The organism is Plantibacter flavus (genome assembly GCF_051487245.1).
Lineage (GTDB): Bacteria > Actinomycetota > Actinomycetes > Actinomycetales > Microbacteriaceae > Plantibacter > Plantibacter flavus_B.
In genome coordinates, this window is record NZ_JAHVDH010000001.1 from 286,948 (window position 1) to 344,298 (window position 57,351).

The window sequence follows — 57,351 nt, forward strand, 5'->3', positions numbered from 1 at the left end:
TCTACGAGCCGGGCGCCCCGTCGCTCGACAGCGGCATCCTCGAGCTCGGCGTCCCGACCCTCGGGATCTGCTACGGCTTCCAGGTCATGGCCACCCAGCTCGGCGGTGAGGTCGCGCACACCGGCCTCCGCGAGTACGGTGCGACCGACGCGACGAGCGTCGTCGACGCCCCCGGAACCCTGCTGCACGGCATCCCGAGCGAGCAGAACGTGTGGATGAGCCACGGAGACTCCGTCTCGAAGGCTCCGGCAGGCTTCGACGTCCTCGCCTCCACCGCCTCCACCCCGGTCGCCGCCTTCGCGAACGCCGAGCGCGGCCTGTACGGCGTGCAGTGGCACCCCGAGGTCAAGCACTCGGCGTACGGCCAGCAGGTGCTCGAGAACTTCCTGCACCGTGCCGCCGGGATCCCCGCGGATTGGAACAGCGGCAACGTCATCGCCGAGCAGGTCGAGCGCATCCGTGCGCAGGTCGGCGACGCGAAGGTCATCTGCGGGCTCTCCGGTGGTGTCGACTCCGCCGTCGCGGCAGCGATCGTGCACAAGGCCGTCGGCGACCAGCTGGTCTGCATCTTCGTCGACCACGGGCTGCTCCGAAAGGACGAGCGTCGCCAGGTCGAGGAGGACTTCGTCGGTTCGACGGGTGTCCGCCTCGTCACGGTCGACGCCCGCGAACAGTTCATGACGGCGCTCGCCGGCGTGAGCGACCCGGAGCAGAAGCGCAAGATCATCGGCCGCGAGTTCATCCGTTCGTTCGAGCAGGCCGAGGTCGAGCTCGTGAAGGAGGCCAAGGACGAGGGCGAGGCCATCCGCTTCCTCGTGCAGGGCACGCTGTACCCGGACGTCGTCGAGTCCGGCGGCGGCAGCGGCACCGCGAACATCAAGAGCCACCACAACGTGGGCGGCCTGCCGGAAGACCTGCAGTTCGAGCTCGTGGAGCCACTGCGCACCCTGTTCAAGGACGAGGTCCGCGCGATCGGTCGCGAGCTCGGTCTGCCCGAGGTCATCGTCGGCCGTCAGCCGTTCCCCGGCCCCGGCCTCGGCATCCGCATCGTCGGCGAGGTCACTGCTGAGCGTCTCGACCTGCTCCGCGACGCCGACGCGATCGTCCGCGAAGAGCTCACTGCGGCCGGCCTCGACCAGGAGATCTGGCAGTGCCCGGTCGTCCTGCTCGCCGACGTCCGCTCGGTGGGTGTCCAGGGCGACGGACGCACCTACGGCCACCCGATCGTGCTGCGTCCGGTGTCCTCCGAGGACGCCATGACGGCCGACTGGACCCGCTTGCCGTACGACGTGCTGGCGCGCATCAGCAACCGCATCACGAACGAGGTCAAGGACGTGAACCGTGTGGTCCTCGACGTCACGTCGAAGCCACCGGGGACCATCGAGTGGGAGTGATCCCACTCCGTCCCGAGCCAAGGCCGTCCCGTGAGGGGCGGCCTTCGCTGTTTCGGCCCTTCGACAGGCTCAGGGACCGGGGCGGGTGGCGCAGGGACCGGTGTCGGCGGCTCTCTGTGACCGGAGCGGTCGCTCAGCGATCAGTGCTGGCGCGCTGCGCGAGGTTCTGCAGACCGGCGACGGAGACGGCATGCCGGAACGACGGAAGGCCGCCCCGAGCGGGACGGCCTTCCGATGGAACCGGTGCGACTAGTTGCGCGAGATCGCGAGCATGCGGAGGATCTCGACGTAGATCCAGATGACGGTGACCATGATGCCGAAGGCTCCGGTCCAGCCGTACTTCTCGGGAGCGCGGTTCTGCACGCCCCGCTGGATGAAGTCGAAGTCGAGCACGAGCGAGTACGCGCCCATCAGCACCGCGAAGATGCCGATGACGATGCCCAGCGGGATGCCGAAGATCTGCGCGCCGTACAGGCCGAACGGGTTGTTGAGCACACCCGTGAACATGAGCACGAGGTTCAGCAGCTGGAAGACGCCGTAGCCGACGATGGCGATGAGGAAGACCTTCGTCATCTTCTTCGACGCGCGGACCTTGCCGCTGGCGAAGAGCGCGAGGGTCACGCCGACGACAGCGAGGGTCGCGAGCACGGCCTGCACGACGACACCGGACCAAGCCGGGTTCGCCTCGAAGACACGGGAGATGCCGCCGACGAAGAGTCCCTGGAAGACGGCGTAGCCGAGGATGAGCGCCGGCACCGGCTCCTTCTTGAAGGAGTTGACGAGGCCGAGGACGAGGCCTCCGACCATGCCGATGATCATCGGGAGGGCGTAGCCACCCGACTGCAGCAGCGAGGTCGTCCACACCCAGGAGATGACGGCGAACACGACGAGGACGGCGAACGAGCCGAGCGTCTTCGTGAGCGTGTTCTCGATCGTCATCCGACCGGTGGTACCCACACCCGCTGGAGCGGTGGGCTGGTTGTACATCGCGTGGAGCTGTTCGGCGGTGAGGGACGGGTTCGCCGCCTGCGCTGCCTGCAGCGTCCCGCCTCCCTGCTTCGCGAATGCCGGGTTCTTCGAGAACGCGGGATTGTCGAGGGCCATGGCTGATTCCTACTCTCAGTCGTGGAGGCTGTGTCGCGCCATGCGGCGCTGCTGGACCCAATCGTATCCGAGAACTCTTTGAATCCGCCGGGGAATGCCGGTGTTCGCCTCTGGCTGACAGGCGGAGCTCCGCGGAGCCTGGGACCGCCCGCTCTAGGCTGGTCGCGTGCGCATCGATTCGCTTCCTCGCCCGCTCGTCATCGGCCACCGCGGGGCACCCGGGTATCGCCCAGAACACACCGAGTCCTCCTACGCCCTCGCCTTCGCGCTCGGCGCCGACGCCGTCGAGCCCGACATCGTCGCATCGAAGGACGGCGTGCTCGTGCTGCGGCACGAGAACGAGATCTCAGGCACGACCGACGTCGCCTCGCGACCCGAGTTCGCCGAACGTCGGACGACGAAGACGATCGACGGCGACGAACTCACCGGATGGTTCACCGAGGACTTCACCTGGGCGGAACTCGCCACCCTGACGTCCCGGGAGCGCATCGCCGAGATCCGTCCGGCGAGCGCGAGTTTCGACGGGCGTTCCGGCATCCTCCGCTTCACCGACCTCGTCGACCTCGTACGTACCGCCGCGACCGACCTGGAGCGTCCGCTCGGCATCGTCGCCGAGATCAAGCACGCGAGTCATTTCGCCTCGATCGGCCTCCCGCTCGACCGGTTGCTGGCGGAGGAGCTGGCCGCGACGGGTTTCGGCGCGGTCCCGGAGGAGGAACCGCTCATCGTCGAGTCCTTCGAGAAGTCGGTGCTGCTGCAGCTGCAGGCGAGGGGCGTCGTCGCGGAGTACGTATACCTCATCGAGCGATCCGGGCGCCCGAGCGATCTCGTCGCGCGCCTCGGGGACGCGGCTCCCAGCTACGCGGATGCGATGCGCGACGAGGGTCTGGCGCAGCTCGCCACCGAGATCGACGGCGTCAGCGTCGACAAGGCGATGCTCATCGACCTCGACGATGCCGGGACGGCGACCACGACCGACCTCGTGCAGCGCGCGCACGCCGCCGGATTGCGCGTGTACACGTGGACGCTCCGCCCGGAGAACCGGTTCCTCGCGCCGCCGTTCCGGCTGGGCGACGACCCGGCAGCGCACGGGGACTGGGCGGGGGAGTTCGCCCTCGTGCTCTCGAGCGGTGTCGACGGCTTCTTCGTCGACCAGGCCGACCTCGGGGTCTCGGCGCGCGAGGAGGGTACAGCCCGCGGCTGAGCGGGCACGCTCCGTCCGGCCGATGTCGGACGCAGCGCCTAGACTTGCTGGCGTCATGGCGAGCTCTCCTTCTTCGAACGCCGACGCCGCACAGCCGGTGATCGTCGACTGGCCCACAGCAACCGTCCCCGGGGCTTCCTCCGGCGCGCAGCCGGGCGGTAGCCGCCTGCTGGAGGGGCTCAACCCCCAGCAGAAGATCGCGGTCGAGTACCGCGGTCAGGCGCTCCTCATCGTCGCGGGCGCCGGCTCCGGCAAGACGAGCGTCCTGACCCGTCGCGTCGCGCTGCTGCTCGAACAGCGTGAGGCGTGGCCCAGCCAGATCCTCGCGATCACCTTCACGAACAAGGCGGCCGCCGAGATGCGCGAGCGGGTCGAGGCCCTCGTCGGGCAAGCCGCGCAGGGCATGTGGATCTCCACCTTCCACTCCGCGTGCGTCCGCATCCTGCGTCGTGAGGCCGAGCACTTCGGCTTCACGAAGAACTTCACCATCTACGACAGCGGCGATCAACGCGCGCTCCTCAAGCGCATCATCAAGGAACTGGAGGCCGACGCCTACGGCTTCACCCCGTCGAACGCCTCCGCGAAGATCTCGAAGCTCAAGAACGAACTCTCCGACGTCGACTCCTACTCGCGCACGATCAACACGAACGACCCGCAGGAGCTCGTGTTCCTGCAGATCTTCCGGAAGTACACGAAGGCGCTGGCCGACGCGAACGCCTTCGACTTCGACGACCTCATCAGCCAGACGGTCTTCCTCTTCCGCGCGTTCCCCCATGTGGCCGCGCAGTATCAGCAGCGCTTCCGCCACATCCTCGTGGACGAGTACCAGGACACGAACCACGCGCAGTACTCGCTCATCCGCGAACTCACGCGTGCACCGGAGGCCGGGACCGACCAACTCTCGATCACCCGCACCGAGGGTGCCTCCCTCACCGTCGTGGGCGACTCGGACCAGTCCATCTACGCGTTCCGCGGTGCCGACATCCGGAACATCACCGAGTTCGAGCGTGACTTCCCGGGTGCCAAGGTCGTCCTCCTCGAGCAGAACTACCGATCGACGCAGAACATCCTCTCGGCGGCGAACGCGGTCATCTCGAACAACTTCGACCGCAAGGATAAGAAGCTCTGGACGGCCGTCGGCGATGGCGAGAAGATCGTCGGCTTCACGGGATACTCAGGCCACGATGAAGCCCAGTTCATCGCCGACGAGATCGAGAAGCTGCGGAGCTCGGGCACGAACTACGGCGACATCGCCGTGTTCTACCGCACCAACGCCCAGACGAGGGCGCTGGAGGAGATCTTCATCCGGGCAGCGCTGCCGTACCGCATCATGGGCGGCACGAAGTTCTACGAACGCGCCGAGATCAAGGACGCCCTCGCGTACCTGGTGTCTGTGGCGAACCCGGCCGACATCATGGCCTTGCGGCGCATCCTCAACACTCCGAAGCGCGGCATCGGCCCGGCCACGGAGACGGCGCTTGCGAGCTTCGCAGAGAACAACGGTGTGAGTTTCCGCGAAGCCATGCGTCGAGCGGACGCCCTCGGCCTCGGCCCGAAGGTCACGAACGCCATCCTGCAGTTGTCGGCGCTCCTCGACGAAGCCCAGGCCGCGCTCGACGAAGCGGCGGCGGCCGACCGCAGCACCGCCTCGGCGACCGCCGTCGGTGACGTGCTCTCACTCCTCATGACGAAAAGCGGCTACCTCGACTCGCTCCGCATGAGCCGCGACCCCCAGGACGAGGCGCGAGCAGAGAACGTCGATGAGCTCATCGCGGTCACGAAGGAGTTCGCGAAGAACAACCCCGACGGCGGGATCATCGACTTCCTCACCGAGGTGTCGCTCGTCGCGGCCGCCGACGACCTCGACGATGCGACGGGCAGCGTCTCCCTCATGACGCTGCACACTGCGAAGGGGCTCGAGTACGACGCGGTCTTCCTCACCGGCATCGAAGAGGATCTCCTGCCGCACCGGATGTCGGCGAACGAGCCCGGTGGTCCCGCCGAGGAGCGTCGGCTGTTCTACGTGGGGATCACGCGGGCCCGGAAGCGCCTGTACCTGTCACTCGCGATGACTCGGGCGCAATATGGAGAGACCGCCGTCGCGATGCCGAGCAGGTACCTGCAGGAGATCCCGGCCGAGCTCATCGAGTGGCGTCAGTCGCCCGGAACGGTGAACGGTCGTGGGGGCACCCAGTCGCGGGCGCTCAATGCGCGGCGGGCACCGTCGAGCGACCGCTGGTCCGTGCGCGCGCTCCCTGAGGGGGCGTCTGCCGGCGACACCCGGTTCTCCGGCGGCACCAAGACAGAGACCACGTGGGCGAACCGCATCACGGCGAAGGTCCGCGACAACGGCGACCTCGAGCTCGCACCTGGCGACCGCATCTCGCATGCCGACTTCGGCCTGGGGCGGGTCAACGCCGTCACGGGCGAGGGCGCGAAGCGGATCGCCCACGTGCAGTTCGATTCCGCTGGGGCCAAGAAGCTGCTCATCAAGATCGCTCCCATCGAGAAAGTCGAGTGAGGCCGTGCCCGCCGGGTTGCCGGCGGGCACGGGTTCCTCTGCCGTCATCGAGCATCTAGGCTGAGGAATCATGGCTCTGTTCTCCAAGCGCAACGCGCCCGACGCCCGATCCGACGCCGCAGAGGCCGTGCCCTCCGCTCCCGAGCCGGAAGTGGCTGCGGAGCAGGCCGAAGCCGTGCCGCACGTTCCGATCTCGGTGACCACCGTCTCATCGGCTGCGCGGACGCCTGAGGCCCCGATCTCGGTGCCTGCTGCCCCCGTCGCGCCAGCATCGAATGCCGAGCCGGACGCGAACGTCGACCTCGCGCAGGCGCTCACCGCACTCGCTGAGGGCGGTGACGAGCGGGCGATGCTGCACGTCCTGCGTCAGAGCATCCAGGGCAAGCTCCTGCTGTCGACGAACCTGGACGGCGTCTCCGCTGAGGATCAGGCGGCGGGGCGGGTGCCGCTCGGCGTGCACCGCGACCCTGAGGGAGCGGTGTACCTGCTCGCCTTCACCTCGCACTCGGAGCTGGAGAAGACCCGCACGGCGGAGGGCCCCGTCACGGGTGTCGTGGTCTCCGCGCTGTGGGCCCTGCGCCAAGCCGGAGGTGAGGGGTACGCGGGCATCGTCCTGAACCCTGCCGCCGGCAAGGCCAGCGTTGTCGTACCGAAGACCCTCATCGCCAGGTTGTTCGGTGACGGACAGAACAACGACCTCGCCAAGGAGGCGCTGGCCCAGCCTCGCGACGCCGACGCCCTCGAACAGCTCGTCGCCGCCCTGGCTGCGCACGGGGCATTCGTCGCCGGCCGCGCCGAGCTCGACGAGGAGGGCAATCGGAAGAGCATCGGCATCGCCGAGACCCGTCTCGGCGACCGCCGCCTGCTCGAGGTGTTCACCGCTCCGATCGAGATCGCCGCGCTCGGACGCGGCGACGACGCGTACCACGTGACCGCTGCCGAGCTGGCGTCGGCGCTGCGGAGCGACGAGGGGATCACCGGCATCATCGTGAACCCGGCAGCGCCGTGGCTCGACGTCGACCGCGCCCAGCTCGCCCCCTTGCTCGCCGTGGATTGAGACCTGAGGGCTGTCGCACGGCTGGGAACACCCGACCGCGCAGTGCGAGCAACAGCACGCCGAGCGCGAGGGCTGTGGCCGATGCGATCGCGAGCGTGATCATCGTCGCCTCGTCCGTTCCGGTCTCCGCGAGACGGGGCTCGGCGATCATCGGCTTCGCCGGTTCCTCCGCCAGCGTCGTCTCCGAGTCGACGCCGAAGGCGGAACGCCAGGGCAGGATCATCCCGCCGCCGTCCTCAGGAGCCGTGTCGCTCGGTTCGATGCGCTCGACCCAGACGTAGTAGCCGGACTCAGGGAGGACGCAGGACGGCGTCGTGTAGTCGCCGGGCCCCTGGTCGATCGTCGTGACGACTTCGCACACGACCGGTGCCCCGATGGGCGTCTCCGGAGACTCGACGGGCGCTTCGCCGAAGGGCCCGAGGAGTTGGCTCCGGACGGTCGCGGCGATCGGCGTGTACGGTCCGCCGTCCGGCCCCACGACGCCCCACTCCGAAGCGAGTCCTGTGCCCGTGGCGATGCCGACCGACAGGTGGTCGACGATCTCCGTTCCAGGCACGGCCATGGCGTGCGACGTGGTCGTGACGACGACCGGCTGGAACGGCAACGGCGTCGGTCGTGTGCGATCGGCCACCGCCTCGGCTGCGGCCGAGATCGGTCGGGCGACGAGCACGCTCTGGACATGGTCCTGACTCAGCGCGATCGTGAGCCCGGAGCCGTACGGGAGCTCGCCGTAGCTCGCGCTCGCTGAGAAGGAGACGACGGCGCCGTCCGCGCTCGGGATGATGCGGTGCGCCTCCCCGTTGTCGAGCTCCTTGACGACCTCGCCGTCCTCGAAGCTCGCGCCCTCGAGGGTGACCGTGGCGGCGTGTGTTCCCGGCGGAAGGGTGGTGATGCCGGAGGAGATGGAATCCACCGCCAGCTCGGTGCGGACGAGGTCGTATCCGTCGTCGCCCCGATCGAGGTGCACGCTCGCGTTCGCGCCACGACTCGCGCCTCCCGGGCCGTCGGCGGCCGCGAGCATCTCGTTCGCACGGGCCAGGACGCGGCCTGCTGCGGCGCCGGCTCGCGCCGCGATGCGTTCTGGCGTCTGGCCGTTCAAACCGGTGATCATCCAGGTGGCGAGTTGGCCTGCGGCGGCCTCGTCCGCATCCTGGCTCGCACCCCAGTTCCGCGACAGGTAGGCGAGCCGAGCGGCGTCCTCCGGCGTGAACCAGCCGAGTGACTCGCCGTCGACGTGCTCGTAGCTGTGCCCGGGCGGGATCGGCAGGTCGAGGTTGATGCAGAAGCCGACCGTGCCGTCGTCGAAGGCCCAGGAGCCGAGCCATCGACCGTCTGTGGCCGAACGGTGGCCGAAGCCGACGCCGGTGGCGGTGAGGGCTGCGGCGGGGGAGGCCGCGCCGAACACGACGCCGAGCAGCATCGCGAGGAGGACAGGGAGCGCTGCGAGGAGGTGACGCAGCGTGGGGCGACGGTGGAGCGGTCGCCGCCTCGTGAGCAGGCTGGAGGAGATATGGAGTGTCATGGCTCCATGGTGGGATTTCCGTCGGTTCCGGTTGCCGGCGCTGAGCCCGAATGTGGACAGGTCGCGAAGCGGCCACCCCTGTGGAAGACCCTCGCCCGATCGGCGCGAGTGCTAGCGCTCCGAACGCTCATCTGCGCGGTTGCGCTCGCGCATCGCCCGCAGATACCAGGCCGACGGCGCTGCCCGGAGTGTGCGTGGGAGGCGCGGCCACACGGCTCGGGCCACCGCCACGCGGCGGTCGTAGCGTCGCTGCTGTCGGTCCGTCCACCGGAACCCGTACGCGGCACGCAGGCGCTCCGGCAGGAGCCCGGCGGTCACGAGGCGCACGAGGGGGAGGAGCGCACGCACGAGCGGCGGGGCGGCCCGTGCGGTGAGCAGCTGTGCTGCGACGTGCCGCGCTTCGTCGCTGACGTCGAGCGCGTCGAGCCGCGCGGTGAAGTACTCGTCGAAGGCCGACCTGCTCGCCGGCCATCGGTCGGGTGGCAGCTGGAGGCTCGTCCCGACGATGGCGTACTCGCGGTGCAGCCGTTCACGCGAGGCGTCGTCGAGCGTGCCGAAGACCAGCTCGAACACCTGTACAGCGGTGTCGTAGAGCGTCGCTGCGACCCAGAGCTGTGCGTCTGCGTGGAACGCGGAGTACGCCGGTGCGGCCTCACCGCTGTGCGCGCGCACCGGGACGTGCGCCCGGTTGACGCGTCTCGCCGCGATCCGCTGCTCCTCCGGGGTACCCAGTGCGAGCGCGTAGACGAAGGTGAGGGTGGCGTGCAGACGATCGAGGGGACGCACGCTGAAGTCGCTGTGACGGGCCACACCGGCAGCCACGGCGGGGTCGGCGATCTGGAGCAGGATGGCTCGGCCGGCGCCCGCGACGAGGATGCCTTCGCGCGCGAGGTCCGCCATGCCGGTCATGCTGCGACCCTAGCCGTTCACACTGAACGTCCGGTTGGGGCGCGTCGCTCGGGGTAGAGTCGTCACTGGCCCTTTTTCTCTCGCCGCCGAGATTACGCGCGGCCGAAAATCGCCACGACAATCACAGCAGAACGCGCGAAGCGCGGATGGGAATGACACGTGGATCTTTACGAGTATCAGGCACGAGACCTGTTCGAGAAGTACGAGGTGCCGGTGCTCGCCGGCATCATCGCCGACACCCCCGACGAGGTGCGCGTTGCAGCTGAGAAGCTCGGTGGCGTCGTCGTCGTCAAGGCTCAGGTGAAGGTCGGAGGCCGCGGCAAGGCCGGCGGCGTGAAGGTCGCGAAGACCCCCGACGAGGCATACGAGGCCGCTCAGTCGATCCTCGGACTCGACATCAAGGGCCACACCGTCAAGCGCGTCATGGTCGCGGCCGGCGCCCGCATCGCGCAGGAGTTCTACTTCTCCGTGCTGCTCGACCGGGCGAACCGCTCCTACCTGTCGCTCACGAGCGTCGAGGGTGGCATGGAGATCGAGCAGCTGGCGGTCGAGAAGCCTGAGGCACTCGCGCGCATCGAGGTCAACCCGCTGACGGGCGTCGACAAGACGACCGCCGTCGAGATCGCCAAGGCTGCGAACTTCCCCGAGGAACTCGTCGACCAGGTCTCCGACGTCTTCGTCAAGCTCTACGACGTCTACAAGGGCGAGGACGCGACGCTGGTCGAGGTCAACCCGCTCGTCCTGACGGAAGAGGGCCGCATCGTCGCCCTCGACGGCAAGGTCTCGCTCGACGAGAACGCCGGATTCCGCCACCCGCACCACACCGAGCTCGAGGACACCGCAGCCGAGGACCCGCTGGAGCTGAAGGCCAAGGCGAACGACCTCAACTACGTGAAGCTCGACGGCGAGGTCGGCATCATCGGCAACGGCGCTGGTCTCGTCATGTCGACGCTCGACGTCGTCGCCTACGCCGGTGAGAATCACGGCGGCGTCAAGCCCGCCAACTTCCTCGACATCGGCGGCGGCGCCTCGGCCGAAGTCATGGCCGCCGGCCTCGACGTCATCCTCGGCGACGCGCAGGTCAAGAGCGTGTTCGTCAACGTCTTCGGCGGCATCACCGCGTGCGACGCAGTCGCGAACGGCATCGTGAAGGCGCTCGAGATCCTCGGCGACGCCGCGACCAAGCCGCTCGTCGTCCGTCTCGACGGCAACAAGGTCGAGGAGGGACGCGCGATCCTGAGCGCTGCAGCCCACCCGCTGATCACGCTCGCCGCAACCATGGACGAAGGCGCCGACAAGGCCGCCGAGCTGGCTTCGAAGTAAGGGATCGCACAAGAATGTCTATCTTCCTCAACAAGGACTCCAAGGTCATCGTCCAGGGCATCACCGGCGGCGAGGGCACCAAGCACACGGCGCTCATGCTGAAGGCCGGCACCCAGGTCGTCGGCGGCGTGAACGCTCGCAAGGCCGGCACGACGGTCACCCACGACGGCGGCGTCGAGCTGCCCGTGTTCGGCACGGTCGCTGAGGCGATCAAGGAGACCGGCGCGGACGTGTCGATCGCCTTCGTGCCGCCGGCGTTCACCAAGGACGCCGTCATCGAGGCCATCGACGCCGAGATCCCGCTGCTCGTCATCATCACCGAGGGTGTCCCGGTCGGCGACTCGGCCGAGTTCTGGGCGTACGCGCAATCGAAGGGCTCGAAGACCCGCATCATCGGTCCGAACTGCCCCGGCATCATCACGCCAGGTGAGTCGCTCGTCGGCATCACGCCCGCGAACATCGCCGGCAAGGGCCCCATCGGCCTCGTGTCGAAGTCGGGCACGCTCACCTACCAGATGATGTACGAGCTGCGCGAGATCGGCTTCTCGACCGCCATCGGCATCGGCGGCGACCCGATCATCGGCACGACGCACATCGACGCGCTCGCCGCGTTCGAGGCCGACCCCGAGACCAAGGCCATCGTCATGATCGGTGAGATCGGTGGCGACGCCGAGGAGCGCGCGGCCGACTTCATCAAGGCGAACGTCACGAAGCCGGTCGTCGGCTACGTCGCGGGCTTCACCGCGCCCGAGGGCAAGACGATGGGCCACGCCGGCGCGATCGTCTCGGGCTCCGCAGGCACCGCGCAGGCGAAGAAGGAGGCCCTCGAGGCCGCCGGCGTCAAGGTCGGCAAGACGCCGAGCGAGACCGCCGACCTCATGCGTGAGGTCATCGCCGGGCTGTAGTCCGCCCGACACCAGCATCGACCGCGACGCGGCGCCCCGAAACGGGCGTCGCGTCGCGTCGTTCACGCCGGGGTGTCCGTGCGCCTGCCGGGTGCTGTCCGATGCTGCGGGTAGGGTCGAAGTCGCATGAATCGTCTGACCGTCGCCCTCCTCGCCGCCCTCGATGCCGCCATCGCCGTGGCCATCGGCATCGGCGTCGCACTCGTCCCCCTGCTCGCCCTGTGGGCGCTGCACTTCCAGCTCGAGGTGGAACCCATCGCCCTGTGGCGCGGTGCTGTCGACATCTGGACGCTCGGCAACGGGTCGAGCATGCGCATCTCGCTCGACACGGCACTCGTGACGCAGCTGGGACTGCCGTCGTCGGTGGAGCCGTTCCTGGTCTCGCTCGCGCCGCTCGCCTTCTCCATCGGAACGGTGCTCTTCGGCGTGCGCACCGGCTTCCGGGCTGCTCGCAGTCGGTGGTGGCAGGGTGCGGTCGTCGTGTCGGTCCTCGTCTTCGGTCTGCTGTCGCTGCTCGTCACCCTGTCGGCGCTACACCCGGCCGTCCGCCCGTCCATCGTGCAGGGCACGCTCGCGCCGACGGTGAGGTTCGCGGGCGGCGTCGTCGTCGCGGCCCTGTGGCTGCGGTTCCGCGAGCAGGAAGCGGCCGATCCGGTCCTCGACGGCCTCCGGGCGCTGCGCGACCGGTTCCCCGACGACTGGCGTCCGGTGCTCGTGACCGCGCTGCGCGGTGGGCTCATGGCGGCGGTCGCGCTCCTCGGCGTCGCGGCCGTCACGACCGCGCTGGTCATCGCCGCCGGCTACGGCGCGATCATCTCCCTGCATGAGAGCGCCCAGTTCGGTGCGCTCGGAGGTGCGGTCGTGACCGGCGCCGAACTGCTCTACCTCCCCAACCTCGTCATCTGGACCGCGAGCTGGGTCACCGGAGGCGGGTTCGCGATCGGAACCGGGACGTCGATCTCGCCGATGGGCACCCTGGTCGGACCGATCCCCGCAGTGCCGGTGCTCGGCGCGCTGCCCACGGGGGAGAGCAGTTTCGGGTTCGCCGTCCTCATCGTCCCGATCATGATCGGGTTCGCGTCGGCCGTCGTGCTGCGTCGTCGGCTGGCGCACGAACTCGACGGGCGCGGCGGGCTCGCGCGGCTGCTCGTCGCCGGGATCGGCATCGGCGTGGTGGCGGGCATCATCATGGGGGTGCTCGCAGCGGTGTCCGCTGGTGCCGCAGGCCCCGGTCGTCTCATCGACGTCGGCCCCGACGGCTGGGTCACCGGCTTCTGGACGGCTGCGACCGTCGGGATCGCGGCAGTGGTCGGTATGGCGGCGGGTCCGGTGCACGTCAACGAGGAGGACCGCCTGCCGGAGCTCCACGAGCCGTCGCCCGGTCGAGGTGCCCGCGAGCGATAGGATGCTCTGGTGCTGTCACTCGTCGTGCTGATCTCCGGTGGCGGATCCAATCTCCGCGCCCTCCTCGAAGCTTCTCGCGACGCGGATTTCCCCGCTCGCGTCATCGCCGTCGGCGCGGATCGCGAGGCTGACGGTCTGGCCCACGCCGAGGAGTTCGGCATCCCGTCGTTCACGGTCCCGTACTCCTCGTTCGACTCTCGTGCCGAGTGGGGTTCGGCGCTCCTCGAGCAGATCCGCGTCTGGAACCCGGACGTCCTCGTGTTGAGCGGCCTCATGCGTCTCCTGCCTCCGGTGATCGTCGACGCCCTGTCGCCGCGGATCATCAACACCCACCCGGCCTACCTGCCCGAGTTCCCTGGCGCCCACGGCGTGCGCGACGCACTGGCTGCCGGTGCCGAGCAGACCGGCGCATCGATCATCGTCGTCGACAACGGTGTCGACGCCGGCCCGATCATCTCGCAGGAGCGCGTCCCGGTGCTGCCGGGAGACACCGAGCACAGCCTGCACGAGCGCATCAAGCCGGTCGAGCGTCGTCTGCTCGTGCAGGCCGTGCGCGATCTCGCCACCGGAACCATCGACCTCGAGGCGCTCTCCAACGCGCCTCGTCCGCCAGCAGAAGGAGCACCACAGTCATGAGCGGTCCCAGCCACGACCACAGCCTCTATCGTGAGCGCGATCTCGTGCCCGTCCGTCGGGCCCTGATCTCGGTCAGCGACAAGACGGGCCTGCTCGAGCTCGCCGAGGCGCTCGCCACAGCCGGGGTCGAGATCGTCTCGACGGGTTCGACCGCTGCGACGATCCGTGGCGCCGGCCACCAGGTCACCGACGTCTCCGAGGTCACCGGGTTCCCCGAGTCGCTCGACGGCCGGGTGAAGACCCTGCACCCCTCGGTGCACGCCGGTCTGCTCGCGGACCTCCGGCTCGAGTCGCACGAGGCCCAGCTCGCCGAGCTCGGTATCGAGCCGTTCCAGCTCGTCGTCGTGAACCTGTACCCGTTCGTGGAGACCGTCGCGAGCGGTGCCGAGGGTGACGACGTCGTCGAGCAGATCGACATCGGCGGCCCCGCGATGGTGCGTGCGTCGGCGAAGAACCACGCGAACGTCGCGATCGTCGTCTCGCCGGAACGCTACGGCGTGATCGTCGACGCGGTCGCCGCCGGCGGAACGACCCTGGCCCAGCGACGCTCGCTCGCTGCGCAGGCCTTCGAACACACCGCGTCCTACGACGCCGCCGTGTCCGCCTGGTTCGCCAGCACCGACGAGGCCGAGGCCTTCCCGAGCACGCTGACCGTCACCGGTCGCCGTGAGGCGGTGCTCCGCTACGGCGAGAACTCGCACCAGGCTGCTGCACTGTACGTGCGCCCGGGTGGCACCGGTATCGCTCAGGCGACGCAGCTGCACGGCAAGGAGATGTCGTACAACAACTACGTCGACGCCGATGCCGCGGTGCGTGCCGCGTACGACTTCGCGAACCCCGCCGTCGCCATCATCAAGCACGCGAACCCCTGCGGCATCGCGTTCGCGAACCCGAAGGCGCCCGACCCGATCGCGTCGGCGCACCGTCGCGCGCACGAGTGCGACCCGGTGTCCGCATTCGGCGGCGTCATCGCCGCCAACCGCGTCGTCACGCTCGGCATGGCCGAGACCGTGAAGGAGATCTTCACGGAGGTGCTCGTCGCCCCGGGCTTCGAGGACGCAGCGCTCGAGGTGCTGAAGACCAAGAAGAACCTGCGTCTCCTGCAGCTGCCGGAAGGCTTCGCCCGTGAGGAGCGCGAGGTCCGCCAGATCTCCGGCGGCCTGCTCTACCAGGACGCCGACCGCTTCGCCGACGACCCGCAGGACACCGCCAAGGGCTGGACGCTCGTCACCGGTGAGCCGGCGGACGAGGAGACCCTCCTCGACCTGATCTTCGCGTGGAAGGCCTGCCGTTCGGTGAAGTCCAACGGCATCCTCCTCGCCAAGGGCAGCGCGAGCGTCGGCGTCGGCATGGGCCAGGTCAACCGCGTCGACTCCTGCCACCTCGCGGTCAGCCGCGCGGGTGACCGGGCAGCGGGCTCGGTCGCTGCCTCGGACGCCTTCTTCCCGTTCGCGGACGGCCTCCAGGTGCTCCTTGACGCCGGCGTGCGCGCCGTCGTGCAGCCGGGTGGCTCCGTCCGTGACGAGGAGGTCATCGCTGCGGCGCAGGCTGCCGGCGTGACCATGTACTTCACCGGGGAGCGTCACTTCTTCCACTGACACGCTATCCGCGGTGACCGCGGAACCCTGTCCTCCGTTCAACGGCGTCCGACCTCTCTGGTCGGACGCCGTTGTGTCGTGCCCGTGCTCAGATTTGGAAGTGCAATTGAAGCCCAGGCAACGATCGTCGGTCTTTTGAATAAAATATGTCAAACACCTATCTGGAATGCTATATTGCTAGTTGGTCGCCTCGCGAAACTCCTCAGCGATCCGCGTTTGAGGGCGTGGTGGCCGACCTAGTCACAGGGAAGTGCGATGAAACTCAAGACCATGTCTGCGGCAACGGTAAGCCTCATTGCGGGCGCCCTCGTCCTTGGCGTTGGCGGTACGTGGGCAGGTGCGACAGAGCAGGATCCAGTTCACATGTTCGTGCGAACGGATGGCGAGTTGGTGGATGTTCAGGATGAGTTCGAGAGGTACGCGGTTGCGCTGCCGAATCCAGCTCCAGATCGGCAGAGCAATGACGGGGCTTCGAGACTGATTGATTTCGGGCAATGGGTCTCGTGCTTCAGTCTGAATAACTCGCAAGACGTCTACGCCTCATACACGCACTGGTGGAATGGATCCGGGCACGATGTTCGACTTAAGTGCGGCCAGGGTGACAGACATTCAGGATGGGGCTACAAGCACATTCGCGACGGCAAGGAAGCGGACTGGCAAGCCAAGCTCGATGGTGCGAGGGGAGCTGGCTGGGTGCCTGGGTCTCAAGGAGTTGAGTCGTGGGATGACCTCATGGCTGGTGCGGCTGCATCTGCCGTCACCTTTCCGGAGTACAAGGGTGGCAATGCGATCAACAACACATCTTGTGGCGTTACAACGATCTACTTCGGGCGGGTCAGCAACCCCGAGCAGGTTGTGTATTCATTCCGCGTACGGGCCGCTTGGGCGAATGACAGTGACCGATTGATCACTGCGTTTCCGCAGAGCGGTGAAAGCTGCTGAGGAGGCTGTCTGAAGGCTCGGTGGTCGGCTACTCGGCCAGGAACGCGCCGACGACGTCGAAGTCCGGCCAGAGCTGCTGCTGGACGTGAGCCAGCAGCTCGTTCCCGATCTGCATCCACTCATCGCGGCTTGCGTTGTCACACCAGTTCGCGTGCGAATCGTGGTGCGCCTGCCAGAATTCGCCCCAGCGTGTGAGTTCTTGCCACAGGTGGTCGGTGAGCGCGATCGAGTTGCGATCAACCGGATCATGGTCCCCGTTGCGGGAGCTCCAGAGGACGGTTGCACTCGTCCAGTCCGGATGCATCTCGATCCTTGGCAGGCTGCGGTCGCGTCTCCGTGCGGCGCGCTGAACCACTTCGTCGACCGAGGCGTAGTGGGGGACCTCGAGCTCTTCCTGAGTCACGGGGTCGATGGTCCAAGAGCCAGGTTCCATACGAGGACGCTACACGGCTGGATCACGTCGACGTCCGGCTGGGCCTGGTCGAGGAATCCTGGGCAAGCTCTTGGCGATCTCCCAGCGGCGTCGGCCCTTCTGGCCGACGCCGCTGCGCGGTTCCCGGTACGCTCGTCGGATGACTTCCACCTGGAGCCGCAAGCTCATCGCCTCAGCCGCCGCAGCGCTCGCCACCATCGTCGTCGGTTACCTGGGGGTCATGTTCGTCACCTTCGTGGGCTACCAGTTCGCTGGCACGATCTTCGCCCAGGCGAGCCCGTACTTCTTCGAGAGCACGATCATCACCTTCTTCCTGGTGCTGATCCTCGGGGTGCTCGGCCTGTTCCGCTTCCGACTGCTCGCACTGCTCGGGGGAGCGGCGCTCGCGATCATCGGTGCGCTCCTCGGCCTGATCGTGCAGGTCGCGACCACCGGTCAGGCGATCGACGGCACCGTCCTCGCCAGCATCTTCGCGACCCTGGTCAGCTTGAACCTCGTCTTCGTCGTGGTCATCGCCCTGTCGGCCGCATTCATCGGCTACCCGGTCTACCGACTCGTCATCCGCACCCAGGCGTCCGTCCTCGCCGAGGACCGCCGTGTCGCACTCGTCCGCATGCCGGCCTCCAATCTTGCCGAGGGCATCGTCACGCACCTCGACCGCACGCCGATCGACTCCGAGCTCGCAGACCAGCAGTGGGATGGCTATGTCGCAGCCTTCGACGCCGCCGGTTGGGAGACCAAGGAGGTCGCCTGGGCTGAGCAGCTCGCCGACTCCGTGTTCATCGAGGACGCGGTCATCGTGTTCGGCGACCTTGCCGTCGTGACCCGCCCGGGTGCGGAGAGCCGTCGTCCCGAAACCGTGGCTGCAGAGACCACGGCACGTGAGCTCGGCCTGCAGATCCGTCGCATCGAGGGCGAGGGCACCCTCGAGGGCGGCGACGTCCTCCAGGTCGGCGACACCGTGTTCGTCGGCCGCAGCGGCCGCACCAATGCCGAGGGCGTCCGCCAGCTGCGCGGCATCCTCGCACCGCTCGGCCTCGACGTCGTCGCCGTCCCCGTGACGAAGGCCCTGCACCTGAAGTCCACCGTCACCGCCCTGCCCGACGGCACCGTGCTCGTGCACCCCGACCTCGTCGACGACGCGTCGTTCTTCGGGCGCCACCTCGTCGTCCCGGAACGCGAGGGTGTCGCCGTCGTCGCCCTCTCCGACGACACCGTGCTCATCTCGGCGGCCGCGCCCCAGACGGCGGCGCTCCTCGAAGACCGCGGCTACACGGTCGTCCAGGTCGACATCAGCGAGTTCGAGAAGCTCGAGGGCTGCGTCACCTGCCTGTCCGTCCGGATCCGCTGAGCCCACCGTGAACGATGCAGCGGGAGCACGTGGTGGCCGGGATCTGAGCCGGAGGTCCGTCGCCCAGCGACTGGACATCCCGCTCGAGATGGCGAGGCACCACGGCATCCCGCCGTTCTGGTCGGCGGAGCAGCTCGCTGCCTTCGAGGCGGACCCGCCCGCCTGGTACGTGCAGTCGCGCGCCAACCGCACGGGCAAACGCCCGGTGTGGGTCGAGTTGCGCTGCACCATCTGCGGCACGAGCGAGACGCTCCGCCCGAAGAAGTGGTGGCCCGAGTTCTCGATGGTGAGCTGCTCGTGGCACGGCGCGGACGAGCTGCCGCCGGTCCCGTCGGGCTTCCGTCGGCGCGAAGTGGACGGCATCGGGGCATTCGTCGGCATCGTCGACGAACCCACCGCCTGACATCCCGCCACCGCGACATCGCGCCCACCCTCGATCCGTGCACCTGCATGGATCGCTTGCGGCCGAGCGAGCAACTGCCATAGTCTGGTCTGCTGCACCGAGCCTCGTTCACCGTGGTCGGCTGCCGTCCGCTGCCGGGTGCGACCTGTACACCCCTCCTGCGGCTCTCGCCCCACAGGATGAGGAGGATGTCATGACGCTCTCGAACCCCACCGCGCTCGCGCCCACGGTCTCTCGCGCACGCATCGCCTCCGGCCGCCCCGCCGACGCCGACGCTCCCGCGCCGCACTAGACGGCCGACACTCCAGCACACCATCCGCCCGGCTCTGCGCCGATTCAAGCCGCCGACTCAATCCGCCGATTCGATTCCGCCGGTTCAATCCGGCTCCGGGCCCGTCACCGGATGCTGCGACATCGCTCAGCGACCTCGCCGTCCGGCCGTTTCATGACCATCTCCCGTTGACGTCCGTCGTCGACGACCTCTCGCAAGGATTTCCTGCAATGACCTCGACCGGCGAAGAACGCCGTCCTGTCCAACCGCGCCAGAGCACCTTCCGTGCCCTGCTGCGGATCTACCCCTACGCGAAATCGGCGATGCCGAGGATCGTGCTCGGCATGGTCGCCGCGCTCGGTGCCGGCCTCGTCGCGCTCGCCATCCCGCTCGTCCTGCAGTCCCTCGTGGACGGACCGCTATCCTCGGGTGACGCATCACAGATCTGGCCCTCGGTGTTCCTCGTGCTCGGTCTCGGCGTCGTCGAGGCGATCATGATCGCGCTCCGCCGGTGGTTCGTCCTCACACCGGGTACCCACGTCGAGGCGCGCATGCGGAACGCGCTGTTCGCGAAGCTCCAGGACCTGCCCGTGAACTTCCACGACCGCTGGCAGAGCGGGCAGCTGCTGTCGCGTGCCGTGAGCGACCTGGGCCTCATCCGCCGATGGATCTCCTTCGGCTTCGTCCTCCTCATCGTCAACGGTGTGACGATCGCGGTCGGCGCGGTGATCCTCTTCACCTGGAACTGGCTGCTCGGGCTCATCTTCATCGCCCTCGCGATCCCGGTGTGGATCTTCGGATTCCTGTTCGAGGGCAAGTACTCGGTCATCGCACGCCGCAGCCAGGACCAGGCCGGCGACCTCGCGACGGCGGTCGAGGAGTCCGTTCACGGCATCCGCGTCCTGAAGGCCTTCGGTCGTGGCAAGCACGCACTGAAGAACTTCGCCTCGCAGGCCGAAGACCTGCGCGGGACGGAGATCGAGAAGGCGAAGGCCATCGCCGGCATCTGGTTCTGGCTGGTGCTCCTGCCGGACATCGCCTTCGCACTGTGCCTGTTGGCGGGCATCTGGTTGGCCTCGATCGGTGAGCTGACGGTCGGGCAACTGTTCGCGTTCTTCGCGACGGCCACGGTGCTGCGGTTCCCGATCGAGTCGATCGGGTTCCTCCTCGCGATGACGTTCGACACACGGACGGCGACAGACCGCTACTTCGAGGTGCTCGACTCGGTGAACACCATCACCGACCCCGAACACCCGGAGCATGTAGCGGAGCCCCACGGTGAGCTCGTCTTCGACGACGTGCACTTCCGCTACCAGGACTCCCCGGAGCGCTTCCCCGACCTGGTGAACGGGGTCACGCTGCGGCTGGAGCCCGGCGAGACCATGGCGCTCGTCGGCCTGACCGGTTCCGGCAAGTCGACGATCACGGCGCTCACGACGCGCCTGTACGACGTCACGGGCGGGCGCATCCTGATCGACGGCGTCGACATCCGATCGCTCACGCGGGAGGAACTGCGCCGGCACATCGCGATGGCGTTCGAAGACGCGACGCTCTTCTCCGCGAGCGTGAAGGAGAACGTGCTGCTCGGTCGCGAGGATCTCGACCTCGACTCGCCTGAGGCAGACCGCGTCCTGCGCGAAGCCCTCGACATCGCCCAGGCGGGCTTCGTCGCCGAGCTGCCCGACGGGGTCGACACGACGGTCGGGGAGGAAGGGCTCAGCCTGTCCGGTGGACAGCGTCAGCGTCTCGCGCTTGCGCGGGCCGTCGCCGCGCGTCCCGCCGTGCTCGTGCTCGACGACCCGCTGTCCGCGCTCGACGTCGACACCGAGGCCCTCGTCGAGGCGGCGCTGCGACGCGTGCTCGCTTCGACGACCGCCCTCATCGTCGCGCACCGCCCGAGCACCGTCATGCTCGCCGACCGGGTCGCCCTCCTCGAGGACGGCCGCATCACCGCTGTGGGACGTCACACCGACCTCCTGCAGCAGAACGAGCACTACCGCTACGTGATCTCGAGTCTCGAAGACGATGAACGCGAGACCGCCCGACAGGAGGTGAACCTGTGACCCCGCCGACGACCGTCCAGGGAGTGGAGGGTGAGGAGCGCAACGACCTCACCCGTGAGGAGTCCGCCCACATCAGGCGCCGTTCGTTGCGCCTGCTCGGGTCCCTGCTGCAGCCGTTGCGTCTCCGCGTCATCGCCGCGATGGCGATCGTCGTCGTGTCGACGGCCGCCCAGGTGGCCGGCCCCGCGCTCATCGCGCTCGGGATCGACCAAGCGCTCCCGGCGATCCTCGAGCGTGCCGACTGGATGCCCACGATCCTCATCGTGGCGGTCTACCTGTTGTCGGGTGCTGTCGGAGCGCTCCTCATCTCCTGGTACACGGTGCTGGCCGCGCGGATCAGTCAGGCGATCCTGATCGACCTGCGGAAGCGCGTGTTCCTGCAGACCCAGAAGCTGAGTCTCGACTTCCACGAGAGCTACACCTCCGGGCGCATCATCTCGCGGCAGACGAGCGACCTCGATTCCATCCGCGAACTGCTCGACTCCGGCATCAACCAGCTGGTGTCGGGTGTGCTCTACATGGGCTTCACGGCGGTCGCCCTCGTCCTCGTCGACTGGGTCAGCGGTCTCGTGCTCCTCGGGGCGATCATCCCGCTCGCGGTGCTCACCCGGTGGTTCCAGATCCGCTCGCAGAAGCTCTTCCGGGAGTCTCGCGTGGCGTCGGCGAAGCTCATCGTGTTCTTCGTCGAGGCGATGACCGGTATTCGCGCCGTGAAGGCGTTCCGCAAGGAACGTCGCAACGAGCGTGCCTTCGGTGAGCTCGTCGAGGACTATCGCGACGTGAACGCCCGTGTCATCCAGCTGTTCGGTGTCTTCGACCCGGGTCTCGTGTTCATCGGCAACGTGTCGGTGGCGGTCGTGCTCCTGGTGGGCGGCTTCCGCGTGGCTGACGGGCAGCTCGCCATCGGTGCGCTGCTCGCAGCGTTGCTGTACACGAGGCGCTTCTTCGACCCGATGGAGGAGATGGCGATGTTCTACAACTCCTACCAGTCGGCCGCTGCCGCGCTCGAGAAGATCTCCGGCGTGCTCGAGGAGCGTCCGAGTGTTCCCGACCCGGTGAAGCCGGTGGACCTCTGGACCTCGCGGGGGCGGATCACCTTCGACGACGTGACGTTCGCGTACGCCGAGGACCGGGTGATCCTGCCGAGGTTCGACCTGGAGATCCCCGCCGGGCAGACCATCGCGCTCGTCGGAACGACCGGTGCAGGCAAGTCGACGTTGGCGAAGCTCATCAGCCGGTTCTACGACCCGTCGGACGGAGCGGTACTGCTCGACGGCATCGACCTCCGGGACCTGCACCCGAAGGACCTCCGCCGAGCCATCGTCATGGTCACCCAGGAGGCGTACCTGTTCTCCGGCTCGGTCGCCGACAACATCGCGCTGGGCAAACCCGAGGCGAGTCTCGACGAGATCAAGGCGGCGGCGAAGGCCGTCGGCGCCGACACCTTCATCGAGGCGCTGCCGAACGGGTACGACACCGACGTGAACAAGCGTGGCGGGCGGGTCTCGGCCGGCCAGCGGCAGCTGTTGTCGTTCGCCCGGGCGTTCCTGGCCGACCCGGCGGTCCTCATCCTCGACGAGGCGACGGCATCGCTCGACATCCCGAGCGAACGACTCGTGCAGGACGCACTGCAGACCCTGCTCGCCGACCGGACGGCCATCATCATCGCGCACCGTCTGTCCACCGTCGCGATCGCCGACCGGGTGCTCGTCATGGAGTACGGCCGCGTGATCGAGGACGGCGCGCCGGCGGACCTCATCGGAGGGAGCGGTCGCTTCGCCGCCATGCACGCCGCCTGGCGGTCGTCGCTCGCCTGATCGGACGCCCGGTCGGGTGCGTGCTCGGGGGTGCACCACGCGGTGCACCCCCGAGCGCACTACACCTGTCGTCCGATTAGCTGCGACAATGAGCGCATGGTCAGTGAGGAATCACGCGCACTGCGCGTCGCCGTCGCGGACGACGCCGTGCTCCTTCGGGAGGGTGTCGCGCAGATCCTGAAGGCGAACGGGCACGAGGTCGTCGCGTCACTCGGTTCGGCTGCTGAGCTCCTGGAGCAGATCCACGGCGGGCTCGCCGTCGATGCCGTGGTGCTCGACATCCGTATGCCACCGACGCACACCGACGAGGGCATCGTCGCACTCGAAGAGCTCCGGGCGAGCGGCTTCACCGCCGGCGTCCTGCTGCTCAGCACCTACGCCGTCCCCGCCTACGCCGTCAGGGCGCTCGGCTCCGGCAACGGGACCGGGTACCTCCTGAAGGACCGCGTCTCCGACTCCGGAACGCTCGTCGCCGCCGTGGAACGCGTGGCGGCGGGGGAGTCGGTCGTCGACCCGGAGGTGGTGTCCCTGCTCGTGGCGGAACGCACCCGCTCCGACGGCCTCGACCACCTGACCGAGCGCGAGCGCGAAGTGCTCACCCTCATGGCCGAGGGGCGGTCGAACTCGGGTATCGCGTCCGCGCTCGTCGTGAGTCTCAAGACCGTCGAGGCGCACATCAGCCGCATTCTGGCCAAACTCGGGCTGGAGGACTCTCCGGCAGACCACCGCCGCGTGCTCGCGGTCGTGCGTTGGCTGGAACACACGGATGTCTAAGGTCCGCTCTCGCGGACGCGCCACCTCTCTGCCGCGACCGGCCCCGGTCGGTGTCGGACGTGCACCCTGGCCGGTGCGACTGCTGATCCTGTCGGCGGCGGCGCTTGTCTGCGTCCTGTCGATCGTGTTCGGCGTCATCCGTCCGGGCGTCGGTGACGGGAACGAGCTGGCGTGGCTGATCGGGCACCTCGCGGCGTTGATCGCGTCAGGGCTCGTCTGGTGGTTGGCGCCGACCTCGACCCCCGCGTGGGTCATGGTCGGCTACGTGCTCGCCGAGACCGCCTACATGTGGGCGTACGGTGTGGACGCAGGGTGGCTCTGGCCACTGCTGATGTGGATCTCGGTGCTGCCGGGGGTCGTCCTGGTGTGGTTGGCGCTCGCCTTCCCCGCCGGACGGCTGCGCCGAGGATTCGACCGGCGTCTCGTCGTCACCGCGACCGCCTACCTGCTGTGCTCTGCCACGGCGACACTGCTGCTCCGACCGGACTACCCGCTCGATGCAGCGCACGAGCCGAGCCCGTACGCGGTCCTCGCGAACGCAGACGTCGCGGAGGTCCTGGCCCAGGTGCACGCGGGCGTGATGGGCGCGTTCGCCGCCGTGGTCGCGGGCGTCGTCCTCCTGCGCTGGGCCCGGAGCAGCGGTGCCGCGCGCCAGGTCGCCTTCATCATGCCCGTCGCGTTCGTGCTGTGGCTCGTCATCGGCATCGTCTGGACGTTGGCCCGCTTCGGTGAGTGGCCGAGCGAGCTGCGGCTGGCGGTCGAGGACCTCAACGTCCTCTCGGTCGCGTTCGTCCCGGCCGCCTACGCCACCGGTCTCGTCAGGATGCGTGCGATCCGCGCCCGTGCTGTCGACCTCGTCCAGACCGGCGAGATGACGGACACGGGGCACGACCGCTGGGACAGCTCGGTGAAGACGGTCCTCGGCGACCGCACCGCCCGCCTGGTCTGGCCAGGGTCCCATCGCCCGACCGACGGCGATGCGCGGGGTCGAGCCATGTCGAGCGTGGGGGACGCCGATGCGCCGCTCGTCTACATCGAGCACGATGCGGCCCTCCTCGACAACCCGCAGCTGCTGCGATCCGTGTCCGCGTCGCTGCGGATCATGATCGACAACGAGCGCCTGACCTCCGAGCTGCGGCAGACGCTCCGCGAGGTCAGCCGCTCCCGTCTGCGGATCGTCCAGGCGGCCGACGAAGCGCGTCGGCGAGCGGAACGCGACCTGCACGACGGGTCGCAGCAGCAACTGTTCTCTGTGGCGCTCCGACTGCGCATGGCGAGTGACGAGGCCCGCGCCCAGGGGCAGTTCGCCCTGTCGGAGGGGCTCGAGACCACGATCGACCAGCTCGCCAGTGCGATCAAGGAACTTCGTGAGCTCGCCAGAGGGCTGCATCCCGCACTGCTCGCCGAGGGCGGGCTCGCGCCGGCGCTCGCCGAACTCGGACGTCGGTGCACCGTCGTCACGCGGGTGACCGTGGAGCTGCGGGATCGACCGAAGCAGCTCATCGAGTCGACGGTGTACTACTTCGTCTCAGAGTGCCTCGCGAACGTGACCAAGTACTCCTTGGCCACCGCGTGCGAGGTCGTCGTCCGGGACGACGCAGACGGCGGGCTCGTGGTCACCGTGGCTGATGACGGCATCGGGGGAGCCGACCCGGCCGCGGGCAGCGGCCTGCGCGGACTCGCCGACCGGATCGACGCGGTCGGCGGCTCGATGGAGGTCGTGAGCCCGGGCGGGCACGGGACCGTCATCACGATGACCCTGCAGGGCTGACTCCCGCCGGTCAGTGCAGCAGGGCCTCACGACCGAGTCGGTACCGACCGCCGCTCATCCTGACGACAGGGGTCCCTTCAGCCTCGTAGTGCTCGAGGGCTCGCTCCTCGTGACCGAGCGGCGGGAACCCACCTGAGCGGACGACACGCCACCACGGCACCGAGTGGCCGTAGTGCGCCATCACGCGGCCGACGCCACGTGCCGACTTCGATCCGATGATCGAGGCGACCTGGCCGTAGCTCAGTGCGCAGCCCTCGGGGATGTCGGCGACGACAGCGAGCACGGCCTCGGCGAAGGCGTCCGCCGAGTCGGACGTCATCGCGTCACAGGCTGATGCTGCCGATGGTCTCCCCGTAGGCGGTCTCGCCGACAGGGGAGAAACCCACGCGGAGGAAGAAGGCCTCGGGACCGGAGTCGCCGGGCTCGTAGATGACGTTGACGTGGTCGAAGCCGCGCTTGCGGGCCTCCTCCATGAGGGAGGCGACGGCGAACCGGCCCACGCCACGACCCTGGTCGTCGGCGTCGACGTTGATCCGCCAGAGCGCCGAGCGGAACTCGTCCTGGGGTGACTCGTGGTCGAAGTTCGCGGACACGAAGCCGACGACCTCGTCGCCGTCGAGCACGACCCGCTGCCAGGAGGTGGCCGGGTTGACGACGGCCGCGGCGACGGCGTACGACACCGGGGCGATGAACTGCTCCTGCCCTGGTTTCAGGGTGAGCGCGTTGACCGCCACGATCGTCTTCGCGGACAGTTCTTCCAGTCGGAGCTCAGCCATGTCCTTAGGCTAACCTGTCGAGCCGATGCCGGGTAGCCCGCGAATCGACCGACACGCGGCGTTCACCGACATCCACGGGCGACCCACAGGAGACGAGGGGCACTGCGCGTCGGACCGCCCGGGAATTCTCTCGACATCAAGAGACCTCGTGGGTCTTGTAAGCTAGGTCACGGCCGTGCCGTCCCACCTTTCGGAGCGGCCCCTCCATGGCATGCGGAGCACTCCACCGCGTGCGCACCTCCGTAGGCCGCTCGGCTCAGGGCGGCACCAGAAAGGACAATCAGTGTCGAAGATCAAGGTCGAAGGCACCGTCGTCGAACTCGACGGCGATGAGATGACTCGCATCATCTGGCAGTTCATCAAGGACTCGCTCATCCACCCCTACCTCGATGTGAACCTCGAGTACTACGACCTCGGCATCGAGAAGCGCGACGAGACCGATGACCAGATCACCATCGACGCCGCGCACGCCATCCAGAAGCACGGCGTCGGCGTCAAGTGCGCGACGATCACGCCCGACGAGGCGCGCGTCGAGGAGTTCGGCCTGAAGAAGATGTGGCGGAGCCCGAACGGCACCATCCGCAACATCCTCGGCGGCGTCATCTTCCGCGAGCCGATCATCATCTCGAACATCCCGCGTCTCGTGCCCGGCTGGAACAAGCCGATCATCATCGGTCGTCACGCGTTCGGCGACCAGTACCGTGCCACCGACTTCCTGTTCAAGGGCGAGGGCAAGCTCACGGTCGAGTTCACGCCGGACGACGGCTCCGAGCCGCAGAAGTTCGAGGTCTTCCAGTCGCCCGGCGACGGCATCGCGCAGGTCCAGTACAACCTCGACTCCTCGATCCGCGACTTCGCCCGTGCCAGCCTCAACTACGGCCTGAACCGCAACTACCCCGTGTACCTCTCCACGAAGAACACGATCCTGAAGGCCTACGACGGCCGGTTCAAGGACATCTTCCAGGAGATCTTCGACGCGGAGTTCAAGGAGCAGTTCGAAGCCGCAGGCATCACCTACGAGCACCGCCTGATCGACGACATGGTCGCTTCGGCCATGAAGTGGGAGGGCGGCTACGTGTGGGCGTGCAAGAACTACGACGGCGACGTCCAGTCCGACACCGTCGCGCAGGGCTTCGGCTCGCTCGGCCTCATGACGAGCGTCCTGGCGACGCCGGACGGCAAGATCGTCGAGGCTGAGGCCGCGCACGGCACGGTGACCCGTCACTACCGTCAGCACCAGCAGGGCAAGCCCACGTCCACGAACCCGATCGCCTCGATCTTCGCGTGGACCCGTGGCCTGCAGCACCGCGGTGTGCTCGACGGCAACCAGGAGCTCATCGAGTTCGCCGCGACGCTCGAGGACGTCGTCATCAAGACGGTCGAGTCCGGCGCCATGACGAAGGACCTCGCGCTCCTCGTCGGCCCCGAGCAGAGCTACCAGACGACTGAGGAGTTCCTCGAGACGATCTCGGCGAACCTCAAGGCACGCCTGGCCTAGTCGCCACCAGAAACACGCCACGGGGCCCGGGAGCAGCTGCTCCCGGGCCCCGTTCCGTCTGCCCGGTGCCCTCCCCGTTCGGGGGCCGTGCTAGCGTCGACGGACCACCTCGACGATGAGTGAGGACCCACGGAATGTCACCGATGACGAGAAGACAGTTGCTGGCCTGGGCTGCAGCGGGAGGCGCGACGGCGTTGCTGGCCGGCTGCTCCACCCCGGGAACGGTCTCGCCGAACGCCGGCCCGACGATCGCCCCGGCGGTGTCGGGGGAGAAGATCACCCTCACCTACTGGGCCTGGCTGAAGGACTTGCAGAAGGTGGCCGACGTCTGGAACGCCGACCACCCGAACGTCCAGGTGGAGGCGGTGTGGATCCCGGGCGGGAACAACGGCGGGTACCAGAAGCTCTACTCGGCGCTCGCCGCCGGCGGTGGCCCCGACCTCGCTCAGGTGGAGATGCGCACGCTGCCGGAGTTCCTGCTCGTCAACGGACTCGTCGACCTCCGCCGCTACGGGGCCGACGAGTACGCCTCGCGCTACAACGAGACCCTGTGGAACCAGGTCTCCTACGTCGACGGGGTCTACGGCATCCCGCAGGACTCGGGTCCCATGGCGCTCTACTTCCGGCCGGACCTCCTCGAACGAGCCGGCGCCTCCGTGCCGACCACCTGGGACGAGTGGATGGTGACGGCCGCGGCCGTGCGCGAGGCCGGCATGTACCTCGAGTGCTTCGCACTGAACGACGCCTCCTGGTTCGCGGCCATGGCCACGCAGGCGGGAGCCTCCTGGTTCACGATCGACGGCGACACCTGGAAGGTCGACATGACGGACGACGCGACCCTCGAGGTCGCCCGGTTCTTCGACAAGGCGATCGACGACGGGGTGATGACGACCGGGTTCACGCAGTTCTCGCCCGCGTGGTTCGCAGCGGCGGCCGACGACAAGATCGCCTCTCTCGCGGGAGCGAGCTGGGGAGACGCCCTGCTGCAGGGCGTCGCTGGTGCTGAGGGCAAGTGGCGGGTCGCGCCGCTGCCCCGCTGGGGTTCCCAGGGCTACGGTTCGACCTTCCAGGGCGGCTCGACGGCCGCCGTGCTCGCGAACAGCAAGCATCCCAAGGAGGCGCTCGAGTTCGCCGTCTGGATGACGACGAGCGAGGCTGGTATCAACGCCATGATCGAGCACTCCGGCATCGGCTGGTCGCCGAACGACGACTTCATCGGTACGGCGCGGATGCAACCGAGTGAGTTCTTCGGCGGACAGAACTACAACGAGGAGGTCTTCGTGCCGGCGGCGAGGGATCAGAACAACGACTGGCAATGGTGGCCGCTGACCCAGCAGTCGTTCAACATCCTGGCCGACGGCTTCCGGAAGAAGGCCTCGGGCGGCTCCCTCGTCGATGCGGTGGTGGGCGGGCAGCGTGACATCATCACGGCGTTCCGCAACAAGGGCCTGCGGATCGAGGCCGCATCGTGAGCGCCGCGACGCAACGCACCGCATCACCGGATGCGGGGCTCGGATCCGTCGATCGCAAGCGGAGCCGTCGCACGTCTGTCGCCGCACCGTGGGTCCTGCTCGGACCGTTCCTCGCGCTGTTCATCCTGACCTTCATCCTGCCGATCGTCGTCGCGATCGGCAGCAGCTTCACACGCGTGCAGCGCCTGGGCGTCTTCGGGGAGGAGGGTGTCACCAGCGAGTTCGCGTGGTTCTCGAACTACGCGCAGGCGCTCGAGAACGGCAACTTCATCGCCTCAATCGGTCGCATGCTGCTGTTCGGCGTCGTGCAGGTCACCGTGATGATCGCGCTGTGCACCGTGCTCGCGCTCCTGCTCGAATCCGCCTCGGCGAAATGGCCCGGGTTCTTCCGAGCCGTGTACTTCCTGCCCTACGGGATCCCGGGGGTGATCGCCACGATCCTCTGGTCGTTCCTGTACGTGCCGGGTCTCAGCCCCATCGTCGACATCGCGGGCGCGATGGGCATCGAGCTCGACTTCCTCGGTGCAGGCACGGTGCTGTGGTCGATCGCGAACATCGTGACCTGGACGTACACCGGTTACAACATGATGATCATCGTCGCGCAGCTGAAGGCGATCCCGAACGAGGTTTACGAGGCAGCGAAGGTCGACGGCGCCGGACCGTTCCGGGTGGCGTTCAACATCCAGCTGCCGCTCATCCGGCCGGCGCTCATCCTCACGACGGTGTTCTCCATCATCGGCACGCTGCAGCTCTTCGCGGAACCGCAGGTCCTGCAGACCGTCGCACCCGCGATCGACAACGAGTACACGCCGAACCTCAGCGCGTACACCACGGCGTTCGCCTACAACGACTACAACGTCGCTGCAGCTCAGGCCGTCCTGATCGCACTGGTGGCCTTCGCACTCTCGTTCATCTTCCTGCGTCTGACCTCGAGGAGGGCCTCATGAGCGCCACCCGCAGCATCACGACGGCCGCGTCCGCGAAGCAGATCGACGTCCTGACCGAACGGCACCGGCGCTCACAGGGCTCCCGTGGGATGCGGATCCTCGTCACGGGCATCCTCGTCGTGGTCGCGGTGTACTTCCTCGTGCCCGTCTACTGGGTGGTCCTCGCGGCCACGAAGAGCACGGAGGACCTCTTCGCGAGCAACGGTTTCCTGCTCGGCTCCGAGTTCTCGCTGTGGTCGAACCTGCAGGAGGTGCTCACCTTCGACGGTGGCATCTTCGTCCGGTGGTTCGGCAACTCGGTGCTGTACGCCGGGGTCGGCGCGCTCATCGCGACCTATCTCGCGGCGGCCGGGGGCTACGCGTTGGCGAAGTACCGCTTCCGTGGACGGAACCTCGTGTTCGGCGCGATCCTCGGCGGTGTCCTGGTGCCCGGCACGGCGACCGCACTACCCCTGTTCCTGCTCTTCAGCCAGATGGGTCTCGCGAACACCTACTGGGCGGTGCTGCTGCCGTCGCTCGTCTCCCCGTTCGGTCTGTTCCTGTGCCGGATCTACGCCGACGCCACGATCGACGATTCGCTGATCGAAGCGGCACGGATCGACGGGGCGAGCGAGCTGCGGATCTTCCACACGGTCGGCCTGAAGATCCTGACACCCGCACTCGTGACGGTGTTCCTGTTCCAGCTGGTCGGGATCTGGAACAACTACTTCCTGCCGCTCGTGATGCTGTCGGACAGCAAGCTGTACCCGATCACGCTCGGGCTCAACAACTGGCGCAGCCAGGTGGACCGTCTGCCGGAGTTCTACGAGCTGACCACCGGCGGAGCGCTGCTGTCGATCATCCCGCTCGCGATCGCGATGATCGTCCTGCAGCGCTTCTGGCGCGGTGGGCTGACGGAGGGCTCGGTCAAGTAGTCCCGGGTGGGGCGCGCAGGAGCGTGCCGCCGGACGGGCATACTGTGATGGATCGATCCATCCGACACCCGAGGGGGCGACGTGCAACGAGGCACCAACCTGCCGGCCCTCGGCGGCTACAACCGTGCGGTCGTGCTCGACCTCATCCGGCGCGCGCCCGACGGGCTCAGCCGGGTCGAACTCGCCGGTCAGACCGGCCTCTCCGCCCAGACCGTGTCGAACGTCGCCAAGCGCCTCCTGGCCGACGGTGTCGTGCTCGAGGCCGGCAAGACGAGCTCCGGTCCGGGGAAGCCTCGGACCATCCTGCAGCTCGAAGCGCGGGCGCGGGTCGCGATCGGCGTCCACCTCGACCCCGGCGTCATCAGCTTCGTCATGCTCGATCTCGAGGGTCGGGTCATCGCCCATTCGCGGAGTCTGACGCCGTCCGCCACCTCGCCGGCGGCCGCGATCGATGCGATCGCCTCATCGATCGAGGCGCTCATCGACGAGACCGGTGTCGACCGGGAGCACGTGCTCGGCGTCGGGATCGCGGCGCCCGGGCCCATCGATGCGGCGCGAGGGATCCTCATCGACCCGCCGCTGCTCGTGGGATGGGAACTCGTCGAACTGCGTGACGCCCTGCTCGAGGCGACGGGCCTGCCGGTGCTGCTCGAGAAGGACGTCACGGCGGCAGCGGTCGCCGAACTCTGGCTGCGATCGGGTGAACAGCGCGACAACTTCGCCTTCTTCTACTACGGCACCGGCTTCGGGATCGGGCTCGTCCTCGGGCATGAGGTGGTGCGGGGCTCGAGTCACAATGCCGGGGACGCCGGGCACATCATCGTCGACCCGCGGCTCGGCGGCGACCGCTGCTCGTGCGGTCGGACCGGGTGCGTCGGTGTGCTCATCGCTCCAGCCCAGTTGGTGCAGGAGGCGGCGCTCGCCGGCGTGGTCGAGACGGCCGCGGGTGAGCTCGATGCCGAGCGGGTGCTGCGCGGGCTCGAGGCGCTCGTGGCAGCGGGGGAGCGGGGGAACCCGGCGGCGTCCGAGCTGCTCGACCGGACCGCTGCGCGGATCGCCGACGCGCTCGTGACGGTTGTCAACCTCCTGGACGTGGACCGGATCGTGTTCGGCGGACCGTTCTGGCAACCACTCGGCCAGGCCTTGCTCCGCCGACTGCCGGAGGGGCTGGCCGGGAACCCGGCGCTCGTGCAGCGACACGAGATCGTCCTCGCGGAGTCGGGGGCCGAGCGTGACATCACCGCGGTCGGCGCGGCTTGCCTCGTGCTGGACAACACGTTCTCGCCGCGACCGTCAGCGCTCCTCCTCTCCCGCTGAACCGCCGCCGCACGGCTCAGGGTCGACCGAGGCGGAACACCCGGACGGATTCGTCACTTCGATGGAGAAACCTCTTGACAGTACTTAATCAATTCGATTGAGTTATCCAAGACCAACGCACGGACGACGACGAAGCCGCTCGTGGAGGAACGGTCGTGGAGCAAGGGAGCATCCATGAAGCGCACACTCAGCGTCGTCGCCATCACGGCGGTCGCCGGTCTCACTCTCGCCGGTTGCAGTGGCGGGGGAGGCGGAGACGCCAATGAGCTCAAGGTCGCGTACCAGAAGTTCGGTACCTTCACCCAGCTCGACGACCACATGAAGCAGGTCAAGGCGGCGTACGAGGAAGCGAACCCCGGTGTCACGGTCAAGCTCATCCCGATCGAGGCGCAGCAGAACGACTACTTCACGAAGCTCGCGCTCATGAACAAGTCCGCGTCCACCGCCCCAGACATCATGTACGAGGACACCTTCATGGTGAAGTCCGACGCCGACGCCGGCTACCTCGCGCCCCTCGACGAGTACCTCGGCGATTGGGAGGACTGGGACACGTTCTACGAGAACGCGAAAGCCGCGGGCCTCGGCGACGACGGCAAGACCTACGGCATCCCGATGGGAACCGACACTCGTGCGCTCTGGTACAACAAGAACCTCTTCGCCGACGCCGGACTGCCCGTGCCGTGGGAGCCGAAGACGTGGGCAGACGTCCGTGAGGCTGCGGAGACCATCAAAGCCGCCGACGCCGACGTCATCCCGTTGAACATCTACTCCGGCAAGGCGCAGGGTGAAGCCGCGACGATGCAGGGCTTCGAGATGTTCCTCTACGGCACCGACGACACGCTCTACGACACGGACTCGCAGAAGTGGGTGATCGGTTCGCAGGGCTTCATCGACTCGCTCGAATTCATCGGAGACATCTACCAGGACGGACTCGGACCGACTCCGGAGCAGGCCCTCGACAAGAACGTCGGCACGTCGATCGCGAACGAGTGGCTGCCGCAGAGCACCCTCGCGATGAGCCTGGACGGCTCTTGGCTGAGCGGCACCTGGCTCGAGACCGGCACCGCGCCGTGGCCCGAGTGGAACGACGTGATGGCTCAGGCACCGATGCCCACCCAGGACGGTCAGGCGCCGGGCGCGACCAGTATGTCCGGCGGGTGGACGCTCGCGATGGGGTCCAAGAGCCAGAACAAGGACGCCGCCTGGAAGTTCATCGAGCTCGCCCTCGACAAGGACAACTCGCAGAGCTACGACATCGCCGCCAGCCAGATCGCGGTGCGGAGCGACGTCTCCGAGGACGCCGACTACCAGGCATCGAACCCGACGTTCGGGTTCTTCTCGAAGATCGTCGACGTGACCCACTTCCGCCCCGCCACGAGCGATTACGCCAAGATCTCCAACGAGATCACCGTCGCGATGGAAGCGGTGATGACCGGTCAGCAGAGCGCCGAGGAGGCAGCAGCCGCCTACGACAAGGCGGTCATCGGCATCGTCGGCGAGGCCGGCACCACCGAGGCGAAGTAGTCGTCGTGGCCACCGTCGTCGCCCCGACGGGTGCGGGACGAGCGGGCATGCGCCCGCCCGTCCCCTCCCCGGAGCGGCGCCGCGTCGGCACGCGGAGGAGTCTCATCCGCTCCCTCCCGCTGCTGCCCGCGGTGCTGCTGCTGACCGTGTTCCTGCTCGGCCCTGTCATCTCGTCGTTCTACGGCTCGTTCACCGACTCGTCGTTGTCCGGATCCGCGGCCCAGGGGGCGTCGTTCGTCGGCTTCGACAACTACGTCGCCCTGTTCCAGGACCCGGACTTCCCGAAGTCCGTCCTGCTCACGTTCGTCTTCCTCATCGCCTCGGCGATCGTCGGCCAGAACGTGCTCGGCCTCGGCCTCGCGCTGCTCATGCAGTCGGCGAACGGGGTCGTGCGTGGCGTGGTCGGGACGCTCGTCGTCGGAGCCTGGGTGCTCCCGGAAGTCGTGGGCGCCTTCGCCGCGTACGCCTTCTTCAGCGCCGACGGCACGCTCAACAGCCTGCTCGCGACGATCGGGATCACCGGGCCGAGTTGGCTCTACAGCTTCCCGATGCTGTCCGTGATCCTCGCGAACATCTGGCGCGGCACCGCGTTCTCGATGCTCGTGTACACGGCGGCGCTCAACGACGTGCCGCCCGAGATCACCGAGTCGGCGGCGGTCGACGGCGCACGCGGGTGGCAGCGACTGCGCTACATCGTGCTCCCGATGATCCGTCGCAGCATCTCGACCAACCTCATGCTCACGACGCTGCAGACCCTGTCGGTGTTCGGACTCATCTTCGTGATGACCGGCGGCGGACCGGGAACCGACAGCACCACGCTGCCGCTGCTCGCATACCAGGAGGCGTTCAAGTTCGGCGAACTCGGGTTCGGGACGGCGATCGCGACGATCCTGCTCGTGGTCGGAGCCCTGTGTTCGATCGTCTACCTGAAGGCCCTGAAACCGGAGGTCGACTGACATGGCCATGACCTCACCGAGCGGCACCTCCATGCGTGTCGTCTCGAACACCGTCCTCGTCGTCATCGGACTGTGCTTCCTGCTGCCGATGCTGTGGCTGCTGCTCGCGTCCCTCGACACGAGCGCGACGCTGTCGGTGAAACTGCCGGAGACCTTCTCGCTCGCGAACTTCATCGCGGTGCTGACCCCGGAGACGGCACTCATCCCGCTGCTGAACTCGCTGCTGCTCTCGGGTGGGTGCGCGATCATCACGGTCGTATGCGCCGTGCTCGCCGCCTACCCGCTCTCGCGGTACCGGATGCGCGTGAACAAGCCGTTCCTCTACGGGGTGCTGTTCGGCACCTGCCTGCCGATCACCGCCATGATGGTGCCGGTCTACAGCCTGTTCGTCGCGTTCAACCTCATCGACTCGATCGGCGGGACGATCCTGTTCCTCGCGGCGACCTCGCTGCCGATGGCGATCTGGATGATGAAGAACTTCATGGACTCGGTCCCGGTGAGTCTCGAGGAGGCCGCCTGGGTGGACGGTGCGTCGATGATGTCCACGCTCACCCGCATCGTCGTGCCGCTCATGCGGCCTGGGATCGGTGTCGTGTTCATCTTCGTGTTCATCGGGGCGTGGGGGAACTTCTTCGTCCCCTTCGTGCTCCTTCTGAGCCCCGAACAGCAACCCGCGGCGGTGAGTATCTTCACCTTCTTCGGACAGTACGGCTCGGTCGCCTACGGCCAGCTCGCGGCGTTCTCGCTCATCTACTCGATCCCGGTCCTCGCGCTCTACGTGCTCGTGTCCCGGACCGGTGGCTCGTTCGCGCTCGCCGGGGCGGTCAAGGGGTGAGCCGCCGGACCGCCGCAGGCCGCGCACCGCCAGGCATCATCGGATCACCGCCCAAGCGTCACCTCACACCAGTCGAAGGACCTCTCCATGCACCATGACGACGCGCTCATCGAAGCCCGTATCGCCCGCTTCGTGCCGGAACGCCTCACCCCGGCCGTCTTCCGCCGCAGCGCTCCGCTCTCCGTGACCGCCTGGGAGGTACCGGATGAACCGGTGCCGTTCGCCACGGCGATCACGGCGGAGTTCACCCCCTTCTCGGTCGGTTCGCCGTGGGGCAAGCCGTGGGGGACGACCTGGTTCCACGTCACCGGCACCGTGCCGACCGGGTGGGATGACGCTGACACCCGCATCGAACTCGTGATCGACCTCGGGTTCGCCATCACCCAGCCCGGTTTCCAGGCGGAAGGACTCGTCTACGACCCGAGTGGCCGGATCGTCAAGGCGCTCGAACCGCTCAACATGCACGTGCCCGTCACCGTGGGTGCCGGTGGCGCGATCGACCTCTGGGTCGAGGCCGCCTCGAACCCCGACGTCGCGGGCGACTGGAACTACGCGCCGACGCACCTCGGTGACAAGGCGACCGCGGGAACCGATCCGATCTACCGCCTCCGTCGCGTCGACATCGTGCAGCTCGACCTCCCCGTGTGGGAGCTGCTGCAGGACATCTGGACCCTGGACGGGCTGCGCCGCGAGCTCGGTGCAGAACTCCCTCGACGCGCGGAGCTGCTGCGAGGACTCGGCCGCGCCGTGGAGGTCGTGGACCCGGAGGACGTCGCGGGCACTGCGCCGGCGGCCCGGGAGGTGCTCGCCCCACTGCTCGCCTCGCCCGCCTACGCGAGTGCGCACCGCATCATCGGCGTCGGCCACGCGCACATCGACTCGGCTTGGCTCTGGCCCGTCCGCGAGACCATCCGGAAGTGCGCGCGCACCTTCTCCAACGTCCTCGACCTCATGGACAACGATCCCGACTTCATCTTCGCCTGCTCCTCCGCCCAGCAGTTCGCGTGGATGCGGGACCACTATCCGGAGTTGTTCGAGCGGATCCGTGCCCGCGTCGCCGAGGGGCGCTTCGTGCCGGTCGGTGGCATGTGGGTCGAATCGGACACGAATCTGCCAGGCGGCGAGGCGATGGCACGGCAGTTCGTCGCAGGCAAGGGCTTCTTCCAGCAGGAGTTCGGCCTGGACCTCACCGAGGTGTGGCTGCCCGACTCCTTCGGGTACTCGGCCGCGCTGCCGCAGATCGTGACGGCGGCGGGGGCTCGGAACTTCCTGACGCAGAAGATCTCCTGGAACGAGACCAACCGGTTCCCGCACCACACGTTCCGCTGGGAGGGCATCGACGGCACGAGAGTGTTCACGCACTTCCCGCCGGCCGACACGTACAACTCCGTCCTCGCGGCGTCGGACCTCCACCGTGCACAGCGGCAGTACCAGGAGAAGGGCGAGTCGAACGTCTCGCTCATCCCCTTCGGCTACGGCGACGGCGGCGGCGGGCCGACGCGCGAGATGCTCGCAGTGGCGGAGCGCACGCGTTCACTCGAGGGCTCGCCGACGGTCGAGATCGCCTCGCCCTCCGCGTTCTTCGCTGCGGCCAGGGAGAGCTACTCTGCGCCACCGGTCTGGTCGGGGGAGCTCTACCTGGAGTTCCACCGCGGCACGTACACCTCGCAGGCACGGACCAAGCGCGGCAACCGCAGGAGCGAGCACCTGCTCCGCGAGGCGGAGTTGTGGGCGGCGATGGCCGCGATCCGTTCGGGTGTCGAATACCCGTACGACGCCCTCGCGACCTCGTGGCACACCGTGCTCCTGCAGCAGTTCCACGACATCCTTCCGGGCTCCTCCATCGCCTGGGTGCACCAGGTCGCCGAGGCGAACTACGCCGAGGTCGCCGAGCGGCTGAATGGGCTCATCTCCTCGTCGCTCGACGCGCTGGCGGGCGGCGCGGGCGAACCGGTGCTCGCCAACGCGTCACCATATGCCGTCGACGGCATACCGGCGCTCAGTGTGGCACCGGCGGTCGAACAGGCTGGAGCCGAGCTCAGTGGAACGGCGGACGGCGGCTTCGTCCTCGACAACGGACTGGTCCGCGTCGCGGTCGACGGCCGTGGCCGGATCACCTCGGTGTTCGACGTCGTCGCCGAGCGGGAAGCCGTCGCACCGGGTGAGGCCGTCGCCGAGCTGCAGCTCTTCCGGGACACTCCGAACCAGTGGGACGCATGGGACATCGACGTCGAGTACCGCAAGCACCTCACCGTCCTCGACGAGGCGGAGTCGGTCGAGATGGCTGAGGCGGGGCCGGGCAGGGTCGCGGTACGAGTGGTGCGCAGCTTCGGCTCGTCGTCCATCACGCAGACCATCGCTCTCGGCGCCGGTCGTGCGACCGTCGACCTCGTCACCGACATCGACTGGCACGAGCGGCAGAAGCTCCTGAAGCTCGCTTTCCCGCTCGACGTGCGCGCCGACCAGGCGAGCTCGGAGATCCAGTTCGGGCACGTCGACCGTCCGACCGCGGTCAACACCTCGTGGGACTTCGCACGGTTCGAGACGGCCGCGCACCGCTGGGTGCACGTCGGCGAACCTGGCTACGGATTCGCCGTCGCGAACGACTCGACCTACGGGCACGACGTCACGCGGTCCACGCGAGAGGACGGCGGCACGACGACGCTCGTGCGACAGTCGCTTCTCCGCGCACCGGTGTTCCCGGACCCGGACGCAGACCAGGGGCGTCACGTCCTGCGCTCGACGCTGACGGTGGGAGCCGCGATCCTCGACGCCGCGGAGGAGGGTTACCGCATCAACCTGCCGCTTCGCGCGGTGCAGGGTGCCGCGGTCGAACCGCTCGTCTCGGTCGACGACCCTGGCATCGTCGTCGAGGCGGTGAAGCTCGCGGAGGATCGATCGGGTGATCTCGTCGTGAGGTTGTACGAGGCCTCGGGTGGGCGGTCGACCGGTCGGGTGTCCTTCGGCTTCCCGGTCGCATCGGTCCGACGCACCGACCTCCTGGAACGTGAGTGGGGCGTGCAGCCCGACGTCGGCGACGACGGATCGGTCGCGCTGCGACTGCGCCCGTTCGAGATCGTGACGCTGCGCATCGCCCGCGCCGAGTAGTCGGCCCGTACGCAGGAAGTGGCCCCGTATCGTGTGATCCGGGGCCACTTCCTGCGTACGGTGAGCCGTCGCGGCTCGGGCTCAGAGGCTGCAGGTGGTGCCGAGCGTGGTGAACTCGGTCTGGAGCTTCGTGAGCGAGTCGGTGAGAGCGGTCTGGTCGGCGCTCGCGGGGTCGCCGACGGCGGTCTTCGCCTGCTTGATGAACGCGTTGAGTGCGTCGACCGAGGCGTCGGCCGCGGTCTTGACCTCTTCATTGGTCACCTTGTCGGCGGCGGCGCTGAAGGTGCCGGCGAAGTCGTCGAGCTGCGTGACAGCGCCCTCGGGGTCGGAGGAGAGCGAGCTCAGGCCGGACTGCAGTGCAGCCGCCGAATCCGTCACCTCGGATTCGATGACCTTGCAGGCGTCGGCCTTGCTCTGGGCGCCACCGGAGCAGCCGGTGAGGAGCAGTCCGACGACGGCGATCGCGCCGATGAGTGCTGCGTTCTTCTTCATGGTGTGTGTGCTTCCCCCGTGTTCGGTGCCCGTACCCGGGCCACCCGCGCGCTGCGGGTCTGGTTCCAGGCTATCGGGTGATATCCACCAAGCGATGGGGACTTCTGCCTGCCCGAATGTAACAGCTGGGTAAATCTCCGCGGGAAACGGGTGTACGGACTTGCACGGTGTTTGTTCGTAAGGTTTACTAACAAACTATCGACACGACGAGGTGTCGGACCACCGCACCGCGTTCCGCCCACCTCGTCGAGTCCTGCACATCGCACCAGAGGGCAGGCCAACCGGCAGGCCACACGGCATCGAGACACAAGGAAGCACCCATGATGATGAAGAGCAAGCTCGGCGCCCTCGCGCTGATCACCGCGTCCGCCATCGCCCTCGCCGGCTGCTCGAGCGGCGCGGCCGGGGGAGAGGCCGCGAGCGGTTTCGACGCAGCGGGCGCCAAGGGCCAGGACATCACCTTCTGGGTGATGGGCGGCGACACCCCGCAAGAACTCCGCGACTATCTCGTCAGCGAGTACAAGGCGGCCACCGGCGGCACGCTCACGATCGAGGAGCAGAGCTGGGGCGACGCACTCACGAAGCTCACCAACCAGCTGCCCGACGCGAAGAACACCCCCGACGTCACCGAGATCGGCAACACCTGGTCGCCGACCTTCACGAACGCCGGCTCCTTCACCGACCTCAGCCCCATCTACGACGACCTGGGCGGCGACAAGCTCCTGAAGTCCTTCGTCGAGGTCGGCGAGGTCGACGGCAAGCAGTACGCACTGCCGTACTACTTCGGTTCGCGCTACATCACCTACCGCAAGGACATCTGGGACGCGGCGGGCCTCTCCGTCCCCACCACGCTCGACGAGTTCAACGAGGACGTCGCCAAGCTGAAGACCTCCTCCCAGTCCGGGTTCTACATCGGTGGCGAAGACTGGCGCAACGGCGTCTCATGGGTCTTCGCCAACGGTGGCGAACTGGCGACGAAGGACGGCGACACCTGGAAGTCCTCGCTCTCCGACGCCAAGACCGTGAAGGGCCTCGAACAGTTCCAGGCGCTCTTCGCCGACGCGTCCAACGCTCCGGTCACGGAGAAGGACAGCACCCCCTGGGTGAACATCAACAACGACCGTGACGGCGCGGCGCCGGAAGCCGCGACGATCATCGCTCCGGGCTGGGCACACTGGTCCGTCGGCGACTTCACCGGAGACAAGGTCGACGACGCCGGGCAGGTCGTCCTCGACGCCAACGGCGCCCCGGTCGAGACGCGCACCTGGAACGACGCCACCTTCGGCGTCTTCCCGCTGCCCGGCAACGACGGCAAGCCTGCCCCGGTCTTCGCCGGCGGCTCGAACATCGCCATCTCGAAGACGAGCACGAAGCAGGCGGGCGCCAAGGAGCTCCTCCGCATCGTGTTCTCCAAGGAGTACCAGCAGATGCTCGGCAAGAACGGCCTCGGCCCGGCCAACACCGACGAGGTCTCCTCGCTCGGCGACGACCAGTTCGCGACCGCGCTCATCGACTCCGCTCTGCACTCCAAGCTCACCCCGGCCGCTCCCGGTTGGGCAGCGGTCGAGGGCAAGTCGTACCTCGAGGAGTTCTTCGGCAAGGTCGCCGGCGGCGGCGACATCACGGCCCTCGCCAAGGAGTACGACGAGAAGATCGACAAGATCATCAACGGCTAGTCCTCCCTCGTCTCCCGGCCGTCGTCACCGCGACGGCCGGGAGGCACCCACCCCCAGAAACGGAGGATGATCGTGACCTCGACGCTGCAACGTACGCCGCGAGCCGCCATCACCCGCACCGCGGCGACCAACCGTCGACGCAAGGCGTTCGCGCCCTACATGCTCCTCATCCCGGCCATCGGGATCCTGCTCTTCGGCCTCGGCTACCCGGTCGTCTGGCAGGTCGTCACGTCCTTCCAGAAGTACGGTGCCCTCCAGCAGCTCGGCGGTCAGGCCCCGCCCTTCGTCGGTCTCGACAACTACATCGCCGTCGCGACCAACCCCGAGTTCTGGGGCGTCGCGATCAGGTCGATCGTGTTCTGCGTGGTGACCGCCGCGATCACCCTCGTCATCGGCATGCTGCTGGCACTGCTCATGACCGTGATCGGCAAGGCCTCACGACTCGTCCTCCAGGTCGGGCTCCTGCTCGCCTGGGCGATGCCGGTGGTGGCGGCGACGACGGTGTGGATCTGGCTCTTCGACCGCCGTCGTGGCGCCGTGAACTACCTGCTCGACATGATCCCCGGCGTCGACATGAACCGCTTCGACTGGCTGGGCACGCCGACGACCTTCTTCATCGTCGCGAGCGTCATCATCATCTGGATGTCCGTGCCGTTCGTCGCATTCTCCGCCTACGCCGCGCTCACACAGGTGTCCGAGGAGGTCCTCGAGGCCGCGGCGCTCGACGGCGCGGCCGGGTGGCAGCGATTCCGCAGCATCATCTTCCCCACCATCCGTCCCGTGATCGCGATCGTGCTCCTGCTCCAGCTCATCTGGGACCTGCGCGTGTTCACCCAGATCACGATCCTGCAGGACGCCGGATCCCGCAGCGCCGACTTCGACCTGCTCGGCACGTACATCTACAAGTCCGGTGTCGCCGGTCTCGACTTCGGTCAGGGTTCGGCGATGGCGCTGTTCGTCCTCGCGCTCACGATCGCGCTGAGCTGGTTCTACATCCGCAGTCTCCTCAAGGAGGACAAGCAGCCATGACCGCAGCCCTCATCGCTCCCGAGGAGACCCACGGCGGAGCCCAGGTCCCGCCTCCCGCAGCGCGCGCGTCGCGTGGCGCCCGCCCGGGGCGCACCCGCCGCCGCGTCGGCAAGACGCTGCTCGGCGCGCTCGCCGTCGTCATCGCCGTCGTCTGGGTCTTCCCCGTCTACTGGATGATCAACTCGGCACTGCTGCCGAAGAGCTACCTCGAGTCGTTCACGCCGACGTTCTTCCCGGTCGAGGCCTCGCTCGGCAACTTCCGGGCCGCCATCGCCGACGGCACCTTCTTCAGTGCCCTCGGGATCAGTGTCGGCGTGACGCTCACGGCCGTGTTCTGCTGCCTGATCTTCGCCTTCCTGGCTTCGATCGCGATCAGCCGCTTCCGGTTCAAGGGACGCACCTCGTTCGTCCTCGCCGTGCTCATCGTCCAGATGCTGCCGGCTGAGGGGCTCTTCATCGCCCAGTACAAGATGATGTCGACGCTCGGGCTCAAGGGCAGCATCATCGGCCTGAGCCTGCTGTACATCGCCGCGATCGTACCGTTCACGGTGTGGATGCTCCGCGGGTTCGTCGCGGGCGTCCCCGCCGAGCTCGAGGAGGCGGCGATGGTCGACGGGTTGAGTCGCACGCAGGCGTTCATGCGCATCACCTTCCCGCTCCTCGCACCCGGCCTCGTCGCCTCCGGCGTCTACGCGTTCCTGCAGTGCTGGAACGAGTTCACGATCGCATTGGTCCTCATGGACCAGTCGTCCGAGACGCTGCCGCTGTGGTTGCGCGGCTTCGTCCAGCAGAGCTCCACCCGCGCGATCGACTGGGGTCAGGTCATGGCGGCTTCGGCTCTCGTCGCCGTGCCGGTCATCATCTTCTTCCTCATCGTGCAGGGGCGGCTGACGAGCGGGCTCGTCAGCGGGGCGGTCAAGGGCTGATGCCGGAGCACCACCACGCCGGTCGTCGATGCCGGTCGAACATGGGCGTGTACGCATGAGGGTCGGACTCGACATCGGCGGCACCAAGACCGACGCCGTCGCGGTGACGGACGACGGCGCGCTCCTCCACCGGTTGCGTCTCGTGACCGGCAGCGGGCCCGAGGCCGTCGTGGACACGGCCGTCGAAGCGGTTCGGCGACTGTCCACCGCACTCGCCGTGCCGATCACCTCGTTCGCCTCGGTCGGGGTCGGGATCCCCGGCCTCATCGTGCCGGGAACCGGCCGCGTCGCACACGCCGTGAACCTCGACGTCGAGGAGCTCGAACTCGGCTCCATCCTCGAATCGCGCCTCGGAGTGCCGGTCACGGTGGAGAACGACGTGAAGGCCGCCGCGCTCGGAGCCTGGCAGCTGCTCGACGGCTCGGGCACCATGGCCTATCTGAACCTCGGGACGGGTGTCGCAGCTGGCATCGTGCGCGACGGCGTGCTGTGGCGAGGGTCGAGCGGCATCGCCGGTGAGGTCGGGCACCTGTCCGTCGACCCGCTCGGCGACCGGTGCTCGTGCGGACAGCGCGGCTGCGTCGAGACGATGGCCGCCGGCGGCGCCGTCGGCACGGCATGGGGCGGTACCGCGGCGTTGCCCGTCCTCGAGCTGTTCGATCACGCCGACGCCGGAGACGCGCGGGCCATCGCCCTCCGGAAACGCCTCGGACACGGTGCTGCTGCGGCGATCCGCATCCTGACGCTCACCGTCGACGCCGACGACATCGTCCTCGGGGGAGGACTCACCGCACTCGGCGAGCGACTGCTCGTCGTCATCCGCGAAGCCCTGGCGGAATCCGCCACCGGCTCTCGCTTCGTCGCATCACTGCAATTGGAACAGCGGGTGCGCCTCGTGCCGTCGGGGTCACCCGTCGCGGCGGTCGGCGCGGCACTCGTGGGTAGAGGAGAATCGTCACATGGCTGAAGTCGTGATCGTCCAGGATTCAGGTGCCGCAGGCGCCCTCGTCGCGGAGGCGATCGCCTCCCTGATCGGGGAGAAACCCGATGCGGTACTCGGTCTGGCGACCGGCTCGACCCCGCTTCCCGTGTACGAGGCGCTCGCCGCCCGCGCGAGTGAGCTGGAGTTGTCGCAGGTGCGGGGGTTCGCGCTCGACGAGTACGTCGGTCTGCCGGCCGGGCACCCGGAGTCGTACCGTTCGGTCATCACCCGTGAGGTGGTGGAGCCGGTCGGGCTCGTACCCGAGCGCATCCAGGTTCCGAACGGTGCTGCCGACACCATCCAGCACGCCGGCGCCGACTACGAGGCCGCCATCGAAGCGGCCGGGGGCGTCGACCTGCAGATCCTCGGGATCGGCACCGACGGTCACATCGGCTTCAACGAGCCGGGGTCGTCGTTCGCCTCGCTCACCCGGGTGAAGACCCTCACCGAGCAGACGCGTCGCGACAACGCCCGCTTCTTCGACTCGATCGACGACGTCCCGATGCACTGCATCACGCAGGGGCTCGGCACCATCCTGCGTGCGCGGCACCTCGTGCTGTTGGCGTTCGGGGAGGGCAAGGCAGCAGCGATCGCCGCTGCGCTCGAGGGTCCGCTCTCCGCGAGCCTGCCGGGTTCGGCGGTGCAGCTGCACCCGCGGGCGACCGTCGTCATCGACGAGGCCGCGGCCTCGCAGCTGAAGCACGCCGACTACTACCGCTACGCCTACGCGAACAAGCCGGCCTGGCAGGGCATCTGACCCCGTCCGACGCCCCTCGACACGCTCGGGGACCAGTCCTCTGCCGTCCCCGAGCTGCGTCCGGTCTCCGGTCCCTGAGCCTGTCGAAGGGCGTCTGCCTGCCTACGCGACACCGGCGAGGCGGAGGAGCGCGGTCGTCACCGCGGCGGCCAGCACGATCACCACGAACGGCGCCCGGCGCCACGCGAGGACACCGGCGACGAGTACCCCGGCAACGCGCGCGAGGCCGGCGAACTGCTGGTCCTGGGCGAGGGCCGTCGTCGTGAGCACCGCCACGAGCAGGACGATCGCGGCATCCGCGAGGAGTTGCTCGATGCGTTCGGAGACCTCGGCTCTCGTGCGGAGCAACGGCCCCGCGAGGCGGAAGCCGTAGGTTCCGACCGCGAGGACGACGATGCCGGCGAGGACGAGCATCGGCTGCTGGTTCATGAGACGGCCTCAGTCTGGCTCGGCTTCGCTCGTCCGAGCCCGAACAGCAGGCCGACGAGCGACAGCAGCACCGGCACACCGGCCGGGAGGAACGGGGTCGCTGCGATCGCGACCACCGCGCCGATGAGGGCGGCGCGGCGGGTCCGCCGCACACGGAGCGCGGGGAAGACGAGCGCGAGCAGGACGGCGGGGAACATCGCGTCGAGCCCGAACGCGTCGGTGTCCTCGATGACGGAGCCGGCGAACACGCCGATCGCCGCACCCGCTGGCCAGCACAGCAGGATCCCGAGGCCGCACGCCCAGAACGCCGCCCGCTTCCGGGACAGCGTGTCCTGGTCGAGCGCGAAGACGACGGATTCGTCGTTCATGAGGTGCGTGCCGACGACGCGCCGCCAGCCCGTGCCGACGACCTCGTGGATCGCGAGACCGAAGGGGAGGTGCCTCGAGTTGACGAGCAGGCCGGCGAGCGCGGCCGTGACGGGGCTGCCACCCGCCGCGACGATGCCGACGAACAGGATCTCCGAAGCGCCCGCGAGCACGAGGAGGGTGAGGGCGATGACCACCCATGGTTCGACGCCGGCGTTGACCGCGACGGCCCCGTAGGAGATCCCGACGAGACCGTCGGCGAGGCAGACCAGGACGATGGCGCGCATCGTGCTGCTCTCGAGAGACCTCCATATCGAACGCACGTACACTATGGTGAACGACGAACGTGTGTTCGTCAAATCGAACGACCCGGTTGCTGGAGTGAACGAATGACGCAGACCCCATCCGATGACGGAGCGCCGCACGCCGCGGTCGCCGCAGCGCTCACCCGCGAGCGGTTGCGGACCGGATTGTCGCTCGCCGAGGTGGCGCGTCGTGCCGGCATCGCGAAGTCGACGCTCTCGCAGCTGGAAGCCGGCTCGGGCAACCCGAGCCTCGAGACGCTGTGGGCCCTCAGTGTCACACTCGACGTGCCGTTCGCCCGGCTCGTCGAACCGGTCAAGCGCCCCGTTCAGGTGATCCGCGCGGGGGAGGGGCCCGCGCTCGCGGCCTCCGGCTCCGACTATGTGGCGACCGTCCTCTCGGCCTGCCCGCCGAACGCCCGCCGTGACATCTACCGCATCGTCGTGGAGCCGGGATCCCCCCGTCTGTCGGAGCCGCACATGCCCGGGGTCGTCGAGCACTGGGTGCTGAGCACGGGGCGCGCACTCATCGGTCCTGTGGGCGAGACCGTGGAGCTCGGCCCGGGGGACTACCTCTCGCACGCCGGAGACGTTCCGCACCTGTTCGACGCGCTCGAGCCCGGGACGACGGCCGTGATGGTGTCCGAGCACGTCTGACCGCCCCTCGGCGCGCTCGAGGAACCGCCTACGGCAGGCTCAGGGAACGGAAGACCGCTCGCCGGGTCCGTCGCGACTCGTCGTACTGACCGGGGACATTGATTGAAGCGATGGTTGACCTTGCCCCTGCGTCAATGTTTACAGTCAAGTGTTATGACAATTTCATTGATTGACAGCGCCTCTGCGGTGGCGCGGGTTTTGGACGCGGCCCCCGATATGCGGGCGGATCTCGTGAGAGAGATGTGGGCGCCGATGGCAGGCATGTACCACTTCATTCCTGACGGGCTAGATATGGCGTCCGTCCACCGTCAGAACTTCGGTTTCAATTGGGAGAACCCTTCGGACCAGTTGCGCGAGGGTGTGCAGATGCTGGTCGACGCTGACGCGTGGAGACGAGTCGCTGGGGCACTTGAGGCGGGAGTAGCCGCGTTGAAGGCCGCCGATCCGAGCGTGATTGTGCCGGATCTCACGGTGCTGCTCGTGCTCGGCGATCCCACCAACGCGCATTTCCTCAATGAGGTTCAGGGGTTGTCGGGGTTCGGCGGAATCAGCGGTTACATAGCCATGACCGTGTGGCCCACCCCACGCGTCCTCGACCGGCTCGAAGCCATCGCCGTCCATGAGCTGCATCACAATGTCCGCTATTCGCCCGGCGGTATAGACTGGAACCCTGCCACGGTGACGGTTGGAGAGCACGTCATATCCGAGGGTCTCGCGGACACGTTCGCGACAGAACTCTATGGCGACACCGGATACACCCACTTCGTCAGCGATGCGACCCGCTCTGATGACCATGTGCTTGCGAAGGTCGCGACCGGGCTCGATGTCACCGGGATGCAGGACTTCGCAGGGTGGGTTCTCGGCGATGCCACTGCACGACTGTTCGGTGGTTCGCCGGTGGGCCTCCCGACCGGCGCGGGTTACGCCGCCGGAGCGCGACTGGTCGCCGCGTACGTCGAAGCCAAAGGCACGACCGCGGCGCAGAACGTGCGTACCCCCGCGGCGGAGATCCTGCTGCAGGCTCTGCCTCGCCTCGGCCTCGCACCGTCCAAGCGGGACTGAGGATCGAGATGCGATGAGGAGTGCGTGATGGAGTGGACGGTCAAGGAACTCGCCGAAAGGGCGGGGATCAGCGGTCGCGCATTGCGTCATTACCATCGCATCGGGCTGCTCCAGCCCGACCGGGTCGGGTCCAATGGCTATCGCTACTACGGACCTGACTCGGTCGCACGCCTACAGCGCATCCTTCTCCTTCGCGACACGGGGATGGCCCTTACCGAGATTGCCGCGGTGCTCAACGCGCAGGAAACCCCCAACGCTGAGATAGAAGCGCTGCAGACCCACTTGGAGCAGCTGGATACGGACAGGCAGACGCTCGAGCGGCGCATCGCCGCAGTTCAGCACACCCTGACGATGCGCCGGGAAGGCCGCGAACCCCGGATGGACGTGATGCTCCAGGGCTTCAACGACGGCTACGAAGCCGAGGTCGTCGAGCGTTGGGGACGCGACGCGTTCGAAGCCTCAAATCAGTGGTGGCACGGCAAATCCGTTCGTGAACAAAGCGCTTGGAAGACCGACACAGAGGCACTCCTGGCGCGCTGGCGCGAACTCCAGGAAGCCGGCCACGAGCCCGATTCCACAGCCGCTCAAGTACAGGCGACCGCGCACGTGAACTGGTTCGCCCAGATCCCCGGAACGCCAACGCACGCCGGCGACAGAGAGAAGTCCACTGCGATGGTTCTCGGAGTCGCGGACCAGTACGAGTCGAATCCCGACTTTCACCTGACTTTCGGTAGCGAGGCAGCCGCACGATTCGCCGCCAACGCCCTCCGCAATCACATGAGGCGCCTGCCCGAACACCCTTGGCTATGACGGCGAGAGGATGCACGTGACAGTGCCCGACCGAACCAAAGAAAGATCCCATGTCGCACCCGAATGCCGCTCTGACGCCTCGCAACCGACTCAAGTCGCTCGCCTCGTCGTCGATCAGAACTGGCCGATCAGTGAGGTAGCAGCTCGATTCCACGTCTCATGGCCGACCGTCAAACGTTGGGTAGACCGCTATCTCGCCGACGAGTCAATGGAAGACCGCTCCTCCCGCCCAAAGCACTCGCCGAACAAGACGCCGCTGCCTGTGGCCAAGCGATGCGTAAGCCTGCGGATACGGCTCCGCGAGGGACCAGTCCAACTTGGCGCACGACTTGAAATTGCGCCCTCGACCGCTCACCGGATTCTCGCGGCTGCGCGACTCAACCGCCTGACTCAACTCGACCGCGCTACCGGCGAGCCGGTCCGCCGCTACGAGCACCCACACCCGGGATCTCTGGTCCACGTGGACGTGAAGAAGCTGGGGAACATTCCAGACGGTGGCGGATGGCGTTACGTCGGACGCCGTCAAGGTGACCGGAACCGCTCAGCCACACCAGACACATCGAAGAACAGGTGGCACAACCCAAAAAGGGGCTACGCGTTCGTGCACACAGCCATAGATGACCACTCCCGGGTCGCATTCACGGAGGTCCACGACGACGAAACGGCTGTCACTGCCGTTGGCGTCTGACGTCGCGCCGCCGCCTGGTTCGCCCAACGCGGCGTCACAATCGAGCGAGTGCTGTCAGACAACGGCGCGGCTTACCGCAGCCACCTGTGGCGAGACACGTGCGAGGCACTGGCGATCCGACCCAAGTGGACACGTCCGTACCGGCCACAGACGAATGGGAAAGTGGAACGCTTCCACCGAACTCTGGCCGACGGCTGGGCCTATGCCCGCTGCTACCAATCGGAAACGGAACGCCGTGATGCGCTCCTGGCCTGGCTCCACCACGACAACCAACACCGACCGCACACGGCCTGCGGCAACGATCCACCATGCTCAAGATTGACGAACGTCCCCGGTCAGTGCAATTAGTCGTCGATGACGTGGACGAGCTCGTCGATGAACCCGGCGAAGTCGTCGGAGCGACGGATGATTCGGGCGACGCTGGACCGCTCGGAGAACACCTCGACGAACTGGTCGAACACGGTCTGGAACGCTGCGCGACCCGATTCGCTGAACGCGACGAGCGCGATCACGCTCACCCGCGCCCCGCCCCACTCCATCGGCGTCTCGTTCACCGCGATCGCGATGGCGGTCGAATGCGCCGTCATCGACATCGCGTGGGGCACGGCGAGGGTGTCGGTGAACGCGGTCGACGACATGCGTTCCCGCTCGATCGCGCCCGTGAGGTACTGCTCGTCGATGACCCCGCGCTCGATCATCCGCTCGCCGAGCAATCGGATCATCGACTCCTCGTCGCTCGCCCGCGCGTTCCGGATGAAGAGCTCCGGGTGGAAGTACTGCAGGAGGTCGTCCTTGATGTCCGACAGGCGTGAGGCACGTCGGACCCGGCTCACCGCGGAGCGCACCCGCTCGACATCGCCACCGGTGAGGAACGGCTGGATGACCACGATGCCGTCGGCGGGGGTCGGGGGTTCGATCGTGGTCAGGACCAGCTCTGTGTCGATTGCAGCCCAGTCGACGTCGGTGCGGGTGATGACGGCGCGGACGTCGAGGACGTCGCCGAGCTGCGACTCGACACGCCCGCGCAGCACCTCGTGCATGTCGTAGTAGCCGGCGGACACGATGGTGCAGCCGAGGAGGGCGGCCTTCCTCGCCTTCTGCTCCAGCTGCGCGCCGACGTGCATCGCGATGTAGGCGATCTCGTCGTCGTTGATGACGATCGAGCCGTGCCGCTGCAGCCGGCTCGCGATGAACACCGCCAGCTCGTAGATCATCGGGTACGACGTCTTGATCGAGCGGGTGAGCGGATTGCGTGAGTACGACTGGTCCTGTGCGCGCCGGATGAGGTTCTGGACGTGGAGCGTGAGCCGGACGATGAAGTCCTCGTCCGACAGGTCGACGAGGTACTCCTCGCCGGCCCGGGCAACGGCCTCACGGACGGCCGCGAGGTCTGCGGCGTTCACGTAGTCGTCGACGAGCGTCTCCGCCGCCTGGCCGCTGCCCGGTGTCACGACGCGTGTGACCAGCAGGTAGCTGAGGTACACGAGGTCCCCTTCGCCGAGCACCACGTGGAAGTGCTTGTCGACGAGGCGTGCCAGGTCTTCGGACACCGCCTCGACCTCGGGCGTCCGCGGGGTGTGCTCGCCGGATTCGGCGGGGCGGTCCTTCGTGACACGGTCGATCGCGATCGCGATGTGCAGGAGCACGTTCGCGATGCCGTACTCGTTGACGTAGTAGTCGCGAGCGGTGAGCGCTTCGAGGAGTTCGCCTTTGAACGGACTGAAGTCGTTCGGCGCGAACGCCCGCTGCAACGCGTCGAGCTCGACGATGCCGCGGTCGGTCTCGTCACGGAACATCCGGGTGAGGAGTCGTCGTCGACCGGTCTCATCGCCGACCATGCGCACGACCGACCCGGAACGCTCCAGGGTGAGCGCCGTCTCGGCGAGCATGGCGCGGACCCGGCCGAGGTCGCCCTCGACCGTCGACTCGCTGACATGCAGGCTCTGGGCGGTCTCGTAGACGTCGATGCCGGCCGGGGTGCTGATGAGGAGCCGGACGAGACCATACAGCCGATCGCGCGGCGTCTCCGATTCGAAGGCCGATGCCGCCCGACGTCGGTAGACCGCGTAGCCGTCGGCGTTCAACCGGTAGCCGTTGGGTCCCGATTCGACGACGTCGTGCGGCGCGGCCCGCGTGTTCACCGCGGTCACGTAGCTCCGGACGCTCCGCGGCGTGACGCCGAGCACCTCGGCGATCTCGTTCGCCGTGGTCCAGGAGTCGCGACCGGCGAGGTAGCCGAGCATGCGGTCATGCTTCTCGCGTGCCACGGTGCCTCCGTCCGGTGCGTCGGTGAAGCGGCCCGGGTGAAACCGCTCCACCGAGTCAACCACCTTCCGCAGCCGTTCCGCGCCTGATCGACGAGCTTTCCGCCCGGGCGGAAGACCTTGTGGTGGCGACGGGGCCTCGGCGGGCGGAAGGATGTTGCGGTAGGCAATCGGCAGTTCTGGAGAAGGTTCGATGAAGATCCTGGTGATGTGTGGCGCGGGTGCGTCCAGCACGTTCGTCGCCCAGCGCGTTCGACGCGCGGCAGCAGACCGAGGCCTCACCGTGACGGTCGAAGCCGGTGCCGAAGCCCAGATCCTCTCGGATCCCGTTGCCCTCGACGGTGTCGACGTCCTGCTGATCGGCGCGCACCTCGCAGCGCACGAGACAGCCATCCGCGCCGCCGCCGATCCGGTCGGCACCGCCGTCGCCGTGCTCCCGGCCGATATCTTCGAGGCCTCCGGCGGGGAACGCGCACTCGAACTCGCCCTCTCGATCCAGTCACCAACCAGGAGGTAACCCCATGGCAACTCGTACTGTCCGCATCGGCTCCTCGCATGGCCTGCACGCCAGGCCCGCGAAGCTGTTCACGCAGGCTGCCAAGGAGTCCGGGAGCGCCGTCACGATCGCCAAGGGCAGCGGCAAGCCGGTCAACGCCGCGAGCATCCTCGGCGTCATCGCGCTCGCCGTCGAGCACGGCGACTACGTCACGCTCGCCATCGACGGCGACGGCTCCGAGGTCGAGGCGACGCTCGACACCCTCTCCGAACTGCTGGTGACCGACCATGACGAGCAGTAGCACCATGGCAGCGCTGCAGGGCATCGGCATCGGCCAGGGCATCGCCCTCGGCCCGATCGCACGCATGTCGGACCCGCTTCCCGCGCCGGCGGACGACCCGAGCACGCTCGACGTCGCGACCGAGACCGAGCGCGCGAACACCTCGCTCGCCGCGGTCGCTCGGGAACTCGAGGCGCGCGGTGCCGAGGCCGGAGGTTCGGCCCAGGAGGTGCTCGAGGCCCAGGCCATGATGGCCGAGGACCCCACGCTCGCCGAGGAGATCGCCACCCGTCTCGCCGACGGCAAGACCGCAGAGTGGGCGGTCTACGCCGCGTTCGCGTCGTTCCGTGACCAGCTCGCCGCCATGGGCGGGTATCTGGGGGAGCGCGCCGCCGACCTCGACGACGTCTCCCAGCGGGTCATCGCGAACCTCCTCGGTGTGCCGGCTCCCGGCGTCCCGTCGCCAGGTCACCCGTTCATCCTCGTGGCCCGCGACCTCGCGCCTGCGGACACCGCGCTCCTCGACCTCGACATGGTGCTGGGACTCGTCACGAGCGATGGCGGACCCACCTCCCACACCGCGATCCTCGCCCGCGAGAAGAACATCGTCGCGATCGTCGGCGTCGTCGGTGCCACGGAGCTGTCCGACGGCACGACGCTCGTCGTCGACGCTGCGGCTGGATCGGTCACCGTCGATCCGACCGCCGAGCTCGTCGCCGCGACCGAGCAGCGCATCGCGGACCGTCTCGCCCTCGTGAACGCACCGATCGTGCCGGGCGCGCTCGCCGACGGCACCCCCGTCCCGCTGCTCGCGAACCTCGGCTCGGCCGAACACGCCGATGCCGCGGTCGAGCTGGGTGCTGAGGGCGTCGGCCTGTTCCGCACCGAGTTCCTGTTCCTCGACCAGCCGCTCGCGCCGACGGTCGAGCAGCAGCGCGGGCACTACGAGAAGCTCCTGAAGGCCTTCCCCGGCAAGAAGGTCGTCGTGCGCGTGCTCGACGCCGGCGCCGACAAGCCGCTCGCGTTCCTCAACGACGCGCACGAGGACAACCCGGCACTCGGCCTCCGCGGGCTCCGTGCCCTGCGGGCGAGCGAGGACATCCTGCGTGAGCAGCTCACCGCCCTCGCCCAGGCCGACGCCCAGGCCGACGCCGACCTCTGGGTCATGGCGCCGATGGTGTCGACCGTCGAGGAGACCAAGTACTTCATGGCGATCGCGAAGGAGTACGGGCTGAAGACCCCGGGCGTCATGGTCGAGGTCCCGTCGAGCGCGCTCCTCGCGGACCGTGTCCTCGAGCACGCGGGATTCGCCTCCATCGGCACGAACGACCTCACGCAGTACACCCTGGCGGCCGACCGCCTGCTCGGCTCCGTCGGGGCGTTCCAGGACCCGTGGCACCCGGCGGTCCTCCGTCTCGTCCAGCTCGTCGGCGAAGCCGGCGCGAAGCACGGCAAGCCCGTCGGCATCTGCGGCGAAGCGGCGGCGGACCCCCTGCTCGCCGTGGTGCTCGTCGGCCTCGGCGCCACCACCCTGTCCATGTCACCGTCGGCGCTCGCCGACGTCCGTCAATCACTCCAGCAGTACACGCTCGAGGATGCCCAGCGCATCGCCCGAGCAGCCCTGGCCGCCGATGGCGCGGCCGAAGCCAAGGCAGCGGCGACCGCTGCAACGACTCCCGAAATGAAAGAGGCAACATCATGACAACGACGTCTGTCCCCAAGAAGCCGGGAGGTGCACGGGTCGGGGTCCAACGATTCGGCACCTTCCTCTCCGGCATGGTCATGCCGAACATCGCCGCGTTCATCGCCTGGGGCCTCATCACGGCCTTCTTCATCGCCACCGGCTGGCTGCCGAACGGCGTGCTGGGCGGCTTCGGCAATGCGGACGTCATCGGCTGGCAGGGCGCGGCGACCGCACTCGCACAGGCCGACGACGGCACGACCTTCCAGCAGTACGTGGGCCTCGTCGGCCCGATGATCACCTACCTGCTGCCGCTGCTCATCGCGAACACCGGTGGGCGCATGATCTACGGTGAGCGAGGCGGCGTCGTCGCCACGATCGCCACCATGGGTGTCATCGTCGGCAGCGCGATCCCGATGTTCATCGGTGCGATGATCATGGGCCCGCTCGCCGCGTGGTTGATGAAGCAGGTCGACCGTCTCTGGGACGGCAAGATCAAGGCCGGCTTCGAGATGCTGGTGAACAACTTCTCCGCCGGCATCCTCGGTGCCCTGCTCGCCATCGGCGGCTTCTACGGCATCGCTCCGATCGTCACCGGGCTGAGCAACTTCCTCGAGGGCATCGTCGACTGGCTCGTCGCCAACTCGCTCCTGCCGCTCGCGAGCATCTTCATCGAGCCCGGCAAGATCCTCTTCCTGAACAACGCCATCAACCACGGTGTGCTCACCCCGCTCGGTGTGCAGCAGTCCGAGGAGACCGGCAAGTCGATCCTGTTCCTGCTCGAGGCGAACCCCGGCCCGGGACTCGGCATCCTGCTCGCGTTCTGCTTCTTCGGCATCGGTCTGGCGAAGGCGTCCGCTCCGGGCGCCGTCATCATCCAGTTCTTCGGTGGCATCCACGAGATCTACTTCCCGTACGTGCTCATGAAGCCGATGCTGGTCCTCGCCGCGATCGGTGGCGGTATGGCCGGCGTCGCGACGAACGTCGCCTTCAACACGGGCCTGCGTGCGCCCGCCTCGCCTGGCAGCATCATCGCCGTGCTCATCCAGACGGCACCGGACAGCTACGTCGGCGTCATCCTCTCGGTGATCGTCGCCGCGGCCGTGTCGTTCACGATCTCCGCGATCATCCTGCGGGCCAGCCGCAAGCGCGACCTCGAGAACGAGAACGCCGGTGACCTCTCGGCAGCCGTCGCCGCGACGGAGGCCGCGAAGGGCAAGAAGTCGAGCGTGCTCGGCAACCTCGCCGCCTCGAGCGCGGCCGGTGGGGCGGACGTCGTCGAGGAGGGCCTCGTCGCCACCCTCGAGCGCGGTCCGATCCGGACGATCGTGTTCGCCTGCGACGCCGGTATGGGCTCCAGCGCCATGGGTGCCTCGGTGCTCCGCAACAAGATCAAGAAGGCCGGCATCGACGAGGTGACCGTCACCAACAAGGCGATCGCGAACCTCTCCGACGACATCGACCTCGTGATCACCCAGCGCGAACTGACGACACGTGCCCAGGAGAAGACTCCGAGCGCCGTGCACATGTCGGTCGACAACTTCATGAACTCTCCGAAGTACGACGAGGTTGTGGAGTTGCTGCGCGAAGAGGGAGCACACTAGCAACGGATCACCACCCGGCGGCGCGCGCGAAGGGCGCGTGCCGCCGGGGCACCATCCCACCACCCTTCACCGGGTCGAGGCCCCACGGGCACGGCCCCTCCACGAGGAATGCAGAGGAAGACATGTCGCAGGTACTGACCCAGGACCGGATCACCATCGTCACAGGGACGGTGACGCAGGAGCAGGCCATCCGCACGGCTGCCGACGCCCTGGAGGCTGCGGGCGCGGTCACCGACGAGTACTTCGAGGCGATGCTCGCGCGCGAGCAGTCCGTCTCCACCTACATGGGCAACTTCCTCGCGATCCCGCACGGCACCAATGACGCGAAGGAGGCCGTGCTCGACTCGGCCCTGTCCTTCACCCGCTACGAGACGCCGATCGACTGGGCCGGCGAGGAGGTCCGTTTCGTCGTCGGCATCGCCGGCAAGGACGGCGGACACATGGAGATCCTCTCGAAGATCGCCATCATCTTCTCCGAGGACGACGAGGTCGCGAAGCTGCTCGCCGCCGGCACGCCCGAGGAACTCTTCGCCCTGCTGAGCGAGGTCAACGAGTAATGCAGGCGGTCCATTTCGGCGCCGGCAACATCGGACGCGGCTTCGTCGGTCTGCTCCTCCACCAGGGCGGCTACGAGGTCGTCTTCGCCGACGTCAACGCCGAGCTCATCGGTGCGATCGCGGCGGCCGACAGCTATACCGTCCACGAGGTGGGCGAGGGCGCGAAGGACACCGTGGTCACCGGGTTCCGCGCCATCAACAGCGCGACCGAGGAGGAGGCGCTCGTCGCCGAGATCGCCGCTGCGGACGTCGTGACGACCGCGGTCGGGCCTACGATCCTGCGTTTCGTCGCACCGGTCATCGCGCGCGGCATCGCGGCGCGTCCGGTCGATGCGCCGCCGCTCGCCGTGATGGCCTGCGAGAACGCGATCAACGCAACCGATCTGCTCGCCACAGAGGTCCGCCAGGCCGTCGGCGAGGTCGCCTGGGAATCACTGTCCGAGCGCGCGGTGTTCGCGAACACGGCCGTCGACCGCATCGTGCCAGGCCAGCCTGCCGGGCAGGGCATCGACGTCACCGTCGAGACGTTCTTCGAGTGGGCGATCGAGACGCCGGCCTTCAACGATGCGTTGCCGTCGATCCCCGGTGCGCACTTCGTGGAGGACCTCGCGCCGTACATCGAACGGAAGCTCTTCACGGTGAACACCGGGCATGCTTCTGTCGCCTACTTCGGCGCGCGGGCCGGTATCGGCACGATCGCGGAGGCGTTGGCCGAACCGTCCATCGAGGCGGCGGTCCGTGCGGTGCTCGAGGAGACCTCCGCACTGCTCGTCGAAAAGCACGGACTCGATGCCGACGCACAGCGCGCCTACCGGGAGACCATCCTGCGACGCTTCGCCAACGTGCACCTGCCCGACACGGTCGAGCGCGTCGGGCGGCAGCCGCTCCGGAAGCTCAGCCGCACAGAACGGTTCATCGGTCCTGCTGCAGAGCTCGCCGAGCGGGGGATGGGGCACGACGCCCTCGTCGCCGCGATCGGTGCAGCGCTGGAGTTCGACGCCCGCTCCGACGAGCAGAGCGTCGAGCTCCAGGCGAAGTTGCACGAGTTGAGCGCCGAGACCTTCGTCGAGGACGTCACCGGACTCGCGCCCGAGCACCCGCTGTCCGCAGCGGTCCTCGCGCAGGTCGTCGCCCGCCAGACGTCCCTCGCGTAGACGCCTCGCCTTTCGACAGGCTCAGGGATCGGGTGGACCGATCCCTGAGCCTGTCGCCGTTCCGCGGAGACCGCCACGAGTCACCGGCTGGATTATCGGTCTCGGGGCGAGCATCGGTCCCTGAGCCTGTCGAAGGCCCCGCTTAGAAGACCTTGCCCGGGTTCAGGAGGTTCTCGGGGTCGAAGAGTCGCTTGATGCCGTGCTGTAGCGCGAGCTGGTCGGCGCCGAGCTCGTCGCCCAACCAGCGCTTCTTGAGCAGGCCGATGCCGTGTTCGCCCGTGAGCGTGCCGCCGAGTCGCAGCGCCGCGGTGAAGAGCTCGTCGGCCGCCTGCCAGATGAGTTCCGGAACCTCGGCACCCTCGTAGACGAAGTTCGGATGCAGGTTGCCGT

At 68.0% G+C, this 57,351-nt stretch carries 50 protein-coding genes and 1 pseudogene (2 of these 51 cut by a window edge); 40 read left to right on the top strand and 11 right to left on the bottom strand.

The window, feature by feature from the left end:
- Window positions 1–1,394: the 3' portion of a glutamine-hydrolyzing GMP synthase gene (guaA, locus tag KXS11_RS01320; protein WP_437383645.1), read on the top strand. 211 nt of this gene lie to the left of the window's left edge; the window shows 1,394 of its 1,605 coding nt (coding positions 212–1,605); the start codon falls outside the window, past its left edge; the stop codon is at window positions 1,392–1,394.
- Between the two features lie 249 nt (window positions 1,395–1,643).
- On the opposite strand, the gene KXS11_RS01325 is transcribed toward guaA, so the two are convergent.
- Window positions 1,644–2,498, bottom strand: a complete 855-nt coding sequence (locus tag KXS11_RS01325) for a Bax inhibitor-1/YccA family protein (RefSeq protein WP_437383646.1) — start codon at window positions 2,496–2,498, stop codon at window positions 1,644–1,646.
- A gap of 172 nt (window positions 2,499–2,670) precedes the next feature.
- Between KXS11_RS01325 and KXS11_RS01330 the strand changes: the two genes are divergently transcribed.
- The 3 genes from KXS11_RS01330 (at window position 2,671) to KXS11_RS01340 (ending at window position 7,280) form a co-directional block, all read left to right on the top strand.
- The gene (locus KXS11_RS01330) at window positions 2,671–3,702 is read left to right on the top strand and encodes a glycerophosphodiester phosphodiesterase family protein (protein WP_437384123.1); all 1,032 of its coding nucleotides are present in this window, start codon (window positions 2,671–2,673) and stop codon (window positions 3,700–3,702) included.
- A 55-nt stretch (window positions 3,703–3,757) separates the two neighbouring features.
- Complete coding sequence (locus KXS11_RS01335; protein ID WP_437383647.1) at window positions 3,758–6,223, top strand: ATP-dependent helicase; 2,466 nt, start codon at window positions 3,758–3,760, stop codon at window positions 6,221–6,223.
- A gap of 70 nt (window positions 6,224–6,293) precedes the next feature.
- Window positions 6,294–7,280 carry an SseB family protein gene (locus tag KXS11_RS01340; RefSeq protein ID WP_437383648.1) on the top strand — a complete coding sequence of 329 codons (987 nt, stop codon included), beginning with the start codon at window positions 6,294–6,296 and terminating at the stop codon, window positions 7,278–7,280.
- Here KXS11_RS01340 and KXS11_RS01345 read toward each other — a convergent pair.
- Entirely contained in the window at window positions 7,207–8,802 is a 1,596-nt protein-coding gene (locus tag KXS11_RS01345; RefSeq protein ID WP_437383649.1) for a hypothetical protein, read from the bottom strand. The genes KXS11_RS01340 and KXS11_RS01345 overlap by 74 nt on opposite strands.
- Before the next feature lie 111 nt (window positions 8,803–8,913).
- The gene (locus KXS11_RS01350; RefSeq protein ID WP_437383650.1) at window positions 8,914–9,711 is read right to left on the bottom strand and encodes an oxygenase MpaB family protein; all 798 of its coding nucleotides are present in this window, start codon (window positions 9,709–9,711) and stop codon (window positions 8,914–8,916) included.
- Between the two features lie 159 nt (window positions 9,712–9,870).
- Between KXS11_RS01350 and sucC the strand changes: the two genes are divergently transcribed.
- From sucC to KXS11_RS01380, 6 genes are all read left to right on the top strand, one after another.
- Window positions 9,871–11,034, top strand: coding sequence for an ADP-forming succinate--CoA ligase subunit beta (gene sucC, locus KXS11_RS01355; protein ID WP_437383651.1), 1,164 nt, complete (start codon window positions 9,871–9,873; stop codon window positions 11,032–11,034).
- Window positions 11,035–11,048: 14 nt separating this feature from the next.
- Window positions 11,049–11,939, top strand: coding sequence for a succinate--CoA ligase subunit alpha (gene sucD / locus KXS11_RS01360; protein ID WP_437383652.1), 891 nt, complete (start codon window positions 11,049–11,051; stop codon window positions 11,937–11,939).
- 126 nt (window positions 11,940–12,065) lie between these two features.
- On the top strand, window positions 12,066–13,343 hold the full coding sequence (locus KXS11_RS01365; RefSeq protein ID WP_437383653.1) for a cell division protein PerM: 1,278 nt from the start codon (window positions 12,066–12,068) through the stop codon (window positions 13,341–13,343).
- A 9-nt stretch (window positions 13,344–13,352) separates the two neighbouring features.
- A complete protein-coding gene (purN, locus tag KXS11_RS01370; protein ID WP_437383654.1) occupies window positions 13,353–13,979 on the top strand; it encodes a phosphoribosylglycinamide formyltransferase in 627 nt (208 codons plus the stop codon).
- Complete coding sequence (gene purH / locus KXS11_RS01375) at window positions 13,976–15,577, top strand: bifunctional phosphoribosylaminoimidazolecarboxamide formyltransferase/IMP cyclohydrolase (RefSeq protein WP_437383655.1); 1,602 nt, start codon at window positions 13,976–13,978, stop codon at window positions 15,575–15,577. Before purN ends, purH begins: the two co-directional genes overlap by 4 nt.
- A gap of 255 nt (window positions 15,578–15,832) precedes the next feature.
- Window positions 15,833–16,519, top strand: a complete 687-nt coding sequence (locus KXS11_RS01380; protein WP_437383656.1) for a hypothetical protein — start codon at window positions 15,833–15,835, stop codon at window positions 16,517–16,519.
- A gap of 28 nt (window positions 16,520–16,547) precedes the next feature.
- Here KXS11_RS01380 and KXS11_RS01385 read toward each other — a convergent pair whose 3' ends face one another.
- Window positions 16,548–16,922, bottom strand: a complete 375-nt coding sequence (locus KXS11_RS01385) for a hypothetical protein (RefSeq protein ID WP_437383657.1) — start codon at window positions 16,920–16,922, stop codon at window positions 16,548–16,550.
- Window positions 16,923–17,091: 169 nt separating this feature from the next.
- On the opposite strand from KXS11_RS01385, the gene ddaH reads away from it, so the two are divergent.
- From ddaH to KXS11_RS01415, 6 genes are all read left to right on the top strand, one after another.
- Entirely contained in the window at window positions 17,092–18,303 is a 1,212-nt protein-coding gene (ddaH, locus tag KXS11_RS01390) for a dimethylargininase (RefSeq protein WP_437383658.1), read from the top strand.
- 88 nt (window positions 18,304–18,391) lie between these two features.
- Window positions 18,392–18,706 (top strand): hypothetical protein, encoded by a 315-nt coding sequence (locus tag KXS11_RS01395; protein ID WP_437384124.1) that lies wholly within the window; start codon window positions 18,392–18,394, stop codon window positions 18,704–18,706.
- 501 nt (window positions 18,707–19,207) lie between these two features.
- A complete protein-coding gene (locus tag KXS11_RS01400) occupies window positions 19,208–21,040 on the top strand; it encodes an ABC transporter ATP-binding protein (protein ID WP_437383659.1) in 1,833 nt (610 codons plus the stop codon).
- Entirely contained in the window at window positions 21,037–22,857 is a 1,821-nt protein-coding gene (locus KXS11_RS01405) for an ABC transporter ATP-binding protein (RefSeq protein WP_437383660.1), read from the top strand. The genes KXS11_RS01400 and KXS11_RS01405 overlap by 4 nt, the downstream gene beginning before the upstream one ends.
- 96 nt (window positions 22,858–22,953) lie before the next feature.
- Window positions 22,954–23,631, top strand: coding sequence for a LuxR C-terminal-related transcriptional regulator (locus KXS11_RS01410; protein WP_437383661.1), 678 nt, complete (start codon window positions 22,954–22,956; stop codon window positions 23,629–23,631).
- Window positions 23,624–25,402 (top strand): sensor histidine kinase, encoded by a 1,779-nt coding sequence (locus KXS11_RS01415; RefSeq protein ID WP_437383662.1) that lies wholly within the window; start codon window positions 23,624–23,626, stop codon window positions 25,400–25,402. Before KXS11_RS01410 ends, KXS11_RS01415 begins: the two co-directional genes overlap by 8 nt.
- Window positions 25,403–25,412: 10 nt before the next feature.
- Here the strand turns inward: KXS11_RS01415 and KXS11_RS01420 are convergent, their stop codons facing one another.
- Together KXS11_RS01420 and KXS11_RS01425 are read right to left on the bottom strand one after the other, a co-directional pair.
- Window positions 25,413–25,721 (bottom strand): MGMT family protein, encoded by a 309-nt coding sequence (locus tag KXS11_RS01420; protein ID WP_437383663.1) that lies wholly within the window; start codon window positions 25,719–25,721, stop codon window positions 25,413–25,415.
- A gap of 4 nt (window positions 25,722–25,725) precedes the next feature.
- Window positions 25,726–26,178, bottom strand: coding sequence for an N-acetyltransferase family protein (locus KXS11_RS01425; protein WP_437383664.1), 453 nt, complete (start codon window positions 26,176–26,178; stop codon window positions 25,726–25,728).
- A gap of 283 nt (window positions 26,179–26,461) precedes the next feature.
- Between KXS11_RS01425 and KXS11_RS01430 the strand changes: the two genes are divergently transcribed.
- The 9 genes from KXS11_RS01430 to KXS11_RS01470 all read left to right on the top strand — a co-directional run bounded on the left by KXS11_RS01430 (window position 26,462) and on the right by KXS11_RS01470 (window position 38,749).
- Window positions 26,462–27,676, top strand: coding sequence for an NADP-dependent isocitrate dehydrogenase (locus tag KXS11_RS01430; protein ID WP_437383665.1), 1,215 nt, complete (start codon window positions 26,462–26,464; stop codon window positions 27,674–27,676).
- Window positions 27,677–27,810: 134 nt separating this feature from the next.
- Window positions 27,811–29,148, top strand: coding sequence for an ABC transporter substrate-binding protein (locus KXS11_RS01435; RefSeq protein ID WP_437383666.1), 1,338 nt, complete (start codon window positions 27,811–27,813; stop codon window positions 29,146–29,148).
- A complete protein-coding gene (locus KXS11_RS01440; RefSeq protein WP_437383667.1) occupies window positions 29,145–30,095 on the top strand; it encodes a carbohydrate ABC transporter permease in 951 nt (316 codons plus the stop codon). Before KXS11_RS01435 ends, KXS11_RS01440 begins: the two co-directional genes overlap by 4 nt.
- The gene (locus KXS11_RS01445) at window positions 30,092–31,009 is read left to right on the top strand and encodes a carbohydrate ABC transporter permease (RefSeq protein ID WP_437383668.1); all 918 of its coding nucleotides are present in this window, start codon (window positions 30,092–30,094) and stop codon (window positions 31,007–31,009) included. The genes KXS11_RS01440 and KXS11_RS01445 overlap by 4 nt, the downstream gene beginning before the upstream one ends.
- An 81-nt stretch (window positions 31,010–31,090) precedes the next feature.
- Window positions 31,091–32,326, top strand: coding sequence for an ROK family transcriptional regulator (locus tag KXS11_RS01450; RefSeq protein ID WP_437383669.1), 1,236 nt, complete (start codon window positions 31,091–31,093; stop codon window positions 32,324–32,326).
- Window positions 32,327–32,500: 174 nt separating this feature from the next.
- A complete protein-coding gene (locus KXS11_RS01455; RefSeq protein ID WP_437383670.1) occupies window positions 32,501–33,850 on the top strand; it encodes an extracellular solute-binding protein in 1,350 nt (449 codons plus the stop codon).
- Between the two features lie 47 nt (window positions 33,851–33,897).
- Window positions 33,898–34,806 carry a carbohydrate ABC transporter permease gene (locus tag KXS11_RS01460; RefSeq protein WP_437384125.1) on the top strand — a complete coding sequence of 303 codons (909 nt, stop codon included), beginning with the start codon at window positions 33,898–33,900 and terminating at the stop codon, window positions 34,804–34,806.
- 1 nt (window position 34,807) lies between these two features.
- Entirely contained in the window at window positions 34,808–35,641 is an 834-nt protein-coding gene (locus KXS11_RS01465; RefSeq protein ID WP_437383671.1) for a carbohydrate ABC transporter permease, read from the top strand.
- 87 nt (window positions 35,642–35,728) lie between these two features.
- Window positions 35,729–38,749, top strand: a complete 3,021-nt coding sequence (locus tag KXS11_RS01470; protein WP_437383672.1) for an alpha-mannosidase — start codon at window positions 35,729–35,731, stop codon at window positions 38,747–38,749.
- An 81-nt stretch (window positions 38,750–38,830) separates the two neighbouring features.
- Here the strand turns inward: KXS11_RS01470 and KXS11_RS01475 are convergent, their stop codons facing one another.
- On the bottom strand, window positions 38,831–39,241 hold the full coding sequence (locus KXS11_RS01475; RefSeq protein ID WP_437383673.1) for a hypothetical protein: 411 nt from the start codon (window positions 39,239–39,241) through the stop codon (window positions 38,831–38,833).
- Between the two features lie 320 nt (window positions 39,242–39,561).
- On the opposite strand from KXS11_RS01475, the gene KXS11_RS01480 reads away from it, so the two are divergent.
- The 5 genes from KXS11_RS01480 (at window position 39,562) to nagB (ending at window position 44,611) form a co-directional block, all read left to right on the top strand.
- The gene (locus KXS11_RS01480; protein WP_437383674.1) at window positions 39,562–40,917 is read left to right on the top strand and encodes an extracellular solute-binding protein; all 1,356 of its coding nucleotides are present in this window, start codon (window positions 39,562–39,564) and stop codon (window positions 40,915–40,917) included.
- 66 nt (window positions 40,918–40,983) lie between these two features.
- Window positions 40,984–41,946, top strand: a complete 963-nt coding sequence (locus KXS11_RS01485) for a carbohydrate ABC transporter permease (protein ID WP_437383675.1) — start codon at window positions 40,984–40,986, stop codon at window positions 41,944–41,946.
- Window positions 41,943–42,872, top strand: a complete 930-nt coding sequence (locus tag KXS11_RS01490; RefSeq protein WP_437383676.1) for a carbohydrate ABC transporter permease — start codon at window positions 41,943–41,945, stop codon at window positions 42,870–42,872. The genes KXS11_RS01485 and KXS11_RS01490 overlap by 4 nt, the downstream gene beginning before the upstream one ends.
- A 55-nt stretch (window positions 42,873–42,927) precedes the next feature.
- Window positions 42,928–43,839, top strand: coding sequence for an ROK family protein (locus KXS11_RS01495; RefSeq protein ID WP_437383677.1), 912 nt, complete (start codon window positions 42,928–42,930; stop codon window positions 43,837–43,839).
- Window positions 43,832–44,611 (top strand): glucosamine-6-phosphate deaminase, encoded by a 780-nt coding sequence (nagB, locus tag KXS11_RS01500; RefSeq protein ID WP_437383678.1) that lies wholly within the window; start codon window positions 43,832–43,834, stop codon window positions 44,609–44,611. Before KXS11_RS01495 ends, nagB begins: the two co-directional genes overlap by 8 nt.
- A 102-nt stretch (window positions 44,612–44,713) precedes the next feature.
- Here nagB and KXS11_RS01505 read toward each other — a convergent pair whose 3' ends face one another.
- Window positions 44,714–45,040 carry an AzlD domain-containing protein gene (locus KXS11_RS01505; RefSeq protein ID WP_437383679.1) on the bottom strand — a complete coding sequence of 109 codons (327 nt, stop codon included), beginning with the start codon at window positions 45,038–45,040 and terminating at the stop codon, window positions 44,714–44,716.
- Complete coding sequence (locus KXS11_RS01510; RefSeq protein ID WP_437383680.1) at window positions 45,037–45,693, bottom strand: AzlC family ABC transporter permease; 657 nt, start codon at window positions 45,691–45,693, stop codon at window positions 45,037–45,039. The genes KXS11_RS01505 and KXS11_RS01510 overlap by 4 nt, the downstream gene beginning before the upstream one ends.
- A 102-nt stretch (window positions 45,694–45,795) precedes the next feature.
- Here KXS11_RS01510 and KXS11_RS01515 point away from each other — a divergent pair, with 102 nt between their 5' ends.
- The 4 genes and pseudogenes from KXS11_RS01515 (at window position 45,796) to KXS11_RS01530 (ending at window position 49,273) form a co-directional block, all read left to right on the top strand.
- On the top strand, window positions 45,796–46,365 hold the full coding sequence (locus KXS11_RS01515) for a helix-turn-helix domain-containing protein (RefSeq protein ID WP_437383681.1): 570 nt from the start codon (window positions 45,796–45,798) through the stop codon (window positions 46,363–46,365).
- A gap of 153 nt (window positions 46,366–46,518) precedes the next feature.
- The gene (locus KXS11_RS01520; RefSeq protein WP_437383682.1) at window positions 46,519–47,427 is read left to right on the top strand and encodes a DUF2268 domain-containing protein; all 909 of its coding nucleotides are present in this window, start codon (window positions 46,519–46,521) and stop codon (window positions 47,425–47,427) included.
- Window positions 47,428–47,454: 27 nt separating this feature from the next.
- Entirely contained in the window at window positions 47,455–48,237 is a 783-nt protein-coding gene (locus tag KXS11_RS01525; protein WP_437383683.1) for a MerR family transcriptional regulator, read from the top strand.
- A gap of 50 nt (window positions 48,238–48,287) precedes the next feature.
- Window positions 48,288–49,273: pseudogene (locus tag KXS11_RS01530) on the top strand (IS481 family transposase).
- Here KXS11_RS01530 and KXS11_RS01535 read toward each other — a convergent pair.
- Complete coding sequence (locus tag KXS11_RS01535) at window positions 49,270–51,192, bottom strand: BglG family transcription antiterminator (protein WP_437383684.1); 1,923 nt, start codon at window positions 51,190–51,192, stop codon at window positions 49,270–49,272. The pseudogene KXS11_RS01530 and the gene KXS11_RS01535 sit on opposite strands and share 4 nt — an antisense overlap.
- 190 nt (window positions 51,193–51,382) lie before the next feature.
- Here KXS11_RS01535 and KXS11_RS01540 point away from each other — a divergent pair, with 190 nt between their 5' ends.
- From KXS11_RS01540 to KXS11_RS01565, 6 genes are all read left to right on the top strand, one after another.
- Window positions 51,383–51,706: a PTS sugar transporter subunit IIB gene (locus KXS11_RS01540; RefSeq protein ID WP_437383685.1), complete on the top strand. Its 324-nt coding sequence runs from the start codon at window positions 51,383–51,385 to the stop codon at window positions 51,704–51,706.
- Between the two features lie 4 nt (window positions 51,707–51,710).
- Window positions 51,711–51,986: an HPr family phosphocarrier protein gene (locus KXS11_RS01545; RefSeq protein WP_437383686.1), complete on the top strand. Its 276-nt coding sequence runs from the start codon at window positions 51,711–51,713 to the stop codon at window positions 51,984–51,986.
- A gap of 4 nt (window positions 51,987–51,990) precedes the next feature.
- Entirely contained in the window at window positions 51,991–53,667 is a 1,677-nt protein-coding gene (ptsP, locus tag KXS11_RS01550) for a phosphoenolpyruvate--protein phosphotransferase (RefSeq protein WP_437384126.1), read from the top strand.
- The gene (locus KXS11_RS01555) at window positions 53,664–55,250 is read left to right on the top strand and encodes a PTS mannitol transporter subunit IICB (protein WP_437383687.1); all 1,587 of its coding nucleotides are present in this window, start codon (window positions 53,664–53,666) and stop codon (window positions 55,248–55,250) included. The genes ptsP and KXS11_RS01555 overlap by 4 nt, the downstream gene beginning before the upstream one ends.
- Before the next feature lie 122 nt (window positions 55,251–55,372).
- Complete coding sequence (locus KXS11_RS01560) at window positions 55,373–55,807, top strand: PTS sugar transporter subunit IIA (protein WP_437383688.1); 435 nt, start codon at window positions 55,373–55,375, stop codon at window positions 55,805–55,807.
- Complete coding sequence (locus KXS11_RS01565; protein ID WP_437383689.1) at window positions 55,807–56,961, top strand: mannitol-1-phosphate 5-dehydrogenase; 1,155 nt, start codon at window positions 55,807–55,809, stop codon at window positions 56,959–56,961. The genes KXS11_RS01560 and KXS11_RS01565 overlap by 1 nt, the downstream gene beginning before the upstream one ends.
- A 142-nt stretch (window positions 56,962–57,103) precedes the next feature.
- On the opposite strand, the gene KXS11_RS01570 is transcribed toward KXS11_RS01565, so the two are convergent.
- Window positions 57,104–57,351: the final stretch of an FAD-binding oxidoreductase gene (locus KXS11_RS01570; RefSeq protein WP_437383690.1), read on the bottom strand. It continues 1,114 nt past the right edge of the window; only the last 248 of its 1,362 coding nucleotides appear in the window; its start codon lies off the right edge, out of view; it ends in the stop codon at window positions 57,104–57,106.

Excerpts from the sequence above, each read along its gene's own strand:
- KXS11_RS01325 (WP_437383646.1), bottom strand. The coding sequence starts at position 2,498 with ATGGCCCTCGACAATCCCGCGTTCTCGAAGAACCCGGCATTCGCGAAG.
- KXS11_RS01335 (WP_437383647.1), top strand. The coding sequence starts at position 3,758 with ATGGCGAGCTCTCCTTCTTCGAACGCCGACGCCGCACAGCCGGTGATC.
- KXS11_RS01340 (WP_437383648.1), top strand. The coding sequence starts at position 6,294 with ATGGCTCTGTTCTCCAAGCGCAACGCGCCCGACGCCCGATCCGACGCC.
- KXS11_RS01345 (WP_437383649.1), bottom strand. The coding sequence starts at position 8,802 with ATGACACTCCATATCTCCTCCAGCCTGCTCACGAGGCGGCGACCGCTC.
- KXS11_RS01350 (WP_437383650.1), bottom strand. The coding sequence starts at position 9,711 with ATGACCGGCATGGCGGACCTCGCGCGCGAAGGCATCCTCGTCGCGGGC.
- sucD (WP_437383652.1), top strand. The coding sequence starts at position 11,049 with ATGTCTATCTTCCTCAACAAGGACTCCAAGGTCATCGTCCAGGGCATC.
- KXS11_RS01365 (WP_437383653.1), top strand. The coding sequence starts at position 12,066 with ATGAATCGTCTGACCGTCGCCCTCCTCGCCGCCCTCGATGCCGCCATC.
- purH (WP_437383655.1), top strand. The coding sequence starts at position 13,976 with ATGAGCGGTCCCAGCCACGACCACAGCCTCTATCGTGAGCGCGATCTC.
- KXS11_RS01380 (WP_437383656.1), top strand. The coding sequence starts at position 15,833 with ATGAAACTCAAGACCATGTCTGCGGCAACGGTAAGCCTCATTGCGGGC.
- ddaH (WP_437383658.1), top strand. The coding sequence starts at position 17,092 with ATGACTTCCACCTGGAGCCGCAAGCTCATCGCCTCAGCCGCCGCAGCG.
- KXS11_RS01395 (WP_437384124.1), top strand. The coding sequence starts at position 18,392 with ATGGCGAGGCACCACGGCATCCCGCCGTTCTGGTCGGCGGAGCAGCTC.
- KXS11_RS01400 (WP_437383659.1), top strand. The coding sequence starts at position 19,208 with ATGACCTCGACCGGCGAAGAACGCCGTCCTGTCCAACCGCGCCAGAGC.
- KXS11_RS01410 (WP_437383661.1), top strand. The coding sequence starts at position 22,954 with ATGGTCAGTGAGGAATCACGCGCACTGCGCGTCGCCGTCGCGGACGAC.
- KXS11_RS01415 (WP_437383662.1), top strand. The coding sequence starts at position 23,624 with ATGTCTAAGGTCCGCTCTCGCGGACGCGCCACCTCTCTGCCGCGACCG.
- KXS11_RS01420 (WP_437383663.1), bottom strand. The coding sequence starts at position 25,721 with ATGACGTCCGACTCGGCGGACGCCTTCGCCGAGGCCGTGCTCGCTGTC.
- KXS11_RS01425 (WP_437383664.1), bottom strand. The coding sequence starts at position 26,178 with ATGGCTGAGCTCCGACTGGAAGAACTGTCCGCGAAGACGATCGTGGCG.
- KXS11_RS01435 (WP_437383666.1), top strand. The coding sequence starts at position 27,811 with ATGTCACCGATGACGAGAAGACAGTTGCTGGCCTGGGCTGCAGCGGGA.
- KXS11_RS01445 (WP_437383668.1), top strand. The coding sequence starts at position 30,092 with ATGAGCGCCACCCGCAGCATCACGACGGCCGCGTCCGCGAAGCAGATC.
- KXS11_RS01455 (WP_437383670.1), top strand. The coding sequence starts at position 32,501 with ATGAAGCGCACACTCAGCGTCGTCGCCATCACGGCGGTCGCCGGTCTC.
- KXS11_RS01460 (WP_437384125.1), top strand. The coding sequence starts at position 33,898 with ATGCGCCCGCCCGTCCCCTCCCCGGAGCGGCGCCGCGTCGGCACGCGG.
- KXS11_RS01465 (WP_437383671.1), top strand. The coding sequence starts at position 34,808 with ATGGCCATGACCTCACCGAGCGGCACCTCCATGCGTGTCGTCTCGAAC.
- KXS11_RS01470 (WP_437383672.1), top strand. The coding sequence starts at position 35,729 with ATGCACCATGACGACGCGCTCATCGAAGCCCGTATCGCCCGCTTCGTG.
- KXS11_RS01475 (WP_437383673.1), bottom strand. The coding sequence starts at position 39,241 with ATGAAGAAGAACGCAGCACTCATCGGCGCGATCGCCGTCGTCGGACTG.
- KXS11_RS01480 (WP_437383674.1), top strand. The coding sequence starts at position 39,562 with ATGATGATGAAGAGCAAGCTCGGCGCCCTCGCGCTGATCACCGCGTCC.
- KXS11_RS01485 (WP_437383675.1), top strand. The coding sequence starts at position 40,984 with ATGATCGTGACCTCGACGCTGCAACGTACGCCGCGAGCCGCCATCACC.
- KXS11_RS01490 (WP_437383676.1), top strand. The coding sequence starts at position 41,943 with ATGACCGCAGCCCTCATCGCTCCCGAGGAGACCCACGGCGGAGCCCAG.
- KXS11_RS01495 (WP_437383677.1), top strand. The coding sequence starts at position 42,928 with ATGAGGGTCGGACTCGACATCGGCGGCACCAAGACCGACGCCGTCGCG.
- nagB (WP_437383678.1), top strand. The coding sequence starts at position 43,832 with ATGGCTGAAGTCGTGATCGTCCAGGATTCAGGTGCCGCAGGCGCCCTC.
- KXS11_RS01505 (WP_437383679.1), bottom strand. The coding sequence starts at position 45,040 with ATGAACCAGCAGCCGATGCTCGTCCTCGCCGGCATCGTCGTCCTCGCG.
- KXS11_RS01510 (WP_437383680.1), bottom strand. The coding sequence starts at position 45,693 with ATGCGCGCCATCGTCCTGGTCTGCCTCGCCGACGGTCTCGTCGGGATC.
- KXS11_RS01515 (WP_437383681.1), top strand. The coding sequence starts at position 45,796 with ATGACGCAGACCCCATCCGATGACGGAGCGCCGCACGCCGCGGTCGCC.
- KXS11_RS01520 (WP_437383682.1), top strand. The coding sequence starts at position 46,519 with ATGACAATTTCATTGATTGACAGCGCCTCTGCGGTGGCGCGGGTTTTG.
- KXS11_RS01525 (WP_437383683.1), top strand. The coding sequence starts at position 47,455 with ATGGAGTGGACGGTCAAGGAACTCGCCGAAAGGGCGGGGATCAGCGGT.
- KXS11_RS01540 (WP_437383685.1), top strand. The coding sequence starts at position 51,383 with ATGAAGATCCTGGTGATGTGTGGCGCGGGTGCGTCCAGCACGTTCGTC.
- KXS11_RS01545 (WP_437383686.1), top strand. The coding sequence starts at position 51,711 with ATGGCAACTCGTACTGTCCGCATCGGCTCCTCGCATGGCCTGCACGCC.
- ptsP (WP_437384126.1), top strand. The coding sequence starts at position 51,991 with ATGGCAGCGCTGCAGGGCATCGGCATCGGCCAGGGCATCGCCCTCGGC.
- KXS11_RS01555 (WP_437383687.1), top strand. The coding sequence starts at position 53,664 with ATGACAACGACGTCTGTCCCCAAGAAGCCGGGAGGTGCACGGGTCGGG.
- KXS11_RS01560 (WP_437383688.1), top strand. The coding sequence starts at position 55,373 with ATGTCGCAGGTACTGACCCAGGACCGGATCACCATCGTCACAGGGACG.
- KXS11_RS01565 (WP_437383689.1), top strand. The coding sequence starts at position 55,807 with ATGCAGGCGGTCCATTTCGGCGCCGGCAACATCGGACGCGGCTTCGTC.